The organism is Ruegeria sp. CH11 (assembly GCF_056537105.1).
The window spans coordinates 678,551-734,838 of the sequence record NZ_JBQFQX010000001.1 but is presented as its reverse complement, the minus strand read 5'-3'; the positions used below and the strand labels follow the sequence as shown (position 1 = coordinate 734,838).

At 58.8% G+C, this 56,288-nt stretch carries 56 protein-coding genes (2 of these 56 running past the window's edge); 27 read left to right on the top strand and 29 right to left on the bottom strand.

The genetic code is table 11. The features are described from left to right. Nucleotides 1-613, bottom strand: partial view of a type I glutamate--ammonia ligase gene (glnA, locus tag ACR0LX_RS03610; protein WP_480568509.1) — the start only. It extends 794 nt beyond the left edge of the window; the window shows 613 of its 1,407 coding nt (coding positions 1-613); it begins with the start codon at nt 611-613; its stop codon lies off the left edge, out of view. A gap of 35 nt (nt 614-648) precedes the next feature. Further along, nucleotides 649-987 (bottom strand): P-II family nitrogen regulator, encoded by a 339-nt coding sequence (locus tag ACR0LX_RS03605; RefSeq protein ID WP_050602105.1) that lies wholly within the window; start codon nt 985-987, stop codon nt 649-651. A gap of 168 nt (nt 988-1,155) precedes the next feature. Between ACR0LX_RS03605 and ACR0LX_RS03600 the strand changes: the two genes are divergently transcribed. From ACR0LX_RS03600 to tig, 3 genes are all read left to right on the top strand, one after another. Next, entirely contained in the window at nt 1,156-2,751 is a 1,596-nt protein-coding gene (locus ACR0LX_RS03600; RefSeq protein WP_480782586.1) for an NAD(P)H-hydrate dehydratase, read from the top strand. Between the two features lie 283 nt (nt 2,752-3,034). Further along, nucleotides 3,035-4,192 carry a porin gene (locus ACR0LX_RS03595; protein ID WP_480782585.1) on the top strand — a complete coding sequence of 386 codons (1,158 nt, stop codon included), beginning with the start codon at nt 3,035-3,037 and terminating at the stop codon, nt 4,190-4,192. Between the two features lie 180 nt (nt 4,193-4,372). Then, nucleotides 4,373-5,704 (top strand): trigger factor, encoded by a 1,332-nt coding sequence (tig, locus tag ACR0LX_RS03590; RefSeq protein WP_480568518.1) that lies wholly within the window; start codon nt 4,373-4,375, stop codon nt 5,702-5,704. 99 nt (nt 5,705-5,803) lie between these two features. Here the strand turns inward: tig and ACR0LX_RS03585 are convergent, their stop codons facing one another. From ACR0LX_RS03585 to rpsF, 6 genes are all read right to left on the bottom strand, one after another. After that, nucleotides 5,804-6,658 carry an acyl-homoserine-lactone synthase gene (locus tag ACR0LX_RS03585; protein ID WP_480568521.1) on the bottom strand — a complete coding sequence of 285 codons (855 nt, stop codon included), beginning with the start codon at nt 6,656-6,658 and terminating at the stop codon, nt 5,804-5,806. Nucleotides 6,659-6,755: 97 nt separating this feature from the next. Further along, nucleotides 6,756-7,457, bottom strand: a complete 702-nt coding sequence (locus ACR0LX_RS03580) for a LuxR family transcriptional regulator (RefSeq protein ID WP_480568524.1) — start codon at nt 7,455-7,457, stop codon at nt 6,756-6,758. Between the two features lie 280 nt (nt 7,458-7,737). Next, nucleotides 7,738-8,223: a transglycosylase SLT domain-containing protein gene (locus ACR0LX_RS03575; protein WP_480568527.1), complete on the bottom strand. Its 486-nt coding sequence runs from the start codon at nt 8,221-8,223 to the stop codon at nt 7,738-7,740. A gap of 158 nt (nt 8,224-8,381) precedes the next feature. Then, complete coding sequence (gene rplI, locus ACR0LX_RS03570; RefSeq protein ID WP_480782584.1) at nt 8,382-9,014, bottom strand: 50S ribosomal protein L9; 633 nt, start codon at nt 9,012-9,014, stop codon at nt 8,382-8,384. A gap of 12 nt (nt 9,015-9,026) precedes the next feature. Continuing rightward, nucleotides 9,027-9,254, bottom strand: coding sequence for a 30S ribosomal protein S18 (gene rpsR, locus ACR0LX_RS03565; protein WP_005982441.1), 228 nt, complete (start codon nt 9,252-9,254; stop codon nt 9,027-9,029). A 28-nt stretch (nt 9,255-9,282) separates the two neighbouring features. Continuing rightward, the gene (gene rpsF, locus ACR0LX_RS03560; RefSeq protein WP_480568533.1) at nt 9,283-9,636 is read right to left on the bottom strand and encodes a 30S ribosomal protein S6; all 354 of its coding nucleotides are present in this window, start codon (nt 9,634-9,636) and stop codon (nt 9,283-9,285) included. Between the two features lie 266 nt (nt 9,637-9,902). Here rpsF and ACR0LX_RS03555 point away from each other — a divergent pair, with 266 nt between their 5' ends. Together ACR0LX_RS03555 and ACR0LX_RS03550 are read left to right on the top strand one after the other, a co-directional pair. Beyond that, a complete protein-coding gene (locus ACR0LX_RS03555; RefSeq protein WP_480568536.1) occupies nt 9,903-10,421 on the top strand; it encodes a hypothetical protein in 519 nt (172 codons plus the stop codon). 124 nt (nt 10,422-10,545) lie between these two features. Then, nucleotides 10,546-11,118, top strand: coding sequence for a YceI family protein (locus ACR0LX_RS03550; RefSeq protein ID WP_480568539.1), 573 nt, complete (start codon nt 10,546-10,548; stop codon nt 11,116-11,118). A gap of 62 nt (nt 11,119-11,180) precedes the next feature. Here the strand turns inward: ACR0LX_RS03550 and ACR0LX_RS03545 are convergent, their stop codons facing one another. Continuing rightward, entirely contained in the window at nt 11,181-12,407 is a 1,227-nt protein-coding gene (locus tag ACR0LX_RS03545; protein ID WP_480782583.1) for a cytochrome b/b6 domain-containing protein, read from the bottom strand. 175 nt (nt 12,408-12,582) lie between these two features. Here ACR0LX_RS03545 and fabD point away from each other — a divergent pair, with 175 nt between their 5' ends. From fabD to mltG, 7 genes are all read left to right on the top strand, one after another. After that, nucleotides 12,583-13,521, top strand: a complete 939-nt coding sequence (gene fabD, locus ACR0LX_RS03540) for an ACP S-malonyltransferase (protein WP_480782582.1) — start codon at nt 12,583-12,585, stop codon at nt 13,519-13,521. Between the two features lie 44 nt (nt 13,522-13,565). After that, nucleotides 13,566-14,303 carry a 3-oxoacyl-[acyl-carrier-protein] reductase gene (gene fabG, locus ACR0LX_RS03535; RefSeq protein WP_480782581.1) on the top strand — a complete coding sequence of 246 codons (738 nt, stop codon included), beginning with the start codon at nt 13,566-13,568 and terminating at the stop codon, nt 14,301-14,303. A gap of 210 nt (nt 14,304-14,513) precedes the next feature. Continuing rightward, nucleotides 14,514-14,747 (top strand): acyl carrier protein, encoded by a 234-nt coding sequence (locus ACR0LX_RS03530; RefSeq protein WP_039529899.1) that lies wholly within the window; start codon nt 14,514-14,516, stop codon nt 14,745-14,747. Between the two features lie 139 nt (nt 14,748-14,886). Continuing rightward, nucleotides 14,887-15,426, top strand: coding sequence for a GNAT family N-acetyltransferase (locus tag ACR0LX_RS03525; protein WP_480782580.1), 540 nt, complete (start codon nt 14,887-14,889; stop codon nt 15,424-15,426). 123 nt (nt 15,427-15,549) lie between these two features. Continuing rightward, a complete protein-coding gene (locus ACR0LX_RS03520) occupies nt 15,550-16,293 on the top strand; it encodes a 1-(5-phosphoribosyl)-5-[(5-phosphoribosylamino)methylideneamino]imidazole-4-carboxamide isomerase (RefSeq protein ID WP_480782579.1) in 744 nt (247 codons plus the stop codon). A gap of 199 nt (nt 16,294-16,492) precedes the next feature. Further along, entirely contained in the window at nt 16,493-17,758 is a 1,266-nt protein-coding gene (gene fabF / locus ACR0LX_RS03515) for a beta-ketoacyl-ACP synthase II (RefSeq protein WP_480568556.1), read from the top strand. Further along, complete coding sequence (mltG, locus tag ACR0LX_RS03510; RefSeq protein WP_480568559.1) at nt 17,759-18,916, top strand: endolytic transglycosylase MltG; 1,158 nt, start codon at nt 17,759-17,761, stop codon at nt 18,914-18,916. A 58-nt stretch (nt 18,917-18,974) separates the two neighbouring features. Here the strand turns inward: mltG and ACR0LX_RS03505 are convergent, their stop codons facing one another. Together ACR0LX_RS03505 and phhA are read right to left on the bottom strand one after the other, a co-directional pair. After that, the gene (locus tag ACR0LX_RS03505) at nt 18,975-20,237 is read right to left on the bottom strand and encodes a DEAD/DEAH box helicase (RefSeq protein WP_480782578.1); all 1,263 of its coding nucleotides are present in this window, start codon (nt 20,235-20,237) and stop codon (nt 18,975-18,977) included. A 323-nt stretch (nt 20,238-20,560) separates the two neighbouring features. Continuing rightward, the gene (gene phhA, locus ACR0LX_RS03500; RefSeq protein ID WP_480782577.1) at nt 20,561-21,361 is read right to left on the bottom strand and encodes a phenylalanine 4-monooxygenase; all 801 of its coding nucleotides are present in this window, start codon (nt 21,359-21,361) and stop codon (nt 20,561-20,563) included. A 109-nt stretch (nt 21,362-21,470) separates the two neighbouring features. On the opposite strand from phhA, the gene ACR0LX_RS03495 reads away from it, so the two are divergent. The 3 genes from ACR0LX_RS03495 to ACR0LX_RS03485 all read left to right on the top strand — a co-directional run bounded on the left by ACR0LX_RS03495 (nt 21,471) and on the right by ACR0LX_RS03485 (nt 25,161). Further along, nucleotides 21,471-21,938, top strand: coding sequence for an Lrp/AsnC family transcriptional regulator (locus ACR0LX_RS03495; protein ID WP_480782576.1), 468 nt, complete (start codon nt 21,471-21,473; stop codon nt 21,936-21,938). 406 nt (nt 21,939-22,344) lie between these two features. Beyond that, nucleotides 22,345-24,858: a phage tail protein gene (locus tag ACR0LX_RS03490; protein ID WP_480782575.1), complete on the top strand. Its 2,514-nt coding sequence runs from the start codon at nt 22,345-22,347 to the stop codon at nt 24,856-24,858. Nucleotides 24,859-24,864: 6 nt separating this feature from the next. Continuing rightward, complete coding sequence (locus tag ACR0LX_RS03485; RefSeq protein ID WP_480782574.1) at nt 24,865-25,161, top strand: DUF7742 family protein; 297 nt, start codon at nt 24,865-24,867, stop codon at nt 25,159-25,161. Here the strand turns inward: ACR0LX_RS03485 and ACR0LX_RS03480 are convergent. Then, nucleotides 25,142-25,480, bottom strand: a complete 339-nt coding sequence (locus ACR0LX_RS03480; protein WP_480782573.1) for a TraR/DksA family transcriptional regulator — start codon at nt 25,478-25,480, stop codon at nt 25,142-25,144. The genes ACR0LX_RS03485 and ACR0LX_RS03480 overlap by 20 nt on opposite strands. Before the next feature lie 86 nt (nt 25,481-25,566). Between ACR0LX_RS03480 and cysE the strand changes: the two genes are divergently transcribed. Beyond that, nucleotides 25,567-26,376, top strand: coding sequence for a serine O-acetyltransferase (gene cysE, locus ACR0LX_RS03475; protein WP_480568620.1), 810 nt, complete (start codon nt 25,567-25,569; stop codon nt 26,374-26,376). Between the two features lie 72 nt (nt 26,377-26,448). On the opposite strand, the gene ACR0LX_RS03470 is transcribed toward cysE, so the two are convergent. From ACR0LX_RS03470 to ACR0LX_RS03445, 6 genes are all read right to left on the bottom strand, one after another. Further along, on the bottom strand, nt 26,449-27,747 hold the full coding sequence (locus tag ACR0LX_RS03470) for a pyruvate dehydrogenase complex dihydrolipoamide acetyltransferase (protein ID WP_480782572.1): 1,299 nt from the start codon (nt 27,745-27,747) through the stop codon (nt 26,449-26,451). Between the two features lies 1 nt (nt 27,748). Then, nucleotides 27,749-28,009 (bottom strand): hypothetical protein, encoded by a 261-nt coding sequence (locus ACR0LX_RS03465; protein WP_480782571.1) that lies wholly within the window; start codon nt 28,007-28,009, stop codon nt 27,749-27,751. Continuing rightward, a complete protein-coding gene (locus ACR0LX_RS03460) occupies nt 28,009-29,379 on the bottom strand; it encodes a pyruvate dehydrogenase complex E1 component subunit beta (RefSeq protein WP_480782570.1) in 1,371 nt (456 codons plus the stop codon). The genes ACR0LX_RS03465 and ACR0LX_RS03460 overlap by 1 nt, the downstream gene beginning before the upstream one ends. A 15-nt stretch (nt 29,380-29,394) precedes the next feature. After that, nucleotides 29,395-30,384: a pyruvate dehydrogenase (acetyl-transferring) E1 component subunit alpha gene (gene pdhA, locus ACR0LX_RS03455; protein ID WP_480782569.1), complete on the bottom strand. Its 990-nt coding sequence runs from the start codon at nt 30,382-30,384 to the stop codon at nt 29,395-29,397. A 167-nt stretch (nt 30,385-30,551) separates the two neighbouring features. Beyond that, nucleotides 30,552-30,851, bottom strand: a complete 300-nt coding sequence (locus ACR0LX_RS03450; protein WP_480782568.1) for an FtsB family cell division protein — start codon at nt 30,849-30,851, stop codon at nt 30,552-30,554. A gap of 153 nt (nt 30,852-31,004) precedes the next feature. Continuing rightward, a complete protein-coding gene (locus ACR0LX_RS03445; protein ID WP_480782567.1) occupies nt 31,005-32,195 on the bottom strand; it encodes a phosphoglycerate kinase in 1,191 nt (396 codons plus the stop codon). A gap of 134 nt (nt 32,196-32,329) precedes the next feature. On the opposite strand from ACR0LX_RS03445, the gene ACR0LX_RS03440 reads away from it, so the two are divergent. Together ACR0LX_RS03440 and ACR0LX_RS03435 are read left to right on the top strand one after the other, a co-directional pair. After that, a complete protein-coding gene (locus ACR0LX_RS03440; protein ID WP_480568636.1) occupies nt 32,330-32,836 on the top strand; it encodes a peptidylprolyl isomerase in 507 nt (168 codons plus the stop codon). Next, a complete protein-coding gene (locus ACR0LX_RS03435; RefSeq protein WP_480782566.1) occupies nt 32,829-33,377 on the top strand; it encodes a peptidylprolyl isomerase in 549 nt (182 codons plus the stop codon). The genes ACR0LX_RS03440 and ACR0LX_RS03435 overlap by 8 nt, the downstream gene beginning before the upstream one ends. 44 nt (nt 33,378-33,421) lie before the next feature. Here the strand turns inward: ACR0LX_RS03435 and aqpZ are convergent, their stop codons facing one another. The 3 genes from aqpZ to ACR0LX_RS03420 form a co-directional block, all read right to left on the bottom strand. After that, nucleotides 33,422-34,111 (bottom strand): aquaporin Z, encoded by a 690-nt coding sequence (gene aqpZ / locus ACR0LX_RS03430; protein ID WP_480568642.1) that lies wholly within the window; start codon nt 34,109-34,111, stop codon nt 33,422-33,424. A gap of 254 nt (nt 34,112-34,365) precedes the next feature. Continuing rightward, nucleotides 34,366-34,782 carry a VOC family protein gene (locus tag ACR0LX_RS03425; RefSeq protein WP_480782565.1) on the bottom strand — a complete coding sequence of 139 codons (417 nt, stop codon included), beginning with the start codon at nt 34,780-34,782 and terminating at the stop codon, nt 34,366-34,368. Nucleotides 34,783-34,914: 132 nt separating this feature from the next. Then, nucleotides 34,915-35,793 (bottom strand): LysR family transcriptional regulator, encoded by an 879-nt coding sequence (locus ACR0LX_RS03420; protein WP_480782564.1) that lies wholly within the window; start codon nt 35,791-35,793, stop codon nt 34,915-34,917. A 97-nt stretch (nt 35,794-35,890) separates the two neighbouring features. Between ACR0LX_RS03420 and ACR0LX_RS03415 the strand changes: the two genes are divergently transcribed. After that, nucleotides 35,891-37,198 (top strand): aminotransferase class I/II-fold pyridoxal phosphate-dependent enzyme, encoded by a 1,308-nt coding sequence (locus tag ACR0LX_RS03415; RefSeq protein ID WP_480782563.1) that lies wholly within the window; start codon nt 35,891-35,893, stop codon nt 37,196-37,198. 91 nt (nt 37,199-37,289) lie between these two features. On the opposite strand, the gene ACR0LX_RS03410 is transcribed toward ACR0LX_RS03415, so the two are convergent. The 4 genes from ACR0LX_RS03410 to ACR0LX_RS03395 form a co-directional block, all read right to left on the bottom strand. Next, complete coding sequence (locus tag ACR0LX_RS03410; protein ID WP_480568654.1) at nt 37,290-37,790, bottom strand: bactofilin family protein; 501 nt, start codon at nt 37,788-37,790, stop codon at nt 37,290-37,292. Beyond that, nucleotides 37,780-39,105, bottom strand: coding sequence for a DUF5930 domain-containing protein (locus ACR0LX_RS03405; protein ID WP_480782562.1), 1,326 nt, complete (start codon nt 39,103-39,105; stop codon nt 37,780-37,782). The genes ACR0LX_RS03410 and ACR0LX_RS03405 overlap by 11 nt, the downstream gene beginning before the upstream one ends. A gap of 176 nt (nt 39,106-39,281) precedes the next feature. Then, entirely contained in the window at nt 39,282-40,100 is an 819-nt protein-coding gene (locus ACR0LX_RS03400) for a ferritin-like domain-containing protein (protein WP_480782636.1), read from the bottom strand. 81 nt (nt 40,101-40,181) lie between these two features. Further along, nucleotides 40,182-40,643: a peroxiredoxin gene (locus tag ACR0LX_RS03395; protein ID WP_480568658.1), complete on the bottom strand. Its 462-nt coding sequence runs from the start codon at nt 40,641-40,643 to the stop codon at nt 40,182-40,184. A 66-nt stretch (nt 40,644-40,709) separates the two neighbouring features. On the opposite strand from ACR0LX_RS03395, the gene ACR0LX_RS03390 reads away from it, so the two are divergent. From ACR0LX_RS03390 to ACR0LX_RS03375, 4 genes are all read left to right on the top strand, one after another. Next, a complete protein-coding gene (locus tag ACR0LX_RS03390) occupies nt 40,710-44,087 on the top strand; it encodes a YhdP family protein (protein ID WP_480782561.1) in 3,378 nt (1,125 codons plus the stop codon). A 44-nt stretch (nt 44,088-44,131) separates the two neighbouring features. After that, nucleotides 44,132-45,178 (top strand): tRNA preQ1(34) S-adenosylmethionine ribosyltransferase-isomerase QueA, encoded by a 1,047-nt coding sequence (gene queA, locus ACR0LX_RS03385; protein ID WP_480782635.1) that lies wholly within the window; start codon nt 44,132-44,134, stop codon nt 45,176-45,178. 112 nt (nt 45,179-45,290) lie between these two features. Continuing rightward, complete coding sequence (locus ACR0LX_RS03380) at nt 45,291-46,562, top strand: MFS transporter (RefSeq protein ID WP_480782560.1); 1,272 nt, start codon at nt 45,291-45,293, stop codon at nt 46,560-46,562. A 107-nt stretch (nt 46,563-46,669) separates the two neighbouring features. Next, nucleotides 46,670-47,248, top strand: a complete 579-nt coding sequence (locus ACR0LX_RS03375) for a DUF924 family protein (RefSeq protein WP_480568667.1) — start codon at nt 46,670-46,672, stop codon at nt 47,246-47,248. Here ACR0LX_RS03375 and ACR0LX_RS03370 read toward each other — a convergent pair. Next, nucleotides 47,245-47,679, bottom strand: a complete 435-nt coding sequence (locus ACR0LX_RS03370; RefSeq protein ID WP_480782559.1) for a hypothetical protein — start codon at nt 47,677-47,679, stop codon at nt 47,245-47,247. The genes ACR0LX_RS03375 and ACR0LX_RS03370 overlap by 4 nt on opposite strands. 213 nt (nt 47,680-47,892) lie before the next feature. Between ACR0LX_RS03370 and lpdA the strand changes: the two genes are divergently transcribed. Next, on the top strand, nt 47,893-49,287 hold the full coding sequence (gene lpdA, locus ACR0LX_RS03365; protein WP_480782558.1) for a dihydrolipoyl dehydrogenase: 1,395 nt from the start codon (nt 47,893-47,895) through the stop codon (nt 49,285-49,287). Nucleotides 49,288-49,414: 127 nt separating this feature from the next. On the opposite strand, the gene ACR0LX_RS03360 is transcribed toward lpdA, so the two are convergent. After that, the gene (locus tag ACR0LX_RS03360) at nt 49,415-50,800 is read right to left on the bottom strand and encodes a dipeptidase (RefSeq protein WP_480782557.1); all 1,386 of its coding nucleotides are present in this window, start codon (nt 50,798-50,800) and stop codon (nt 49,415-49,417) included. 323 nt (nt 50,801-51,123) lie between these two features. On the opposite strand from ACR0LX_RS03360, the gene hemA reads away from it, so the two are divergent. The 3 genes from hemA to ispG all read left to right on the top strand — a co-directional run bounded on the left by hemA (nt 51,124) and on the right by ispG (nt 54,883). Further along, nucleotides 51,124-52,347, top strand: a complete 1,224-nt coding sequence (gene hemA / locus ACR0LX_RS03355; RefSeq protein WP_480568678.1) for a 5-aminolevulinate synthase — start codon at nt 51,124-51,126, stop codon at nt 52,345-52,347. A 129-nt stretch (nt 52,348-52,476) separates the two neighbouring features. Beyond that, a complete protein-coding gene (locus ACR0LX_RS03350; RefSeq protein WP_480782556.1) occupies nt 52,477-53,691 on the top strand; it encodes a helix-turn-helix domain-containing protein in 1,215 nt (404 codons plus the stop codon). Nucleotides 53,692-53,761: 70 nt separating this feature from the next. Beyond that, nucleotides 53,762-54,883, top strand: a complete 1,122-nt coding sequence (gene ispG, locus ACR0LX_RS03345) for a flavodoxin-dependent (E)-4-hydroxy-3-methylbut-2-enyl-diphosphate synthase (protein WP_480782555.1) — start codon at nt 53,762-53,764, stop codon at nt 54,881-54,883. Nucleotides 54,884-54,999: 116 nt separating this feature from the next. Here ispG and ACR0LX_RS03340 read toward each other — a convergent pair whose 3' ends face one another. Together ACR0LX_RS03340 and ACR0LX_RS03335 are read right to left on the bottom strand one after the other, a co-directional pair. Beyond that, on the bottom strand, nt 55,000-55,350 hold the full coding sequence (locus tag ACR0LX_RS03340) for a hypothetical protein (protein ID WP_480782554.1): 351 nt from the start codon (nt 55,348-55,350) through the stop codon (nt 55,000-55,002). 412 nt (nt 55,351-55,762) lie between these two features. Beyond that, on the bottom strand, nt 55,763-56,288 hold the 3' portion of the coding sequence (locus ACR0LX_RS03335) for a DsbA family protein (protein WP_480782553.1). It continues 233 nt past the right edge of the window; 526 of the gene's 759 nt are visible here — the last part of the coding sequence; the start codon falls outside the window, past its right edge — the gene reads right to left on this strand; the stop codon is at nt 55,763-55,765.

Below are 56,288 nucleotides of genomic sequence, written 5' to 3'. Positions count from 1 at the left end.
TGCCCAGACGCTTCATGGTCGACAGCATTTCCGAACGCAGGTCTTGTGCCTCGTCAATCGGGTTGACCGGGAAGTAACCGCCCTTGACGCCCGGACGGTGGCCCATGTTGCCCATCTCGTATTCGGTGTCGGTGTTCCACGACGCGTCAGTTGCATCAACTTCGTAGGATACCTTGTTGATGCTGTTAGAGAAACGGACATCGTCAAACAGGAAGAATTCGGCTTCGGGGCCAAAGAAAGCTGCGTCACCGATACCCGAAGATTTCAGGTAAGCCTCGGCTTTTTGCGCGGTGCCGCGTGGGTCGCGCTCATAGGCTTCACCCGTGTCAGGCTCGACGACCGAGCAATGCACGCAGATGGTCTTTTCGGCGTAGAAGGGATCGACATAGGCGCTGTCGGTGTCGACCATCAGCTTCATGTCGGATGCTTCGATCGACTTCCAGCCCGCGATGGACGAACCGTCGAACATGAAGCCTTCTTCCAGAAAGTCCTCATCAACCTGATCGGCCATCAGGGTCACGTGCTGAAGTTTACCGCGCGGGTCTGTAAAACGAACGTCGACGTATTCGGCGCCTTCGTCTTTGATCAGCTGAAGAACTGCGTCCTTGCTCATTCTCTTGATTCCTCTGAATTTGAAGATTTGGTCTGTTAGAGTGCGTCCGAGCCGGTCTCACCGGTGCGGATGCGAATGGCTTGCTCGACGGGCGAGACAAAGATTTTGCCGTCGCCGATCTTGTCGGTCTTGGCGGCAGACACGATCGCCTCGATGGCGGCATCTACCTGATCGTCGTCCAGAACGACCTCGACCTTCACCTTGGGCAGAAAGTCGACCACGTATTCGGCACCGCGATAAAGTTCGGTGTGACCTTTCTGACGGCCAAATCCCTTGACCTCGATCACGCTGAGACCCTGGACACCAACGTCCTGCAACGCCTCTTTCACTTCATCCAGTTTGAACGGCTTGATGATCGCTTCGATCTTCTTCATCCCGGGCTCCCTATATCTCTTGTCAGAACGGGAGTGATCACGTCTAAGATCGGGCGGCAATGTGATTGCGGAATTGGTCGGGTCAATGTGCAGAGAAAACAGGCGGTCGGTTATTTTTTGATCGAGTTGCATAAAAAATAATCAGTTTTGAATCGCGGGGAAGGTCGAGTGACCGATTTACTGACAGCCGCACAAATGCGGGCGATTGAACAGACAGCGATTGAGTCTGGCGCGGTGACCGGGCTGGAACTGATGGAGCGTGCCGGGCAGGGCGTCGTCGAGGCAATCTTAGAAGAGTGGCCGGAGTTGGACAGGCGAGGGGGCAACCCCTCGGGCATCCTGCAGCCAGATGAAAGGAATCCTTTGCGCGCGGCGGTGCTGTGCGGACCCGGAAACAACGGGGGCGACGGTTTTGTGGTGGCGCGGCTGTTGCGCGAGTTGGGCTGGGAGTTGGAGGTGTTTCTGTACGGCGACCCGGCGAAACTGCCGCCTGATGCGCGGACGAATTACGAGCGGTGGGCCAGTGTCCAAAACGTTCAGATTCGCGCGGTCGACTCACCGCCGTTCAAAGACGATTATTTTCGGCTTCCGGACAAGTTAGATCTGATTGTCGACGGCTTGTTCGGAACAGGGCTGACGCGGCCTTTTGGCGGCGTGTTTTCGTTGCTGGCGATGGAAGAGGCCAAGTCCTTGTTTCAAGAACGCGGTGTGCGGATTGTCGCCATCGACACCCCCAGCGGCCTATGTGCCGACAGCGGGCGTGTGCTTGGACAGGCGATTGCCGCTGACCTGACCGTGACGTTTCATGACATGAAGGTTGGGCACGCCTTGGGCGATGGCCCGGCCAAGTGCGGTGTGGTGCGAACCAAGTCAATCGGGCTTGAGCGTCGGGAAGACGCACATGTTACAACGCTGGTCTCTTGCGACGGGTCTCAGCTGTCAAAGCGCGCATCCGATCACAAATATGCCCACGGCCACGCCCTGATCCTTACAGGCGGTCCGGGTAAGACCGGTGCGGCACGGCTTGCAGCGCGAGGCGCCTTACGGATTGGAGCGGGGTTGGTGACGTTGGGGGTGCCTCCGGCAGCGCAGATGGAAGCGGCAAGCCAGATTGCGGCCCTTATGCTGCAGCGGGTTGAGGGCGGTGATGCACTGACTGAGGTTTTACAGGATAGCCGACTGAACGCCCTTTGTCTTGGGCCCGGTCTTGGGCAGAAGCGGGCGCGAGAACTGGTCCCTTCTGCGCTGGCGGCGAAACGGCCGACGGTTCTGGATGCGGATGCCTTGTCGGCCTTTGCGGGCGATCCCGACGTTTTGTTTGGGATGCTGCATGAAGCGTGCGTTCTGACGCCGCATGGGGGTGAGTTTGCGCGGCTGTTCCCGGATATCGCCGAGAGGCTCGCGGCCACACCAACAAAGGGGCCAGCCTATTCCAAGGTTAACGCGACGCAAGAGGCTGCCGAACGCGCGGGCTGCGTGGTGCTGTTCAAGGGTCCGGATACGGTCATTGCCGCGCCGGACGGGCGATGCATGGTCAATGGGGCGTGCTTTGAACGCGCAGCGCCCTGGCTCGCTACGGCGGGTTCCGGAGACGTTTTGGCCGGGTTCATAACCGGTTTGTTAGCGCGAGGATTCGAGCCCATGCAGGCAGCGGGAACAGCTGCTTGGCTGCATGTGGAATGCGCCCTGAGTTTTGGTCCCGGTCTGATTGCGGAAGACCTGCCAGAGCAATTGCCCGCAGTATTCAAAAAGCTTGATATTTAACCGGATTTGGCAAAAACTGGCGAGTGAAGGGAGGCATTATCAGCGACTCTCTGATCGGCCACGCCGGGGCGTGACGTAGCTTCATGTCGGGCAGGATTGGATTTTTGGGCGCAAGGGGTATTCGCGTCGAGTTTTTGGTTAAATATTTGAAGAACAGTGGAAATATAGACGCAGCTATGCCTTTGGAGATGCACGTCGGTCTGTTGCGCGTGTGATGAGCCGGTCGCTAAAGCTGAAGCAACATTTGAACTTAAGAGAACTTGAAACATTCAAGGTGACTGACATGGCAGTGAATTACAAATGGACTTCTATTGTGGCGGTTTTGACCGCTACGACAGCAATTCCCGCGGCGGCCGATGAGAGTAGGCTGAAATACGAAAACGGCAGCGGCGGCTACGTCAAGCTGTACGGGCAGTTCAATCCTGCCATTGTTTCTGTTGACGATGGCGAAGAGACCGAGACCCGTTTGCTGGACAATGATCTGTCAAACAGCCGCGTGGGATTGGACGTCGTGCAGCCTTACGGCAGCAGCACGTTCATGTTCAAGTTTGAAACCGGCTTGGGTCTGCCCAGCACCGGGACGGCAAATCAGGATGGCACCAATACCAACGGCTGGACACGCGAAGATATTCGTCACGTCGACTTCTCGCTTGCTGGCAGCTACGGCAAGTTTTCTGCCGGTCAAGGGAGCATGGCATCGGACGGTGCGGCCGAGGTTGATCTGTCCTATGTCGGAACAGCGCTTTATTCCTTTACCAACGATGAAAACGGCGCGTTCTTCTACCGCGATCCCGACGGCGATCTGAGCGACATCACAGTCGGGGATTCTGCAAGCAACTTTGACGGCGCGCGCCGTGGTCGCATTCGCTATGATACGCCGAAATTCGGGGGCAGTTCGGACAACACCGGGTTCTCGGCAGCGATCGCCTACGGGGAGAATATTCTCTCCAGCGGTGACGACGATGACTATTATGACATCGCCTTCCGCTACAACGAAAATTTCGCGAACGGTGTGGAGTTTGCCGCCGCGATTGCATATGCCGTGCGTGATTTCGATGGTGGCCCGGGTGAGCGAAAAGACACCATAGGCTCTGCCTCGGTTAAGTTGGAAAGTGGCATCAGTTTTACTGCCGCAGCGGGCTCGCGGGACGATACCCGGGATGGAGCCAGCGATCCGGACTATTGGTACGCGAAACTCGCCTACGAAACTGACGATTGGATTCCGTCATGGGGCACAACCGGAATTGGTATCGACTATTTTGACGGTTCGGATTTCCAGAACAGCGGATCAAGCACCAAGTCATGGGGCATTGCCGTTGTTCAGAAGATTAAAAGTATCAATACCGATGCTTATCTGAAGTACCGCAACCACGATTTCGATGACTCGGTCGAGTTTGACAAGAACGAGGCCTGGGTTCTGGGCGCGCGCTGGAGGTTCTGATCGAACCTGACGGACTATGAAAAAACGCCCTGCACCGGGGCGTTTTTTTGCGTGATTTATGGGCAAATCGGGGCCGATTTAGCCTTTGCCCCTTGCACGCGGGCGGCAGGGCAAATAGAAGGCGTCAAATTTGCCCGGCGCGCCGTTTTGCGCGCCCCGAATCCTATGGGGACTACCAGAATGCAGGTAACCGAGACGCTGAACGAAGGTCTGAAACGCGGCTACAACATCACCGTCACCGCCGCCGAGCTGGACGACAAAGTCAACGAAAAGCTGGCCGAAGCGCAGCCCGAAGTCGAGATGAAGGGTTTCCGCAAAGGCAAGGTGCCGATGGCGTTGCTGAAAAAGCAGTTCGGCCAACGCCTGCTGGGCGAGGCGATGCAGGAAACCATCGACGGTGCGATGAACAAGCACTTTGAAGACAGCGGTGAACGCCCTGCGCTCCAGCCCGAGGTCAAGATGACCAACGAGGACTGGAAAGAAGGCGACGATGTCGAAGTGGCCATGTCCTATGAGGCGCTGCCTGAAATTCCCGAGGTCGATCTGAAATCGGTCGAGTTGGAGAAACTGGTGGTCAAGGCTGACGACGCGGCTGTCGAAGAAGCGCTGAACAACCTGGCCGAAACCGCGCAGGATTTCAAAGCGCGCCGCAAGGGTTCCAAAGCCAAGGACGGTGACCAGATCGTGTTCGACTTTGTCGGCAAAGTTGACGGTGAAGAGTTCGAAGGCGGTTCGGCCGAGGATTACCCACTGGTTCTGGGTTCAAACAGCTTCATCCCCGGCTTTGAAGAGCAGCTGGTCGGCGTAAAGGCCGAGGAAGAAAAAGACGTCAACGTCACTTTCCCTGAGGAATACGGTGCCGAGCATCTGGCCGGTAAAGACGCCGTGTTCACCTGCACCATCAAAGAGGTGAAAGAGCCGGTTGCCGCCGAGGTTAACGACGAGTTGGCCACCAAATTTGGTGCAGAAGACCTGGCGGCTCTGAAAACCCAGATCGCGGAACGTCTGGAGGCCGAATACGCTGGTGCTTCGCGCGCTGTCATGAAGCGTGGGCTGCTGGACGCTCTGGATACCAAAGTGTCGTTTGATCTGCCACCGTCGCTGGTCGAGGCGGAAGCCAAGCAGATCGCGCATCAGCTGTGGCACGAGGAAAACCCGGACGTGGAAGGCCACGATCACGAGCCGGTTGAGCCCAACGACGAGCATAACAAACTGGCCGAACGCCGCGTGCGTCTGGGCCTGCTGCTGGCCGAGCTGGGTCAGAAGGCCGAAGTTGAAGTAACCGACTCGGAAATGACGCAGGCTATCATGAACCAGGCACGTCAGTACCCGGGTCAGGAGCGTCAGTTCTTTGAGTTCGTGCAGCAGAACGCTCAGATGCAACAGCAGCTGCGCGCGCCGCTGTTCGAGGACAAGGTTGTCGATTACGTCTTTGAACTGGCCCAGGTGTCGGACAAAGAAGTCAGCAAGGACGACCTGCAGAAGGCTGTTGAGGCACTGGAAGAGGAGTAATCCTCTTCCGCCCACTATCCCACATGGGCACAAACAAAACGGAGCCGCCTGAAATAAGGCGGCTCCGCGTGGGTGGCTTCAACTTATGAGGTGAGGGGGTCAAGCCTCATGAGCAAAAGCACGGGGGGTTCCTAACAGAGCGGTCTTTTGCTCTGGCGTGAACTTATCGGTCAATGTTTCGATCAGGTCGAGAACTGCCTGACGCTCGCTTTCCGTTTTGGCGGCGTGCATCTGTTCGACAAAGTATTTTTCTAGATCGGTCAGCGGTTTGTGATCGCGATTTGCGGGACTGACTTCGGCAGCCTTTTTCGCCGCGAACATTTCCAGCGCCTTTTCTTCTTCGATAAAGACATCGCCTTCGATGCCAGCGAACTCGCGGACGCCGGAAATCCGTTCTTCGGTACAATCCAGCAGAGCCGCCAGTGCCGATACCTTGCCCATTGGGACGGTTTCGCCGACATAGTCATATGGCGCGCAGTTCGAGCGTTTCAGAACGCGATCCATGATGGGATCGATAACTGTGATGATGTCCTGGATACCCGCGCTACGGGCATATTCCAGCGATCCGACCATCAGTTCGCATGTGGCGTACGATACCGAGTTTCTGTCCTTGCCGCGCGATAGGCGTTGCGTGTCGACGCAGAAGCGGGTGGATTCCCACATGGTCGCGCTGCGCAGTGGCGCCTCGCCACACAGAATTGCAGAAAACACATCCGAAAGCATATGCGGACCTGTGGTCTGGAGCGCACGTACGGCTGCGACGACATTCCCCCCGTCGTCGAGTCCGATTACATATGCGGGATCCAGATGATCGAATTCATCGATTTCTTTGCCGTCTTCGATTTTGACATCCCAACCGAGTCGCCCGCCAAAAACGCGCGCCCGCAGTTCAAACATCTCGTCAAGTACCTCGCTGAACAGATGTCTGTTCAGGCCATCAACTACTAAGATCATATCATCCCCCTTAGAGTGGTGTGTCCGTAACTTCATCGTTACCGTGTTTTCACACCGAATCTATTGGGGGTTTCCCGTAGTTTGGCTTTTTTTTGTTTTAACCTGGGTAAATTAGCCCAATTCCGATGGCTCGACCTACAGCCTGCGGAGTGGTGAGGGCATTAAGCTTTTCCCGAGCAGAACGCAAGTGTACTTCTACCGTGCGGTGCGAAATCGACAAAATATCGCCGATATCCTGCTGAGATTTGCCTGCAGCCGCCCATTGCAGGATCTCCTGCTCGCGGCTGGACAGGGTGGGATGGTACAACATCCGGCTTATCGAATCGGATGTCATGACATGGTCGTGGATGTGCACAGCCAGCGATTGCAGGTCGGTTATGACATTGCCAACCAGCTTTTTCCATTCTTCCCGGCTGCATTCGCGGGTCGCGCTGAGCAGCCCGATATCGCCATAGGGCCCGCGGACCGGGATCGTAATCCCCTGATCAGGAATGCCGAAATCATGCGCATCCCGGAAAACACGCTGAAAATCCTTGCCGCGTTCCAGGCGGCTCCAGTCCACCGGGGCAATGCTGCGTTGGCTCATGTGGAGGGTGGGGTCAATCAGGTGAAGGCCTTGTTCCTGATAGTGAACTTTCCAGTCGTCGCTATAGGTTACGTGGCCATGGATCGCTCCGGCCGCAGGGTTCATTCCGGCGTATGCCGCATGATCCATCTCGTATTTCTCGCACACCTGTTTAAGGAACTCATCGTAATGAGTATCCTTCTGGGGCAGGGTGCTGAGATCAACAATTTCCATTCGTCAACGACCAGTTAACTCCGCTGGGGCGGAGGCATCCCTAAAGCGTCAGAGGAGAAGAGTGGGTCTTCCCTGACGTCAAACAACACATCACACTTTCCATTGTATGACAAGAACACGGGGGAAATGTCTGCCTTTTTGGTTGAGTTGTGCCTTGGACGCCATTTTTTGCGGACATAATGTCGTTTTTGTGTGCTTTTTGCATCTAATTTCGGGTTTTCCGGGGTTTTTGGCCCCTCGAACCGGTCAGAAAGCAGGCTTTTTAGTGTGAATTTCCGAGTTACGGTGCGGGAACCAAGCCCGTCTCCACCAACATACCGCGTTTTTTGGCCTCGGGGTAATACCCCTTGGCATAGAGGAATATCGCGCGGCTTTGATCGCCGTCCGATAGCAGCCACGCCCCTCGCAGGTATTTTCCTGCGAATTCCAGGTTGGTGTCGGCATCCAGCAGCCCCTTTGCGTTGCCCTTGTATCCCATCGATCGCGCTGTTGCCGGCAGGATCTGAAGCAAACCGTAATAGGGTCGGTTGACCGCCCAGGGTCGGTGGGTGCTTTCGCGGATGGCAAGCTTATGCACCAGTTCACGAGGCAGTTCGTAATGATCAGCCCATTTGTTGATCGACGCGCGCAGTTCCGGGGTTTCGTTCGGATAGAGCGGCGGCTCGAACGTGTTGGCATTCTGCGTCGGCGTATCGGGGCCTGCACATGCCATGAGAGGCGAGGCGAGGATCAGGGCCAGAACGCTGCGGCGTAGATGGGTTTTCATGAGGCGTGCTCCGACTGTCTGAGGCGGATGATATGGATGATCAAACCGACTGCAAGTCTACCCGGTTGTTGTGGCCAAAGTTTGCTGCCTGACCCAGCGGCACAAAAAAAGGGGCCGCGCAGGTTGCACGGCCCCGGTTGTGTTCGCTTTGAGCCAGATCAGGCTTTGGCTTCGTCTTCCTCGGCCGGTGCTTCGGCCGGCGCTTCGTCTGCCACCAGATCTTCATCTTCAGAAGCAGCGGATCCGATATCGTCGAACAACTCGGCGATTTCGAATTCAGCAGCGGCCTCTTCCTCGGCAGCCAGTTCCTGGATCGACTTGCCGGACGCTTGCAGTTCGGCTTCTTCTTCCGAACGGGCAACGTTCATCTGGATCTCGACCTCGACCTCGGGGTGCAGTTTGACCGCCAGCGAGTGCAGACCCAGTTCCTTGATCGGTGCGATCAGGGCGATCTGTTTCTTGTCGACGGTAAAGCCTGCTTCGGTCGCGGCGTCTGCGGCGTCACGCGGGGTGACCGAGCCGTACAGAGCACCAGCATCCGATGCCGAGCGAATCACGATGAACTGCTGACCGTCCAGCTTTTCAGCCAGGGCTTCAGCTTCTTTCTTGGTTTCCAGGTTGCGCGCCTCAAGCTGCGCTTTCTGGGCTTCGAACGAGGCGATGTTCGACTCGGACGCGCTCAGCGCTTTGCCTTGGGGCAGCAGGAAGTTGCGGGCGTAGCCAGGCTTGACGTCAACGACGTCGCCCATTTGACCCAGTTTCGCAACGCGTTCCAGAAGGATAACTTGCATGTCAGTCTCTCCTTACTTCACGGCGTAGGGCAGCAGGGCGAGGAAGCGGGCGCGTTTGATTGCACGGGCCAGTTCACGCTGCTTCTTTGCCGAAACGGCAGTGATGCGCGAAGGAACGATCTTGCCACGCTCAGAGATGTAGCGTTGCAGCAGACGGGTGTCTTTGTAGTCGATCTTCGGCGCGTTATCGCCCGAGAACGGGCAGACCTTGCGGCGGCGGAAAAATGGTTTTGCGGCCATGGTTTGGTGTCCTTTCGTCAGGCTGAGATCAGCGGCGCTCGCGGCGGCCTTCGCGCTCATCGCGCTTCTGCATCTGGACCGAGGGGCCCTCGGCATGCTCGTCGACCTTGATGGTCAGAACGCGCATGACATCTTCATGCAGGCGCATCAGGCGTTCCATTTCCTGAACCGCGCCGGCGGGGGCGTTGGTTTTCAGGAAGGCATAGTGGCCTTTGCGGTTTTTGTTGATCTTGTAGGCCATCGTCTTGACGCCCCAGTACTCGCTGTCGACGACGTTGCCGCCGTTGTCAGCCAGAACGGTGCCGAAATGTTCGACGAGGCTTTCTGCCTGCGCGTTGGACAGGTCCTGACGCGCGATCATTACATGCTCATACAGTGGCATGTGCACTCCTGTTTCTATCAAGGCGCATTTCATAGGCGGGGTCATTATCCCTTCGCGACCCTGCCACGAGAGGCTGCGCGATTCATACGATTAGCGAAGGATGGCCCCATATACACGTTTGAGCGGGCGGGGCAAGCCCTGCCACACATGCCTTTGTGAAGTCGCCCAATTTCCACCGACCTGCCCAATTCCTGACGCTTTTCGCCCCGAGGTTGTTCATGAAGCCGGGAGCACCCGGGATATCTAAAAACAGACAGGGCGAGACAATGGCCGTGATGAATACGAACACTTTTGAACAGTCGGCAACCAAAGCCGCCTATGACAAATCCGTACCCGTTCTGATCACCTTCGCGCCGAACTGGAAGGCGCGGCTGGTGCTTGTAAGAATGCTGGGTGCCTTTCTGGTCGTTTCGGCCTTTTCGATGTGGCTGATGCCCGGGTCGGTGATGGGGGCCGAGGTTTGGCCGATCAAACTGGCAGCCTCGCTGATGTTCCTGATCGGTGGCGTGAGCCTGTTGACGATCGAAGTCATGGACAGCCGTCCCGACGCTTATTTCGATCCGATCCGTCGTGAAGTCCGGATCCTGCAAAAGAACGCCAATGGCCGTCCTCAGACCGTTCTGCGCCGCAGCTATGACTCGCTGGGTGGTGCCCGGTTCGAAGACAAACAAGTCGAACTATTCGATGTGGATGGCAGCCTGCTGATGAAGCTGCCGCTGGAATCGGCGGATGTCAGCCGAGCGCTGAAAGGACAACTCAGCCAAAACGTAACGATTTTCGGCTGAATTTCCGTCTGTTCAAAAAGGAACAGAGTTTGTGAATCGAAAATACTTGTGTGCCGCCCTTGGGCGGCACATTTTTGTTTGCGAGCATCCCCATCGGGCTGCATCCAAAACTGCGGAGTATATTATGAAATCCACCCTTCTTGCTGCTGCACTGGCCGTTTCGGCGACCTCGGTATTTGCCAGCGCCGAGAAATACGTTCTGGACCCCAGCCACAGCCAGGTCATTTTCAACTATAACCACCTTGGTTTCTCTACCACTTACGGCATGTTCTCGGGCTTTGAAGGCGAGATCATGTTTGATCAGGAAGATCCAGCTGCGTCGAGCGTCAGCGTGTCGATGCCTGTCGTTGAAATGTTCACCGGCTGGAAACCCCGCGAAGATCACTTCATGACCGAAGATTTCTTTGGTGTGGCCGAGGGCGACCTGATCACCTTTACCTCGACCGCTATCGAAGTGACCGGCGAAAATACCGCGAACATTACCGGCGACCTGACCATGAACGGCGTGACCAAATCGGTTGTTCTGGACGCCAAGCTGAACCAGGTTGGTGACCACCCGATGGCAAACAAGCCCTGGGCCGGTTTCGACGCTACCACCACTTTGGTGCGCAGCGAGTTTGATCTGGGACAGTTCGCGCCTTTCGTCAGCGATGAAGTTGAAATCAAAATTTCGATCGAGGCGCAGAAGGCAGACTAAGTCCTCGCCCTCTTTCAAATACGAAACCGCCGGAGGTAAATCCCCGGCGGTTTTCTTTTGGGCTAGTCAGCGCGACTGGCCGACAGTTCGACCGAGACAGTGACGCCGAAGCCCAGCGAATCCTCGGTCGGTTGCGAGGTGCCGACATCAAAGTCCAGCCGGTTCAGGTCGATGGACCCGGCCATGGTGGCGGTTCCGTCCTGCAGGTCCAGCGAGAAGGGCAGCACGATATCCAGCGTCTTGTCGCGGATCGTCAGAGGGCCGCGCGCCTCAAACCCAGTCTCGGTCTTGTAGATGTCGGCATCGAACTGTGCCGTTGGGAATTGCGCGCTGTTGAAGAAATCCGCGCCCATCGCCTGATCCGTGACGGTACCCAGGCTAAGCGACCCGATAGCAATCTCGACATCAACTGTTCCGGCCAGGCCTGGCTCGGCAGGGTCTTCGAATGCTATGGCGGCAGTCCAGTCGGCGAATGAGCCGGTAACCGGGCTGCCCAATTGCGTGATCGTGATCGACAGGGCACCGTCCTGCACTTGCCAATCAGACTGAACCTCGGCCAATTCTGCGGTGTCGGTGCCAGCGTCGGAATGATGGGAAAACGACCCGTTGTACCAACCGCCAGCAAGAACTGCGCACCAAACAGCCAACGCAGCGACTGCCGGGGTCGCGGAGTGGTGCTGCGCCGGTGGCTCGGGCGCGTCCGAGCGTCCGGGCAGCATCCGCCGCAATGTGCTGTCCTTGTCGATTATGTGGTGTTTCAGAGCGCCTGCGATGTGCAGAACCAGAGACCCGGCCAGAACCAGAATGAAAAGCCAATGCAGGCTGGCGGTCAGTTCGGCAAGGTCTGCGGATTTGGGGACCAGCGGCAGGTTTTGGCCGAAGGGCCAGAGGATCGGCGCAAACCCCTCGGCTGCGGCGTGATGCACCCAACCTGTCAGGGGAACAAGGACAAGTGAGCCGTAAAGCAGCCAGTGGACGGTTTCGGCAGCGAAGGCCTCGGGCTTGTTTTCGGCATTCAGCAAGCCGGGTTTGGTTTGGGTCAAGGCCCACAGAATTCGGGCAAGCGCAACGAAGAACACTGCAATCCCGACGGTTTTGTGCAGCGAGAACAGACGCGCAGCCTGTGCGATGTCCGCTTCGGTTGTAGGAATGGACGGATCGTAGATTGCGTGCGCCAGATTATTGGCAAACCAGCCCAGCGGCAGGGCAGTAAAGATTAGTAGAGCCGTCAGCCAGTGAAAACTCTTGGTCACTGTTCCGTAGCTGGAAAAGGAATTGGTTGCGGCCATGGATCGTACACTCCGGGGTTTGCTGGGCTGTGCCCAACCTAAAGAGAGTACACGGAGACACAACCGCAGGAATCGCACATTGAAGGTGCCCAGATGCAGAACGCAGGCAATGCTTGTGCCGCGCGGCTTGTCAGTTTACACCCCGCCGCAATCTATCGTCATCCATGAGGTTGCAATGACACGCGCGTTCGTTTTCCCGGGGCAGGGTGCCCAGACCATCGGAATGGGCAAAGCTCTGGCCGAAGCCTATCCCGCCGCGCAAGCCATTTTCGACGAGGTAGACGATGCGCTGGGTGAAAAGCTGAGCGCCCTGATCTGGGAAGGCGACATCGCAGACCTGACCCTGACCCAGAACGCGCAACCCGCTCTGATGGCGACGTCGATGGCGGCGGTGCGCGCGTTGGAGGCAGAAGGTGTCTTGGTCACAGACGCGGCCTTTGTCGCGGGCCATTCGCTTGGGGAGTATTCGGCATTGGCGGCGGCAGGTGCGTTAAGCGTCGCCGACACCGCCCGGTTGCTGTGCACGCGCGGTCAGGCCATGCAAAGCGCGGTTCCGGTGGGCGAGGGCGCGATGGCCGCGATCCTCGGGCTGGACCTGGAAGCGGTACGCGCGGTCGCCGAAGACGCTGCCCAGGGCGAGGTTTGCCAGGCGGCCAATGATAATGATCCGACTCAGGTCGTGGTGTCCGGGTCCAAGGCTGCTGTCGAGCGGGCGGCTGAGATTGCCAAGGAAAAAGGCGCAAAACGCGCAGTTATGTTGCCCGTAAGTGCTCCATTTCACTGTGCGCTGATGCAGCCTGCGGCAGATGTAATGGCAGAAGCTTTGGCTGCTGTCGAAATCAAGGCACCCGCCGTGCCTCTGGTCGCCAATGTGCGTGCCGAGGCGGTCAGTGATCCGGACGTGATCCGGCAATTGCTGGTCGAACAGGTGACCGGGTCTGTCCGGTGGCGCGAGAGCGTTCAGTATATGGCGGCGCAGGGCGTGACGGAAACGTGGGAAATCGGCGCTGGCAAAGCCTTGTCGGGCATGATCCGCAAGATTGATCGCGCGGTCACAGTCAAGGCGGTTGGCACGCCGGAAGATGTGCAGAAGGCCCTGCAGGCCGAATCTTGAGAAAAACATGCGTCCCGTTAGGGGCGCTGGACGAGGGAAGAAGAATGTTTGATTTGACTGGTAAGAACGCCCTGATCACTGGGGCTTCGGGTGGCATCGGAGGGGACATCGCAAGGGCCTTGCACGGCGCAGGCGCATCCGTGGGCCTGTCAGGTACGCGCGTTGAGCCTCTGCAGGCTCTGGCCGACGATCTGGGTGAGCGCGCCCATGTCCTGCCGTGTAATCTGAGCGACCCCGAGGCGGTTGAGGCGTTGCCAAAGCAAGCGGCCGAGGCGATGGGGTCGGTCGACATTCTTGTCAACAACGCCGGCATCACTCGTGACAACCTGTTCATGCGTATGTCGGATGAAGAATGGCAGAGCGTGATCGACGTGAACATGACTTCAACCATGAAGCTGTGTAAGGGCGTGATCCGCGGCATGATGAAATCACGCTGGGGTCGGATCGTGAATGTCTCGTCCGTGGTTGCGGCAATCGGCAACCCGGGGCAGGCGAACTATGCCGCGTCCAAGGCGGGCATGATCGGATTCTCGAAAGCCCTTGCGCATGAGGTTGCTACCCGTGGCATTACGGTGAACGCAGTCGCACCGGGCTTTATCACCACTGCAATGACCGAAAAGCTGACGGATGAGCAGAAAAAGGGCTTGCTGCTTAAGGTTCCGGCCGGTCGCATGGGTGATCCGCAGGAAATTGCCGCCGCCGTGCTGTATCTTGCCAGCCCCGAAGCGGGTTATGTTACCGGAAGCACCTTGCATGTGAATGGCGGTATGGCCATGTTGTAGGCGCAACTGAGGGCAGGTGCGAAAGCGTTTGCCTTGCGCGTTGTCTGTGCTATAGGCGGCGCATATGCTTAGGGACCGGTCAGGTTGACCGGTTCTCTTGTTTCCCGGGTATCCGGGACCCAAACCGCCCGGAAAGGGCACATCAAGGCCACCCCGCGCGGGCATGGGCAGAACCGGGCAAAGCGCCCTGAAAAGGAATGAGGAATAGACATGAGCGACGTCGCAGATCGCGTTAAGAAGATCGTTGTTGAGCACCTGGGTGTGGAAGAAGACAAGGTAGCTGAGAACGCTTCGTTCATCGATGATCTGGGTGCAGACAGCCTGGACACCGTTGAACTGGTTATGGCCTTCGAAGAAGAGTTCGGCATCGAAATCCCCGATGACGCAGCCGAAACCATCCAGACCTTTGGCGACGCCGTCAAATTCATCACCGAAGCGTCCTGATCGTTTCGAATACCTAAAAAAGCGGCGCTTCCGGGCAACGGAGGCGCCGTTTTTTTGTGCGTGCTTGAAATTCGCGCTTGCACGGCGGGCGGGGTGTTCGCACTCTGGTCGTCGAGGCAAATTCCAGACGGGCAAGGGCATGATAAGATCCACCCCGATGATCAATACGGCGCGGCTGACGCTGTCCGCGATGCGACCAGAAGACTTTGATCGGTTCGCCGAGATTTGGCGCGATCCCGAAGTTGTGCGCCACATCAGTGGCACCCCCCTGACCCGAGGTGAAGCGTGGGACAAGTTTCTGCGTAATGCCGGGCACTGGCAAATGACCGGGTTTGGCCAGTGGGGTGTGGTATTGCAATCGAACCGCACACTGATCGGGCAGGCCGGGTTCTTCTACAGCAACCGGTCGCTGGGCGAGGATTTCGATGGCTTCCCCGAGGCCGGATGGATTCTGGCCCCGGACATGCAGGGCCAGGGTTACGGGCAAGAGGCGGTGCAGGCAGCGCATGACTGGTTCGACAGGGTCATTCCGGGTCCGCTTGTTGCGCTGATTGACGCCGATCACACCGCCTCGCGCAGGTTGGCCGAGAAGCTGGGCTATGAATTGCTGCGCGAGGCCGAGTACCAGGACACCCCGGTTCATCTGTTTCGAAGAAATGGACCTCCGGCGCGGGTCTGAGCCGCGCTTTGTGCCGCAATGCCGCAAATTGACCTTTGGGTGCCGAAACTGGTGGAATCACCAGTTCGCCGGTCGTGTATGGTATCATGGATTTCCAGAGCGATTGGGCGGAGGAGCAAGCTCATGAGGATTTACCCCACAATGGAATTGCAGAACGGCCGTTGTGTCACATTGGACAAGGGCCGTCTGGACGATGCTATGATCTGGCATGTTGATCCAGTGGAAACCGCTCGTGGCTGGGCTGCGGCGGGGGCCGAGTGGATGCACCTGACCGACTTCGATGCCATCGAAGGACGAGATGGCAATGCCGCACTGGTCGAAGAGATCATTCGCAGCGCCGAGATTCCGGTGCAGCTGGCCGGTGGTATGCGCACACGCGAACAGGTCGAGCACTGGATCGACAAAGGGGCAGGGCGGATCGTTATCGGGACGCTCGCCGCGTGGGACCCAAATCTGGTCAAGGAACTGGCTAAGCGTTATCCCGATCAGATCGTCCTGGCCGTTGATGTCTGGCAGGGGCAGGTGATGACCGAGGGGTGGCGCACCCAAAGCGCATTTACCCCCGAGGCGTTCATTGACGCTTTTGACGGCGTCCCGTTTGCCGCCATTCTGGTCACAGATATCGACAGCGATATGGAAGATGTCGAGGCGCAGCTCGGCCTGATCTCGGGTCTGGCGCAGCATTCCCGCACACCTGTTGTTGCCAGCGGTGTGGTGCGAAAGGCCGATGATGTTTCGCGTCTTGCCTATATCCCCAACATCGCCGGGGCGCTGGTCGGGCGCGCATTGTTCCGCAAGACCGTGGATCTGAAAGAGGCGCTGGATATGGCCCAGGCCGCGCATGAACCGGTGGCACAGTTCCAGTAAATCGGCCCTCAATCCCCGGGCATCCGCCCCTTTGCAAACCGTGAAGGGGCGGATTTTTTGTTCGCCCGGCGTTGTTTTTGCAGTTCTTGCCGATTTTGGCGACAGGATGCCGGTGCGGAACATACCGTTGCTCTTGCCCCCGGACCCCGGGGCGGGGTATGGACGGTTCTCATAACAGGAAGCAGGCAAGAGGCACTTCATGCGCAGAGTCGTTGTAACCGGTCTGGGATTGGTCACTCCTTTGGCCAGCGGAGTCGAAGAAAGCTGGTCGCGGCTGCTGGACGGTGAGTCCGGCGCGGGCCCGATTACATTGTTTGATGCCGAGGCAACCGGGGTCACCACGACCTATGCCTGCGAAGTACCGCGCGGCGATGGCACCAACGGCACGTTCAACCCTGACGACTGGATGCCGCCAAAGGAGCAGCGCAAGATCGAGGATTTTATCCTCTATTCCATCGCGGCGGCGGAAATGGCCTGCAAGGACGCTGGCTGGACGCCCGAGGATGAGGAAGACCGCCTGCGGACGGGTGTCCTGATCGGTTCTGGCATTGGCGGTCTGGGCTCCATTGCTGACACCGCGAACCTGATCCGCGACAAAGGTCCGCGTCGTGTTTCACCGTTCTTTATTCCGGGGGCGCTGATCAACCTGGCTTCGGGTCAGGTCTCGATCCGCTTTGGTTTCAAAGGTCCCAACCACTCGGTCGTGACGGCCTGTTCGACCGGTGCCCACGCAATTGGTGACGCCAGCCGTATTATTCGTGCCGGTGATGCGGATGTGATGATCGCGGGCGGTGGCGAGGGCTGTATCTGCGAGATTGGCATTGCCGGGTTCAACGCCTGCAAAGCGCTGTCGACCAAATACGCGGATGATCCGAAGAAAGCGAGCCGCCCCTATGACGTGGACCGTGATGGTTTTGTCATGGGCGAAGGCGCGGGCATCGTGGTGCTGGAAGACTACGAACACGCCAAGGCGCGCGGCGCCAAGATCTATGCCGAGGTTCTGGGTTACGGGATGTCGGGCGATGCCTATCACATTACCGCGCCATCCGAAGATGGCGACGGTGCGGAACGTTCGATGCGGGCCGCGCTGCGCAGTGCAGGTCTGGAGCCGAAGGATCTGGACTATATCAACGCGCATGGCACCTCGACCATGGCGGATACGATTGAGCTGGGTGCTGTAGAGCGTCTGCTGGGCGATCATGCCAGCAACGCGACAATGACCTCGACCAAATCGGCGACCGGCCACCTTTTGGGTGCGGCGGGCGCGATTGAAGCAATCTTCTCGATCCTCGCGATTCGCGATCAGGTTGCGCCACCAACGATCAATCTGGACAACCCGGCGGTTGAAACGCCGATCGATCTGGCCCCAAATGCCAAGCGCGAGCGTGAAATCAACGTGGCGCTTTCGAACTCATTTGGGTTTGGCGGAACCAACGCAAGCGTGATCTTCGGAAAGGTCAGTTAAATGTGGCGGGCACTCGCTTCGAACATGCTGACCATTCTGGTGGTCGGCCTGTTCCTGATGGGCGGTCTGATCCTGTGGGGGCAATCGCAGTATTCGTCTGACGGCCCGCTGGAAACCGCCATCTGCCTGCGGGTTGAAAGCGGATCGAACATGACGCGTGTCAGTCGTGATTTGGAAGATCAGGGCGCGGTCAACAGCGCGATGCTGTTTCGAATGGCGGCTGACTACACCGACAAATCCCAGCAATTGAAAGCCGGCAGCTTTCTGGTGCGCGAAGGCGCGTCGATGGAACAGATCATTGACGATATTACCAAAAGCGGGGCAAGCACCTGCGGGACCGAGATCGAGTACCGGATCGGTGTGACGCGGGCGCAGGTTCGTGTGCGCGAGCTGGACCCGGCAACACTAAACTTTGTCGACATTGCCGAGTTCGAAGTGGGGGTCGATGACGCTCCCGATGTCTATGGACAAAAGCGCAACGAGTCGGACACCCGGTATCGCGTCTCGCTGGCAGAGGGTGTCACTAGCTGGCAGGTGGTTGAGGCGCTCAAGTCGGCGGATTTCCTGGGCGGCGAGGTTGCCGAGATCCCCTCCGAGGGCATGCTGGCCCCGGACAGCTATGAAGTGTCCCCTGGCGATGACCGCAATGCGGTGTTGAGCGATATGCAAGAAAAACAGCAGCTGCGGATCAATGCCGTATGGGAAGCGCGTCAGGATGGCTTGCCGCTGGAAAACCCCGAAGAGATGCTGGTCCTGGCTTCGATCATCGAAAAGGAAACCGGTGTGCCGGAAGAGCGCGGGCAAGTGGCCAGCGTCTTCGTCAACCGCCTGAATCAAGGCATGAAACTGCAAACGGACCCGACGGTGATCTATGGCGTTACAAAGGGTCGCGGCGTTCTGGGGCGCGGATTGCGGCGCAGTGAGTTGAACCGGCCAACACCTTGGAATACCTACCAAATCGACGGCTTGCCACCGACGCCAATTGCCAATCCGGGACTTGCCAGTCTTGAGGCGGCTGTTGCACCGGACAACACGAACTTTGTGTTCTTTGTTGCCGATGGAACGGGCGGTCACGCTTTTGCCGAGACGTTGCAAGAGCACAATCGTAACGTCGCAAAATGGCGAGAGATCGAAGCCGAGCGTAACTCGGGCAACTGAGTTTATTGATCTGAAAATGAAAAACGGCGGGTCCAGTGCCCGCCGTTTTCTTGTTGGATCAGGCTGCGGACCGCCGACGTGGACGGCGGCGTTTCTGCCCATGTGGTTTTGCGCCGTTGCCGTTGTGCTGAGGCTTTGGTCCCCGGCGGCGCTGACCTTGACGGCGTGCGGGTTTCTTGGGCTCGGCGAATTCAGGCATTTCGCCGCTGCCAACAGGGATTTCGATCTTCATCAGCTTCTGGATCTGACGCAGTTGATCGACCTCATCAGGCGCGCAGAATGCAATCGCCTCGCCCTCGCGCCCGGCGCGAGCGGTGCGCCCGATGCGATGGACGTAGTTGTCGGGCACTTCGGGCAGATCGTAGTTGACCACGTAAGCCACGCCCGGAATGTCGATTCCTCGCGCGGCGACGTCGGTGGCAACAAGCACGTTGATCTCGCCCGCACGAAACGCCTTGATGGCGCGGTCGCGCTGGCCCTGGCTTTTGTTGCCGTGGATCGAGGCTGCGTTGAAGCCGTCGGCGACCAGCCCTTTCATCAGCTTTTCCGCGCCGTGCTTTGTGCGAGAGAACACCAGAGTCAGGGCGTTTGTGTCCGCCGAGAGGATTTCGCGCAGTTTTTCAGGCTTCGCGGCCCGGCTGACGAAATGTACCGATTGGGTGATCTTGTCCGCGGCCTTGCCCGGAGGCGAGACCTGCACCCGCTGGGGGTTGGTCAGATAGGCGCTGCTCAGCTCCTCCATCTGTTTTGGCATGGTGGCCGAGAACAGCATTGTCTGACGGGGGGTTCCCAATGCAGGGGCTATCTTGCGCAGGGCATGGATGAAGCCAAGGTCCAGCATCTGGTCGGCCTCGTCCAGCACCAGATGGCGGACGGAACCTAGATCAACCGCGCCACGCTCCATCAGGTCAATCAAGCGCCCCGGGGTGGCGACAAGGATGTCGGTGCCACGCGCCAGAAACATGATCTGCTTGTTGATCGACTGACCGCCAACCACGGTGGCGACGCGCAGTTTGGTCTTTCCGGTCAGGTTGCGAAGGTTTTCAGCGATCTGGTTGACCAACTCACGCGTCGGGGCCAGCACCAGCGCTTTGGCGGTTTTGGGGGCAGGTTTGCCAGGTTGTGCAAGCAGGTGGTCGATCAGGGGCAGGCCGAACGCCAATGTCTTGCCGGTGCCCGTTTGTGCCAGGCCGAGAATGTCGTGACCGTCCATCGCCAGGGGGATGGCTTGGTTCTGGATCGGCGTGGGTTGGGTCAGGTTGGCGCGCTTGAGCGCGTCGTTCAAAGCTGGCGCAAGGCCGAGCATATCAAAGTCGAACAAGTATCAATCCTTTATGATCCGTGACGTCATTGCATCGCGGAATCGGGGTGTCAGATCACGCTTGCGGCGTGACCGGCAGGGTTTGGCGAAGCCTCGGGATACAGAGGCGAGTCCTCTACATCCGGCTGTCGCATCAAGAACCCTGCGTGAAGGGGAACTGGAGAATATGGTGCGCTTTGGGATCGGGCATAGCCCGATTTCACGCGTCAGCGCGGTCTTTCGCGCGGCTGATGCGCGTTTCAGGCCAGAATGTCAAGCGATCCGTCAGGCTGGCGGATGCCATGTGCTCAATTGTCAGCAAATACTTCGGTGGATTTCGGATTTTATTCTGCGGCGGTAACTTTCGGCGGGAACTTGTTTGGCAGTAGCCCCATTGAACGCGCCTGCCGTATGTCGGCCAGAAGATCACGCTCGGCGGCTGCGAACAGCGTTTCCGGATCGTCCAGGACAAAATATCCCATCTGATGCATGTCAATCCGATAGGGTGTACGCAAGATGGTCAGAACGTCGAAAGGATCACGGTCGGGAATGTCACTGGTCACCGAATAGATCAACTCGGTCGGTGAGGACGCAAGGCCGGATCCAAGAGCCTTGATCAGACCATCCTGACGCCGCAATCCGAACTCGATCGAGAACCAGTACAAGCGGATCAGCCAGGTGTAGTCGGATGGGTCCGCACGCTTACCGGCCTTCCCAATCGCGTGGCTGAATGCTGCAAAGCGTGGATCGCTGAGCAAGGGCGTATGCCCAAAAATTTCGTGAAAAATGTCCGGCTCTTCGATGTAGTCGAAATCCTCGCGCGAGCGGATGAAAGAGGCGGCCGGAAAGACCTTGTTTGCCAACATCTCAAAGAAGTCTTTGAAACCGATCAGGGCCGGAACCGGTTGAACCCTCCAGCCAGTCAAGTCGAGCAGGCGTTCGGAAATATCCGCGCAGGAAGGGACTTTGGTTTTGGGCAATTCCAGACGTTCCAGACCATCCAGGTATTCGCCTGCCATGTGGCTGTGAATGTTCGGTTCCTGCGCGGCATAGAGGTCGGCCCAAACTGCATCTTCTTCGGCGGTGTACTCGATATGGCCCCGCGCGTCGGCTGTCTTTGCGATGTATTTGGTAGATTTGGGCATTCCGTTTGTCCTCCTGCAATTATTCTATGCGCGACGAGCCATGAATAATGTTTGAAAGGCAGTACGGTTGTGGCAAAATTGATATAAACGTTTCGTAAAAGTGGAATTTATGAAAGAGAATCTTCAAGCTGCTGACATAGCAATCCTGCGCGAACTGCAGATCAGCGGGCGTCTTTCGATGCAGGACTTGGGCGAGCGGACGGGTTTGTCCGCTTCGCAATGCTGGCGCAGGGTCCGCGATTTGGAGTCCGCGGGCGTTGTGTCAGGATACCGAGCGCAGGTTGCTGCAAAAGCTGTGGGGTTGAACGCGATTGCGTATGTGCATGTTGCCTTGCGCGATCATCAGGAGGAAAGCATCTCGTCCTTCCTGCGCCTTGTGGAAACGGAACCTCAGATCGTCGAATGTGCGTCAATCACCGGGGATCATGATTTCATCCTCAAGGTCTATGCCAAGACACCCGAAGATCTTGAACACTTCATAATGCAACGCCTGCTGAAATCTGGGCTTGTGCGCGATACGCGCAGCAACTTTGTTCTGAGGCAAACAAAAACACGTGGGCCATTGCCAATATTGTGAGCCTATTCCTTAAGAAAAATTAACGATTTCAGTACGGTAGCTGTTGCGGGGTGTTGCGCGAAACCTTGACTTTGCGCGCGTGATCGCGTATAGGTTGTGTCATGCTAGAAGAGGTGGGCAACGGCCCCGGGGCAACCCGGCGGCCGTTTTTCGTTTCTCTCGTGCGGAGAAAACTCACGCATGAGGTCACAGGCAAACATGACTTTGATTACCCCGGAAGAGCGGATTTCTCAGACGGCTGATTTGTTGCAGTCGCTTGAGCGATCCATTCGCGATCTGCGCCAGGCAGCGGAAGAACTGCGCAGGCAGATTGGTGCCGGGGAGGATGCAGACCTTGCCGGAACAGGCAAGCAACTGGGTCAGCTAGAGGGGCTGATCCGAAGTTGCCAGAAAGTGGAGACAAGCTTTGTCGAACAACATCACAGACAAGCCGGTATCGCCCAAGGGGGCTATGCGCTCGACCTTGATCGGGCACGATCTGAGATCGGGTGCAGGCTGGCTCGCCTCCGCGCCTGCTGCGGTGCAGGACAGGTTTCTGAGTGAGATCGGGGAGGGAGGGCTGTGTGCCCTCCCTTTCCTGTTCGAGTTCTGGGCGCTGCCGCATCAGTTGCCGCCCGAGGGCGACTGGCGGTCATGGGTGATTATAGGCGGGCGCGGCGCGGGAAAGACGCGCGCTGGGTCCGAATGGGTGCGGTCTGTGGTCGAGGGGTCATTGCCGTTGGATAAGGGCGAGGCGTGTCGTGTGGCTTTGGTCGGTGAGACCTTTGATCAAGTGCGCGATGTGATGATATTTGGCGATAGCGGGATATTGCAGTGCTCGCCGCCGGATCGTCGGCCTATTTGGAAGGCATCGGAACGCAAGCTGGTCTGGCCCAACGGGGCCGAGGCGCAGGCGTTTTCGGCCCATGACCCCGAGGGGCTGCGCGGTCCGCAGTTCGATGCGGCCTGGGTGGATGAACTGGGGTGCGCAGCAATCGACAAGGGAACCAACCAGCCGAACAAATTTCTGGACCCGAAATCGTCCGAGTCGAAACTGCCCAAATATTCCAACGGGCAGCGAGATGATTTCATACAGGTCCAGTACCTCAAGGCGATGTTGGGCTACTGGTCCGATCCGCAGAACAATCCTGTTTCGGAAATCTACGGCAGCCCGATGATCGATATGGCCAACGCCTATGTCTGGGCGTGGGACGCGCGACCTTATCCAACCTTTCCAAACCTGCGGTCCCAATGGTCTGATGGGGCAAACTATGCCCGGGGTCACTGGCTGAACGGGCGGTCTGGCTCGCGGACGCTTGCGTCGGTCGTGACCGAGATCTGTCTGCGTGCCGGTGTCACCGAGATTGACGTGTCTGCGCTTTACGGAGTGGTGCGCGGCTACGCGATCGAAGACGTCATGGATGCGCGCCAGGCGTTGCAACCCCTGATGCTTCGCTATGGGTTCGATGCAATCGAACGGGATGGCAAACTGGTGTTCCGCACTCGGGACGGCCGCAGACCTGTCGAGGTAGACCCGGACAGAATTGCCATCACCTCGGACATTGACGGGCCGGTCGAGTACCGCCGCGAAGCGGAAGCCGAGATGACCGGTCGCGCCCGATTGCGCTTTGTTCAGTCCGATGCCGACCACGACATCATCGCAGAAGAGGCGGTGTTGCCCGATGACCGGACCCACGCGGTTTCGGTCAGCGAAATGCCGCTGTCGATGACGCGCGCCGAGGGTCGACAGACGGTCGAACGCTGGTTGAGCGAGTCTCGAGTGTCGCGCGAAAGTGCGCGCTTTGCTCTGCCGCCATCCATGCTGCATCTGGGGGCGGGCGATGTGGTTCGCCTGACAGGTGAAAACCAGATCAATGGTGCGCAGTTCAGGATCGACCGGATGGAGCAGGCCGAATTGCAGCTTGCCGATGCCGTTCGGATCGAGCCGGGCGTCTATGCCCCTGCCGAGATCGAGGATGACGGCGTTACGGCCAAGCCCCATGTCGCTCCGGTGCCCGTGCTGCCCATGTTCATGGATCTGCCACTGATTACAGGGGCCGAGTCCGCGCATGCGCCTTACATAGCGGTATCTGCTGACCCCTGGCCGGGGAACGTGGCGGTCTATGCGGCGGCGCAGGATGAGGATTATGGCTTGCGTCAGGTGATCTCGGACACAGCGGTTATCGGGTTTACCGAGACGCCGCTTTGGCGCGCCAGTGCAGGCGTTTGGGACGAAGGCGCGCCGCTGCGTGTGAATCTGATCCACGGGTTGCTGGAATCCCGGCCTCGGTCTGCCTTGCTGAACGGTGCCAATCTGGCGGCAATCGGCGACGGAACCTCGGGAAATTGGGAGGTGTTCCAGTTCGCAAATGCCGAATTGACCGAAGCAGGCGTTTACACGCTGTCGGGTCGCTTGCGCGGCCAGTTGGGCACCGACAGCCTGATGCCCGAAGTTTGGTCAGAAGGCTCAACTTTCGTATTGCTGGACGATCGGGTGTCGCAGTTGAACCTTCTGCGCAGCGAACGGCGTGTGTCCAAGCACTATCGCATTGGCCCGGCAACACGCGGATATGACGACCCATCCTATGTGCATCAGATAGAGACTTTCGATGGCAATGGCCTTCGACCCTATGCACCGGTTCATCTGCATGTCGCCAGCGGCGCTGGCGCGGATCTGATCACCTGGGTGCGGCGTACCCGGATCGATGGCGATGACTGGAGCGGCCTGGACGTCCCGCTGGGCGAGGAAAGCGAAACCTACCTTGTTCGTGTTCGCGTAGGTGGCGACATTCAGCGTGAGGAGGTCACAGCGGTTCCAAACTGGACGTATTCTGCGGTCATGAAAACAGCGGATGGCGTTAGCGGGCCCTACACGATTGAGGTCGCTCAGGTCTCGGCAATCCATGGTCCCGGGGTGTTTGCCAACGTGGTCGTGGGCTAAACCGGGATGCGACCGGTTTTGCACGGCGATGTAAGTTCTGCGGCGCGCGCCTTACTGGCTGTGCCGCGGGCGGCAAGGCCATCCCTGTGCGCGCGGATGCTGGTCGAGGCCGAACTGGCGCATCAACATGTGTCCAGAACAGGCCTGCTGCACCCGGTGCACGGAAACGGCTCGTTGATGGCGACGGCGCGTAATCGCCCGCTGGTGGATGAGCCAAGTTTTGATGACATTCAATATTGCGAGTGTTTTGAAATGGTTCTGCATCAACTGACCCGATTTCAAGTCAGCCGGATGCGCAGCTAACGCATTTGGTGGCGGCCAGATCCAGCTCCAGTCGCCCCCGGGCGACCGGCTCGCCGCAATCTTCGCAATAGCCGTACTCGCCCTCGCTCATGCGGGCGAGTGCGGCACTAAGACGACGCGCTTCAAGATCCCGCCGTGCCTGCTGGGCCTTGGCCATCGCCTGATTTTGCAAAGCATCCATCCTGCTTAGCCGTCCAACGGCTTGCTGGTCCAGCTCGACCACCGATTGCGCCGCTTGCCCCGATGCCGAGGCGTCTTCGATTGCGGTCAGGCGTTCCCGGATCAAACGTTCAAAATATTGCAGATCAGCGTCGTTCATTTTTTGTTGCAATCTTCATCAAGGGTTTGCGTTTGGCCATTTTGGACTTAAGTGGCTATTCTAGGCGCAGCAAAGGATGAAAAGCCATGTTTGAAACGCGCAGCCAAGTGACACCTGTGGACCCGGTCTGGGATCGCATCACCTCTGAGGCCCACGCGGCCGTCGAGAAAGAGCCGCTGATGGGCGGGTTGGTGCATGCTTGTATCCTGCATCACCGCAGCCTTGAGAGGGCGCTGTCCTATCGTATCTCGGCCAAGCTGTGTTCGAACGAGATGTCGATGATGGTGCTGCGAGAGATCGTGGACGAGGCCTATGCCGACGACAAGGCGCTGCTCGAAGCCGCGCGCGCCGACCTGATGGCCGTCTATGAACGCGATCCGGCGTGCCACCGCTTGTTGCAGCCGATCCTGTATTTCAAGGGTTACCAAGCGATGCAGGCCTACCGTGTGGCCCATTGGCTTTGGAAGAAGGGACGGCATGATCTGGCCTATTTCTTCCAAATGCGGTCATCCGAGATTTTCGGGATCGATATCCATCCCGCGGCCCGGATTGGCAAGGGTATCATGATCGACCATGCCCATTCCATCGTGATCGGTGAGACGGCAGTTGTGGGCGACAATGTCTCGATGCTGCATTCGGTAACGCTGGGCGGGACCGGCAAGGAAGAAGAGCAGCGCCATCCAACCATCGGAGATGGCGTTCTGATCGGTGCCGGTGCCAAGGTACTGGGCAATATCGAGGTCGGTCATTGCAGCCGCATCGCGGCGGGCTCGGTGGTTTTGCAGGAAGTGCCTGCTTGCACAACGGTTGCCGGTATTCCCGCCAAGATCGTTGGCGAAGCCGGGTGTGACCAACCGTCAATCTCGATGGATCATATGCTGGGCAAAGACCAGTAAGCCGAATTGAATAAACAAAAAAGGCCGCCTTGTTCTTCAAGGCGGCCTTTTTTCGAGCAAGGTCAGAGTGGTTTAAGCCAACATGACCATTGGGTTCTCTAGATTGTCGACGATGGCTTGCAGAAGCTGCGCCCCAAGCGCCCCATCGATGACCCGGTGATCAACCGACATGGTGACGGACATCACTGTGGCGACCGTCAATTCCCCGTCGTCGCCGACAACTGGTTTCTTGAGGCCAGTGCCGACCGCAAGGATACCGGCATGGGGCGGATTCACGATGGCGTCGAAATTGTCGATGCCGAACATGCCGAGGTTCGAGACCGCAAAAGTGCCGCCCTGATATTCATGCGGAGCCAGCTTGCGGTCGCGGGCGCGGCTTGCGAGGTCTTTCATCTCGGTCGACAGTGCGGACAGCGACTTGGTATCTGCATCCTGCAGGACCGGCGTGAACAGGCCGCCTTCGATTGCGACCGCAACGGCCACGTCCGATGGTTTCAGTTGCAGCACCCGATCACCTGCCCAGACGGCATTACATTCGGGAACCTGTTGCAGCGCATTGGCGACCGCCTTGATGATGAAGTCGTTGACGCTGAGCTTGACGCCACGGCCTTCCAACTGCTTGTTCAACTGGCTGCGGAACTTGAGCAGCGCGTCCAGTTTGATATCGCGGCGCAGATAGAAATGCGGGATGGTCTGTTTGGCTTCGCTGAGGCGCGCGGCAATGGTTTTGCGCATACCGTCGAGCTTGATCTCTTCGTAGTCGCGACCTTCGTACATTTTTGCCACGGCGTCCGCCGATGGACCGGCGGGCGCAGGCGCGGATGGTGCAGCGGCAGCCGCCGGAGCAGGCGCAGGTGCCGTTGCGGTTGCGCCTTCGACATCTGCCTTGACGATCCGACCGTGAGGGCCAGAGCCAGCGATCTGTGTCAGGTCCAGACCTTTTTGGGCTGCGATACGACGGGCCAGAGGCGAAGCAAAGATGCGACCGCCATCAGCCTTAGCCGGAGCTGCCGGGGCAGGGGCGGGCGCCTCGGGTGCCGCAGGCGCGGCAGCCTCGTTGCCCGCAGCGGCTGCGGGTGCAGCCGCGGGGGTTGCAGCAGGAGCGGTGCCAATGTCATCGGCGCTTTCGCCATCTTCCAGCAGGATCGCGATTGCGGTGTTGACCTTGACCCCTTCGGTGCCTTCCGGGATCAGAATTTTGCCAACGGTGCCTTCGTCGACGGCCTCGAATTCCATCGTGGCCTTGTCAGTTTCGATCTCAGCCAGCAGGTCGCCCGAGGAGACTGTGTCGCCCTCTTTGACCAGCCATTTTGCAAGTGTGCCTTCCTCCATCGTCGGGGACAGGGCGGGCATCAGGATTTCGGTGGGCATCTCAGCGCTCCTCAATCAGAGTAATTTGGTCAAAGGGCGCCTTGGGGCGCCCGGTGCTGCGTGCGAGTTTCGCAATCGCAGCCTCGATTTTCTCTTTGTTCTCAGCCAACCAGACATAGGCTGTCTGGTGAGAGGGCCGCGCGCCGATCAACCGCATATCCGCCGCCAGCCGCTCGGGCACAAGCGCCCGCACAGTGCGATTATCGAGGTCGATCTCGACGCGGTAGCATTCGGTTGCTGGATCACGGCCCCTGATCTCCATTACCGGTAGGTCACCTGTTTCACGGCCGCGATCACTTCGTCAGTGGTGACAAGCGCCAGTTTTTCCAGGTTCGCGGCGTAGGGCATCGGAACATCCTTTCCGGTGCAGTTGATGACGGGCGCGTCGAGATAGTCGAACGCCTCCTGCATCACGACGGACGAGATGTAGCTGCCGACCGAGCCCTGCGGCCAGCCCTCTTCAACGGTCACCAGGCGGTTGGTTTTCATCACCGAGTTGATGATCGCGCCGGTGTCCATCGGGCGGATTGTGCGCAGGTCGATAACCTCGGCATTGATGCCGTCCTCGGCCAGCTTGTCGGCGGCTTCCAGGGCGAACTGCATGCCGATGCCAAAGCTGACGATGGTGACATCCGAGCCCTCGCGCCAGATGCGGGCTTTGCCAAGCGGGATGGTCAGATCATCCACCTGTGGCACGTCGAAGGAACGACCGTAGAGGATTTCGTTTTCCAGGAAGATCACCGGATTGGGGTCGCGGATGGCTGATTTCAACAGACCCTTCGCATCGGCGGCCGAGTAGGGCATGACGACTTTCAGACCGGGGACCTGCATGTACCACGCGGCGTAATCCTGCGAGTGCTGCGCGGCCACGCGGGCGGCGGCACCGTTGGGGCCACGGAACACGATCGGACAGCCCATCTGACCACCGGACATATAGAGCGTCTTGGCGGCCGAGTTGATGATCTGGTCAATCGCCTGCATGGCGAAGTTAAAGGTCATGAACTCGACAATCGGTTTCAGGCCGCCAAAAGCGGAACCAACCGCAATGCCTGCAAAGCCGTGTTCGGTAATAGGCGTATCGATCACGCGTTTGGCACCGAATTCATCCAGCAAACCTTGTGAGATTTTATACGCGCCCTGATATTCGGCGACTTCTTCGCCCATCAGATAGACGTCTTCATCACCGCGCATTTCTTCGGCCATGGCATCGCGCAGGGCTTCGCGGACGGTTTCGGATTTCATTTCCGCATCTGCGGGCCAATCGGGCGACAAATCGACGACCGGAGCAGCCGGTGCTGCGGCAGGAGCGGGGGCCTCAACCGCCGCGGGGGCGGCCTCGGCCACCGCTGCGGCTGCGGGCGCAGCCGCGGGCAGGGCGGAGGCGTCTTCGCCTTCTTCGACCAGAATTGCGATGGGCGTGTTGACCTTAACCCCTTCGGTGCCTTCACCGATCAGGATCTTGCCGACGATGCCTTCGTCGACGGCTTCAAACTCCATCGTCGCCTTGTCGGTTTCGATCTCGGCCATGATATCGCCCGAGGATACGGTGTCGCCTTCTTTGACCAGCCATTTGGCCAGCGTGCCCTCTTCCATCGTGGGCGAAAGGGCGGGCATGAGAATTTCGGTTGCCATGTCTTAATCGTCCTCTCAGGCGTAAATGTCGGTCCAGAGCTCTTCGACGGAAGGCTCGGGGCTTTCTTTCGAGAATTCGGCGGCCTGATTGACGATCTCTTTGATTTCCTTGTCGATCGCTTTCAGGTCGTCTTCGGAGGCATGTTTTCCGCTAAGCAGCAGCTCACGCACATGCTCGATCGGGTCGCTTTGTTCGCGAACCTTCTGAACCTCTTCCCGCGTACGGTATTTGGCCGGGTCCGACATCGAGTGACCGCGATACCGGTAGGTCTTGACCTCTAGGATGTAGGGACCCTTGCCCGCGCGGCAGTGGGCAACAGCCTTTTCTCCGGCTTCCTTGACCGCCAGCACATCCATGCCGTTGACGATCTCGCCTGGAATGCCGAAAGCTTCACCGCGATGGTAGATATCCTTGGTCGAGGTCGAGCGCGCCTGCGCGGTGCCCATGGCGTACTGGTTGTTTTCGATCACGAAGACCACCGGCAGGTTCCAGATGGCGGCCATATTGAAGGTCTCATAGACCTGACCCTGGTTGGCTGCGCCGTCACCGAAATAGGTAAACGTCACGCGGCCGTTTTCCTTGTACTTGTCGGCAAAGGCCAGCCCGGCACCCAGCGGCACCTGCGCGCCGACGATGCCGTGACCGCCGTAGAAGTGCTTTTCTTTCGAGAACATGTGCATCGAGCCGCCCTTACCTTTGGACAGCCCTCCGATCCGGCCCGTCAGTTCGGCCATCACCCCGCCCGGGTCCATGCCGCAGGCCAGCATATGGCCGTGATCGCGATAGGAGGTTATCCGCTTGTCGCCTTCCTCGGCGGCTGCCTCGAGGCCCACAACAACAGCCTCCTGTCCGATATAGAGGTGGCAGAACCCGCCGATCAGACCCATGCCGTAAAGTTGGCCAGCCTTTTCTTCGAATCGGCGGATCAGCAGCATCTCGCGGTAATAGGTGGTAAGTTCTTCCGCAGAAACGTTTGGTTTCTTTGTGGTTTTTCGCGCAGCCATTGTGGCGACCTCCCCCTTTCGGCAAGATAGTTTAGCGTTAAACTATCTCTTAAAGCATTTCGCGCGATCTGGCGAGTGCTAATGTGACGCGGGGGCAGGACACGCGGGAATTGATTGATTTGGGGATTGGTACTGCGAAACTGGGGTGTGTTTTGCGGATCGCAGATTTACTGAATGACGATCTCGTCCGCGCGGATCATACCCAGAACCGAGCGTGCCTGCTGATCCAGCAGGTCGAGATCCAGATAGGTATCGGAAAGGCGGAGCGTCAGGTTTTCCATTTTGGCGATTTCTGCGTCAAGCGCCGCCAGATCGCGCGACAGAGCATCCCGTTCCGCTGCGATCTCGACCCTGCGGAAAAGACCATAGTCGCCCTGCACGGCGGCAAAGGTGAAATAGACACCCAGCATGAACGCCACCATGAAGAAAGCAACTGAGCCCAGACCGGGCCGATGGGAACGGGACACTCTGTTTACCGCCGTATGAAACTTGCCTCAAAAACGTGCCCTTTTCGGGCATCTCACGGCACTATGTCACAGGTGATTCGGGATGTGAATCCCCTGATTCGCAAAATCGCCTTGGTGAGTCCGAAAAATTACAACGACTTACCGCAGGGGTTCTTACTGCTCTAACGCGGCAACGCCGGGCAGGGTTTTGCCTTCCATCCATTCAAGGAACGCACCTCCTGCGGTCGAGATATACGAGAAGTCATGCGCCGCGCCCGAGGCATTCAACGCCGCAACCGTATCGCCACCGCCCGCGACGGAAATCAGTTGACCAGACCGCGTCAGAGCTGCCGCTTTCATCGCTGCCGCGTTGGTTGCCGCGTCGAATGGTTCCAGTTCGAACGCGCCCAGCGGTCCGTTCCAGATCAGGGTCTGGCTTTTTGCAAAGACCTCGGAAATTGTGTCCACACTCTCGGGGCCGGCGTCCAGGATCATGGCGTTGTCGGGGCATTGATCCGCAGGCAGAACCTGGCTCGGTGCGCGCGCTTCGAACTTTTCGGCGACGACAATGTCGGTTGGCAGTACGATTTTGCAACCGGTGCCATCTGCCTTTGCAAGAATGTCCGAGGCGGTGTCCTTCATTTCACGTTCGGCCAATGACTTGCCCACACCGATCCCTTTGGCCACCAGAAACGTGTTGGCCATTCCGCCGCCGATCACAAGGTAATCGACTTTTTCGATCAGATTGCCCAACAGCTCGAGCTTGGTCGAAACCTTTGCGCCGCCAACCACTGCGGTCACCGGACGTTTCGGCGCGCCCAGTGCGCCCTCCAGCGCCTCTAGTTCTGCCTGCATCAAGCGACCCGCGCAAGAGGGCAGCAACCGCGCGATCGCCTCGGTCGAGCTGTGGGCGCGGTGCGCTGCCGAGAAGGCGTCGTTGCAATAAACCTCGCCCAGTTTCGCCATGCCGGCGGCAAGGTCTGCGTCGTTCTTGGTTTCGCCCGCGTGAAACCGCGTATTCTCAAGCAACAGAACCTGACCGGGCTGCAGTGTCTCCGCGGCCAGTTCAGCCTCGCTGCCGACGCAATCCGCAGCAAACAGAACTTCGGCGTCAAAAGCGGCTTCCAGCGTTGGGACCAATTGTTTCAGCGAAAGGTTCTCGCGGCGTTCACCACCCGGGCGGCCGAAATGCGCGAGCAGGATGGGCTTGCCGCCTGCATTCAGGATGTCGCGCACCGTGGGTGCAATCCGCTGAATGCGGGTGGCGTCGGTGACGACACCATCGACGACGGGCACGTTGATGTCGACGCGCACCAATACACGTTTTCCGTTCAGGTCCATGTCGTTCAGCGTTTTCCAGCCCATCGTGCGATCCTCTTAGCGTAAACTCGGTTTAGGCGGTTCTTTTCCTGCATTTTGCCCTCAGGTCAATGCGTCACTTGGCATTCGCGCGCCCGCGTCTTAGGTATTTGCGCAAGTTAACACGACAGGAGGGCCTCATGGCCGAAATCAAAGACCCCGAAAACACCATCATCATCGAGCTGAAGGACGGCAATGTCGTCATCGAACTGCTGCCCGATGTGGCCCCTCAGCACTCGGCCCGGATGAAGGATCTGGCGCGCGGTGGTGAATATGACAACGTGGCCTTTCACCGAGTGATCGACGGTTTCATGGCGCAGACCGGGGACGTGCAGCACGGCGATATGGAAGACGGGTTCAACCTGCGTATGGCGGGCACTGGCGGTTCGTCGCTGCCGAATGTTCCGGCCGAGTTCTCAAAACTGCCCCATGATCGCGGCACGCTGGGCGCGGCGCGGTCGGCGAACCCGGATTCGGCTAATTCGCAGTTCTTCATCAACTTCAAGGACAACCACTTCCTGAACGGCCAGTACACCGTGTATGGCCGCGTCATCGACGGGATGGAGCATGTGGACGCCATTGTTCGCGGTGAGCCGCCAGAAACCCCCGATCGCATGATCAGCGTCAAGGTGGCTGCCGATGCATAAGCTGGCCGCTGCATTCGTTTTGCTGGCAGGCCCTGCGCTTGCAACGGGCTTGGAGATCGAGATCGAAGGTGAGGGGGCGAATGGCACCGTCACCGTTGACTTGTTCGAAGATGTCGCCCCCAAGCATGTCGAGCAGATCACCGCTCTGGCTGCCGAGGGGAAATATGACGGCGTTGTGTTTCATCGAGTGATCGATGGCTTCATGGCGCAGACCGGCGATGTGGAACATGGCCGTCTGGGTGGAAACCTCGGTCGCGCCGGAACCGGTGGTTCGGATCGCCCCGACCTGCCTGCCGAGTTCTCGGACGTCAATTTTGACCGTGGGGTTGTCGGTATGGCGCGGGCTCAGGACCCCAACAGCGCAAACTCGCAGTTCTTCATCATGTTCGAGCCAGGTCCATTTCTGAATGGTCAATACACCGTTGTCGGCCAGGTGACCGGCGGCATGGACGTCGTTGACGCGATCAAGCGCGGCGAGGGCCAGAATGGTGCCGTGATCGGTCAACCGGATGCGATGAAAAAGGTCACTGTGACCGAATAGGTTTATACCCGGCGCCGGTTTCGGCACCGGGATCGTCCGACGGATCAGTCGTCGGGGCTTAGAACTTTCCAGATAATCGCACCGATGGCACCACCGATCAGGGGTGCGACCCAGAACAGCCAAAGCTGTGCCAGCGCTGGACCATCCGCAAACAACGCAACGCCGGTCGAACGCGCCGGGTTGACCGAGGTGTTTGTCACCGGGATCGAAATCAGGTGGATCAGGGTCAGCGCAAGTCCGATCGCGATGGGGGCAAATCCGGCAGGGGCTCCATCAGAGGTGGCTCCAAGTATGATCAGGATGAAGAACGCGGTCAGGACGATTTCGATAATCAAGGCCGACATCAGCGAATAGCCTTCGGGCGACGCCTCGCCATAGCCGTTCGAGGCGAACCCGCCGACGCCTTCAAAACCGGGTGCTCCGCTGACGATCAGGTATAGCACCAGCGCAGCGGCAATCGCGCCAACAACCTGAGCGGCCCAATAGGGCAGCAGGTCTTTGGCCTCGAAACGCCCGCCGATCATCAGGCCCAGACTTACCGCCGGATTAAAATGCCCGCCCGAGATATGGCCGACCGTATAGGCCATGGTCAAAACGGTGAGGCCAAAGGCGAATGAGACACCCAGCCAGCCGATGCCCACGTCCGCGACGCCCGCTGCAAGAACGGCGCTGCCACATCCGCCCAGTACCAACCAGAATGTACCGAAGAATTCGGCCATGAGTTTTGATGACATGAAAAGTCCTCCACAAAACAATGGTTTTTAGGTTAATTCAAAAAGTGCGTTTTGTGAAACTGTGGGCACGGGGAATTTTTTCGTCAGTGTATCTGCGCCCGATAATGCGGTCGCGGTATAGGTACGAACCCTGAATGGGACACCGAAATAAAGGGCAGAGATTTTACATACAGTACTCGGACAGCGGAGGGCATCAATGCCGTTGCCCTGACGACGCGGATCGGTTTTTCCTGGATTTGATTGTACAAGCCGCGTTACCCGTCGCGCCCTGGCTCGTTCGGGTCGCTTGAAAACAGAGCGATCTTGTTGCCCTGCGGGTCGCGCAGGTAGCCGACATAGAAATGCGGTCCATATGCGGCGCGAAAACCGGGCTGACCTTCGTCAGAACCACCCGCCGCAAGTGCGGCTGCATGCAGGTCGCGTACCTGCTGTTGGTTGCGCGCCTCAAAGGCAACCATCGAGCCATTCCCGGCAGATGCCGGGCGCCCATCAAAGGTTGGCTTGACGTAGAAATCGGGCAAAGCCACAGACAGACCCGGTTCCATCGGCAGCGCATAGCTCAGACCCTCAGGGCCCTCTTCAAGCCCGTAACCAAGGGCGGGCAGGAAGGCCGCGTAAAACCGCTTTGACCGCGCGATGTCGTCCGCACCAACAGTGACGTAGGCAATCATCTTATCAGTTTCCTTTCTGGCGCGTGGGCTTCACAGGGTTTGCACCCATTACATCGGCCCGATCCACAAACCGACCAAAATTAACCTCCGGTAAATCGGTCGCCGGCGCAAGCGTGGTGACAACGGGTCGGGTCAAGTCGCCAGCAATGCAACGACATCATCCGTTTCCGGCCGACGCCGCGATTGTCGGGGCAATTGGATCACGAGGGACCGACCTGTCGGGCAGGATTGCGCATGTGCGGTCTTTAGCGCGCCCGCGGTCAACGCCTCTTCGAGCAGACACAAATGCCCCATCAACACGCCTGCACCGGCTTTGGCCTCTTCCACGGCCAGAGAGTAAAGCGAAAACTGAGGGCCATTTTTGTCGTCGGGCAAACGCGTTTCAGTCGCTTCGGACCACAAGGTCCAATCATCATTCCACACCTGATCGTGCAACAGCGGGACCGTTTGAAAACCGCTTGTGCGCCGCACTTGCTGCAAAAGCATGGGCGCACAAACCGGGGTAATTTCGTCCGCGCAGACTTCAACCTGATCCGGGGACCCATTCGGAACGGCAAAGAAGACCGACAGATCGAACAGTTCGCGCGACAGGCTGGGCGGGGTCTCCATCGCGGTGACCGAGAAATTGACGTCCGGAAACTGCGCCCTGATCCGGCGCAGCCGTTGCGGCAGCCAAAGCTGGGCGATGGCGGGCAGGGCGGCGATATGAAAATCGGCATTGGGCCTGAGGTTGCGCAAGGCCCGGGCTGCGTCGGCCAACTGGTCAAAGGCCAAAGAGAACCCTGCAACAAGCGACCGGCCTTCGGGCGTGAGGTCTACCCCTTGAGCGTTCCGGCGAAACAGCGGCGCACCGGCCCAGCCTTCCAGGGCCTTGATATGCTGCGAAATCGCGCCGGGCGTGACGCTCAATTCTTCTGCCGCGGCGACAAAGCTGACATGTCGCGCCGCAGCCTCAAAGGCGCGCATGGCATTCAGGGGCGGACCCTTGGGGCGTTTCGGGGCGACGCTCATTCTCTTAGCCTTAGTTTTTCTACGCCAAGAAATAGCAATTCTGCTTTGCGATGTCACGCCGCAGCGGTCACACTCGGTTCAAACAGGAGAATGTCGGATGACACTAGCACAAAGAGACTGGGTGCCCGCGCTCAGTGAAACCTTGGTTCAAAAGACCGCGCATCAGACCGCATCGGCGTCTTCGGACGATCTTTTGGCGCGGATCGAGCGCCTGGCTGAAGAAAACCGTCAGATTCACGAGAAAGAGTGTTTCAACCTCAACCCGGCCACAAACGTGATGAACCCCAGGGCCGAGGCGCTGTTGTCCTCGGGTATCGGGTCCAGACCGTCGCTGGGCTATCCGGGTGACAAATACGAAATGGGATTGGAGGCGATCGAACAGATCGAAATCATCGCCGCCGAGCTGTGCGCGCAAGTGTTTGACGCCCGCTTCGCCGAGGTGCGGGTGCCATCGGGCGCAATCGCCAACCTGTATGGCTTTATGGCAACCTGCAAAGCGGGCGACACGATCATTGCGCCGCCTGCGTCGATTGGTGGGCATGTGACGCATCATCTGGCTGGTTGCGCCGGGCTTTTTGGCCTTCGCACGCTCGAAGCGCCGGTGAACGCGGATGGGTACACCGTTGATCTCGACCAACTACGCGACTTGGCCAGGGCCGAGAACCCCAAGCTGATCACGATTGGCGGCAGTTTGAACCTGTTCGAACACCCGGTGGCCGAGGTGCGATCCATCGCGGATGAGGTCGGCGCAAAGGTCATGTTCGATGCCGCCCACCAATGCGGCATCATCGCAGGTCGTGCATGGTCCAATCCCTTGAAAGAGGGCGCACATTTCATGACCATGAGCACTTATAAAAGCCTCGGAGGCCCGGCTGGAGGTTTGATCGTTTCCAACGACGCCGATATTGCGCAGGCGCTGGATGCCATTGCCTTTCCGGGAATGACGGCCAATTTCGACGCCGCCAAAACCGCCGCGCTTGCGGTTACAATGCTGGATTGGAAGGATCATGGGGCGGCCTATGCGTCCGAGATGATTGCCATGTCCCAAGCCCTGGCAAAGGCTTTGGATGGCGGTGGCGTTCCGGTCTTTGCTGGTACACACGGCTTTACCAACTCGCATCAGTTTGCCGTTCTTGCAGCCCCCTATGGCGGCGGGCAGGCGGCCTCGAAACTGCTGCGTCAAAGCGGTTTCCTTGCCTGCGGAATTGGTTTGCCCGTTGATCCGGTCAAAGGCGACATGAACGGTCTTAGGATCGGCACACCGGAATTGGTTCGTTGGGGCATGACCTCTGATCACGCCGCGCGGTTGGCCGACCTGATCACGCGCGGTCTGAGCGGCAAACAAATTCTACCCGAGGTCTCGGCCTGGCGTGGTGAATTCGACCGCCTGCATTTTGTGAACTAAGCTCAGTTCCGCTCTGACGCCCAACCTACAAAGAACAACGCCGCAGGAAGACCTGCGGCGTTCAAAGATATCCGTGCTGGATCGGCAGTGGTTACTGCTTGACCTCTGCCGCCGGGTTGGCACCCGACTTGGCGCTGCGGCCGGGGTTCAGCGGGTCGTCTTGACGCTGGACCGAGCCCTCGAAATGCGCACCGCTTTCGATCGCGATGGTCTTATGGATGATGTCCCCTTCGACGCGCGCGGTCGAGGTCAGGCGCACCTTCAGGCCCCGCACACGGCCAACGATTCGGCCATTGATCACGACGTCATCGGCAGTGACTTCACCCTTGATGGTGGCGGTTTCACCGATGGTCAGCAGATGCGCACGGATGTCACCTTCGACGGTGCCTTCAACCTGAATATCGCCTGAGGTCTTGAGGTTGCCTGTGATGTGCAGATCCGACGACAGAACCGATGCGGGCGGCTTGGGCTTGGGTGCCGTGCTTGCCTTGGTTTCAGTCGGTGCCGGGGATGCCGGAGTTGCCGGTGCAGCCGGCTTTGTTGCCTCAGCCTCTTTGGATCCGGGCTCGTTGATTTTGCTCTTAGAAAACATTTCTCGCAGCCTTGATATAGGTCATAGGGTTCACGGGTTTACCATTCACGCGTACTTCGTAGTGCAGATGCGTTCCGGTGGACCGTCCGGTGCTACCCATATCAGCAATATGATCCCCGCGCGAGACCCTTTGACCGACCTTTACGCGGATCTTCGTGTTATGAGCGTAAAGTGTCTCAATCCCGAAGGCGTGCTTGATTTTCACCAGCCGACCAAAGCCAGATTGCCAGCCCGCATGGGTCACGACTCCGTCCGCTGTGGCAAAGATATCGGTGCCGGGGGCGCCAGCGAAATCGGCACCGTTATGCATGCGACGGCCACCGGTTTTGGGGTCGCGACGCGTACCATATCCACTGGTATAGCGTACGGCGGCATTCACGGGACTGGCGAAGGGGGCCTTTTCGGCCGCAATGCGATACAGGTTCAGCTGGTCCATCTGTTCCAGCAGGACATTGGCGCGGATCTGGTCGGGGGTCAGTTCCTCACCGCGCGTGCTGAAGGATAAAGGGGTCAGCGGACCGCCCATACCGCTATATCCGCGCCGAACCTCGTCGAGGATACGATCTGTGGGCATGCCCGCCTTGCGGAACATCTTGTCCAGCGGCTCGACCGAGATCACCATCGCCTCTTCAAGCTGACGGAAAATCTCGTCGCTGCGTTCCTGCATCAGGCGGATTTCCAGCTCAAGCTCGTCGCGCTGGTCCAGCGCGCCCTGTGCATCGGCGGCGATCTGATCGCGCTGTTGCGCTGTGCGGGTCAACGCATCGGTCATGAACGCCATTTGCGCCGGGTTGGCGGATGCCGTCATGTAAGGGGCATCGCCGTCCGTGGTTGCCTGCAACTCTGCCAATTCAGTCTTGGCCGCCTCGCGTTGCTTCATGGTCGCGCGCAAAGTCGTCTGAATGACCTCGATCCCGGTTTCCAGCTCGTGTCGGCGGTTCTCGGATTTCAGCAGTTCCGATTGCATCGCCGAAACCTGTTCAAGCGCCGCATTGAACCGCTCATGAGCGGCCATCGCCTCTGCAGCGCGCGCGTCGCGTTCGGCGGACAGGATGTTCAGCCGTTCCTGATAGGTCGCCTGATCCCGTTTTGCCTGTTCGCGGAAGTTGCCTGACCCGATGCTGTCCATCAGCAGGATCGCCGTGGCAACGGCTGTCCAGCCGACCATGACGGCGACGCCAGCAACCGCCGCGACCTGAGTTTCGGAACTCAGTCGGATGTACCGTGTATCGGTGTCGGATTTCAAAAAGAGTCGGCGTTCCGGAAAGTGCCGCTCGAATAGTGAGTGTAGTTTGATTGCCAGACGTGTTCGCACGCGCCGTACCTCAATTGTCCCCATAAGCGAGGCAGGTTGTGAGTGAGTAGCCGCCTCTTGGGGCGATTGCGTAAAGGAACATGACCTTTTGGGCAACATTCTTGACAATTGGCGTCACGTAACTGGGGAATTCCCGCAGGATATCGGCGGGAAGTTGCCGATGCGCACTGTGATCTTCATCCTGCCGAGGTGCCCGGCGCCGCCAGATCTTCGGTCAGTGGCCAGTAGAAATCTGGTGGCAATCCGGCCTCAGCGCGCTTCTCTTCGTTGAAGGGGGGTTTGAGCACGCCGTGGAAATAGCGTCGCACGAGCGCATGAAACACATCCTTGGGGTCGGCGTTCTCGCGACCGCACAGGAAATGGAACCATTTCGAGCCATAGGCCACATGCCCGACTTCTTCGGCATAGATGACTTCCAGCGCAGCAATCGCCTGTTCGTCTTTCGCCTTGCGGAAAATGTCTATCATACCGGGGGTTACGTCCAACCCGCGCGCCTCAAGCACCATGGGAACGACCGCCAGACGGCCCATCAGGTCCTCAGCAGTGTCTTCGGCAGCGCGCCACATGCCAGCGTGGGCGGGCAGGGCGCCATAGTGGCTGCCCATCTGCTCCAGACAGTCGCACACCATTTCGAAATGGCGCGATTCTTCTTCGGCGCATTTGACCCAATCGTCATAGAACCCAATCGGCATCGGCACATGACCAAAGCGGGCAATGATGTCCCAGTGCAGATCGACCGCGTTCAACTCGATATGCGCCACAGCATGTAGCAGAGCGATACGTCCGGCCTCGGTTCCAGGACGGCGCTTTGGCACATCTCGCGGAGACAGCAACTCGGGCCTGTCCGGTCGCGCCGGGGAAAGCGGAGGTGTTGCGGTGCCAACCGGTATTTCGGGCGCGTCGCCTTTGCGTGCGGCAAACCAGTCGGCGGCATAACGTTTGGACAGGGCGGTCTTGGCCCGCCCGTCCGCAGTTGTCAGAACCTCGGTTGCCATCTGGGTCAATGTTTTGGGCACGGGGGACGCTCCGCCGGTATCAGGGTTTCGGCGGGGCATAGACCAGATGGCGGTGCAGGTCTACAGCGCGCGCACGGCTTCAAGCACCTCATCCACATGGCCGGGGACTTTGACCTTGCGCCAGACGCGGGCGATCTTGCCCTCGGCATCGATCAGAAAGGTCGACCGTTCGATCCCCATGGATTTGCGCCCGTACATGTTCTTTTCAACCCAGACGCCGTAATCCTCGCAAACACTCTGCTCTTCGTCCGACAACAGCGGCGTCGTCAACTGGTGCTTGGCGACAAACTTGTCATGTTTCGCCACGCTGTCGCGCGAGATACCAAAAACGTGAGCGCCCGCATCCGCGAAGTCCTTGAGTTGTTCCGAGAATCCGATGGATTCCTTGGTGCAGCCCGGCGTATCATCGCGGGGATAGAAGAACAAAACGACGGCCTGGCCACGCTGATCCGAAAGGCTCACCTCGCCACCTCCGTCGCGAGGCAGAGTGAAATCGGGGGCGATGTCTGAAACGTCGGGCATATGCAAACTCCGGCTTGGAAATTTCGGTTGCCCGTATCATAGGGCGCGCCGGGCAGGTTGAAAGACGTGGAACGCAAATTGGTGCAGCCAGAACAGCAGGGTGATCAGCAGGCGGACAAGAAACCCCGTCGCCGGTCGCGCCGGCGCACTGCCGGGTTGTGGGCCATGCGCGGTGTCGTGGTACTGGTGCTGCTTGCAGTCATCACGGCGTTCATGGTGATCGGGCAGCGCATGCACGCGCCGGTCTGGCTGCGCGACCGGGTCGAGGCGCGCTTGGATCAGGCGCTGGGAGGCGTTCAGATCAGGTTCGGTGATGTTAGTTTCATCATTCACGAGGGGTGGCGCCCGCGTTTGCGCCTGACCGATGTGCAGATCAGCGATGCCGCAGGCCAACAGATCGCCGAAGTGTCGGATATGCGCGCCAGCCTCGCCATGCGCCCCTTGCTGCGTGGTCACGTGCGCCCCAAGCGTATCGTCCTGAATGGGGCGCAAATCGCGCTGACCCGAGGCAAGGACGGGGCGCTGACCTTGACCGTCGGCTCAGGCAGCGCGCCCGTTGGCGCGGCGCCAAACCTTGCTCAGTTGATCGAAACATCGGACGACGTCTTTAAATCGCCGATCTTGTCGGCTCTGACATCGGTCGAGCTGGACGCGATAACGCTCGACTACAGCGATCTGCGCCAGGGGCGGTCCTGGGTGCTGGACGGGGGCCGCATCCAGATGACCCGCAGCGCACGCGAGGTCCGGCTGGCGACCAGCTTTTCGATCCTCGCCGGTCGGGATTATGTCAGCGAGATCGAGGCGAACTATACCAGCACGCTGGACAGTGCGGCGGCCCAGTTCGGAGTTTCGATCACTGATTTTCCGGCCGAGGATATCGGCGGGCATTCCCCGGCCTTGGCCTGGATGCAGGTGCTGACGAGCCCGATTTCGGGGGCGCTGCGCGGCAGCGTCAATGCCGACGGTGCGCTGGGTCCGCTTTTTGCCACGCTGAATCTGGGGGCGGGCGCAGTCCAGCCGACGCCAGAAACTCTGCCAGTCAAATTCGAGGCCGCGCGCACTTATTTCACATATGACCCGGCGCGGCAGGTGCTGGATTTCAACGAGGTGTCGATCGACTCGGTCTGGGGAACGGTTCGAGGCGATGGCAAAGCCTATTTGCAGGGCGGTCCCGCAGGCGGGCTGGAAAGCATGGATGTGCAATTCCGACTCAGCGGAATCGAAATCAACCCCGCCGACCTGTTCCTTGACCCGCTGACCCTGACGCATGCGGATATCGACTTTCAGATGAAGCTGGCCCCGTTTCGGCTGAAGCTGGGGCAGATGCGGGTCGAAGATGGCGATCACCGGTTGCGCCTCAGCGGCGATCTGGCTGGTCTGGATGATGGCTGGAAGGCCAGCATCGACGGGCAGATCGACAGGATGAAGGTCGGTCAGGTGTTGGGCTATTGGCCACCCCGCTTGGCCGCCAAACCGCGCATTTGGGTCGATGAGAACATTTTTGAGGGACAATTGTCCGACCTTGAATTCGCCCTTCGCCTCAAACCCGACACGCAGCCTGATGTTTTTGCGAGTTTCGAATTCGACGACGCAAAGGTCCGGTTTGCCAAGACGCTGCCTCCGGTCGAGCAGGCGCAGGGTCAAGTCAGCATGCTGAACGGCAGGTTTACTGTGACGGCGCAGAAGGGAGTCGTCAAAGCCGAACAGGGTGGCTTGGTCGATGCCTCGGGGACCTCGTTCATCATTCCCGATATCGGCATTCGCAAAAAGGCACCTGCGATTGCGCGTATCAAGGCGAACGGCAGCGTGACGGCGGCGTTGTCGCTTTTGGACCAACCACCGTTGCAGGTGATGACTAAGGCCAATCTGCCGGTAGATCTGGCGCAGGGGCAGGTCGCGTTGCAAGGCACATTGGCTTTGCCACTGGTCAAGGGATTGAAGCTTGAAGACACGGAGTTTCACTATACCGCCGCGCTTTCGGATATCGGCAGCGACAAGCTTGTCCCCGACACCAACGTTCGCGCCGCTGGTCTGCGTCTGACTGGCGATCAGACACAGGTATCGATAGACGGCGACGGGTACTTCGGAGAAGTGCCCGTTAGCGCCGCGTGGACACAGCCCATCGGGGGCAGCACGCCTCAGCGCAGCACGTTGACCGGACGGATCGAGTTGTCTGATCTTTTAATGAAGCAGATCGGCGCGGGGCTGCCGTCCGGTATGGTGACGGGACAGGGCCTAGCCGATTTCACCTTGGATATCGGCGCAGGCGATCCGCCGTCGTTGACGGCGCAATCCGATCTGGTCGGGGTCGGGCTGGCCATCCCGGAACTGGGTTGGCGCAAAGCTGCGCGCACTGCGGGTACGCTGTCGCTTGAGGCGACGCTGGGCGCACAACCCGCTGTTCAGTCGTTGCGCCTGAACGCTGCCGGGCTGCGCAGCCTGGCCTCGATTTCCTTTCGCAATGGTGACCTGGACCGGGTCAGGTTCAGCAGTTTCGAACTGGGCGACTGGCTGGCGGTTCCGGCCGAGTTGATCGGTCGTGGTAACGCGGTGCCGGACATTCGGGTGTTGGGCGGCGTAATGAACCTGGGCAAATCGACCTTCGGTAAAAGCGAGGGGTCGGGTTCGGGCGCGGGACCAAAACTGGATGTGGCGCTGGATCGCTTGCAGGTGACCGAATCCGTTGCGCTGACAGGTCTCAAAGGCGCATTTCAGACGACCGGTGGCCTGTCCGGTGCGTTCTCGGCTCTGGTCAATGGCGGGGCGGCGATCCGTGGTCAGGTTGCACCACAAGGTGGGCGAACTGCGGTCAGTCTGACTTCGGATGATGCCGGGGCCGTGCTGCGCTCGGCTGGGGTGATCACACAGGCGCGTGGCGGTTCTTTTGCCCTTCAGTTGGACCCGATCGCTGCCGAGGGCAACTATGATGTCGGTCTCAAGATCGGCAATACGCGGATCAAGGACGCGCCCGCAATGGCAGCCCTGCTGAATGCCATCAGCCTTGTCGGCTTGTTGGACGAAATGGCCGGGCAGGGCATCTATTTTTCGTCAATCGAAAGCCAGATGCGCGTCACGCCGACCCAGATAAAGGTCCTCAGCGGCAGCGCGGTCGGACCGTCGATGGGCCTGTCCTTCGATGGCACCATCGACACGGTGGCCGGGATGTTGGACCTGCGCGGCGCAATCTCTCCGATCTATCTGCTGAACGCGGTCGGCAGCGTTCTGACGCGCAAGGGCGAGGGCGTTTTTGCCTTCAACTACACCCTCAAGGGGCCATTGACCGACCCCAAGGTTTCGGTGAACCCGCTGTCAGGACTTGCACCGCTGTTTTTGCGTAACCTGTTGCGGGCACCAGCGCCGACGGTCTCGGACGGACCGAATGCCACCAGCAACCGGCCGATCAAGGATCATCCGGCGGCGCAGACACGGGGCGAGGATCGCTGAGCGCAGCGGTGGCCGAATCTGTTTCGGCGATGTATGGCGCGGCCATGAAACTGAGTGATTTTGACTTTGACCTGCCCGAAGACCGGATCGCAACGCGACCCGCGCATCCGCGCTCGTCCGCGCGCATGTTGGTGGCGCAGGGTGACTTGCTGCATGATCAGCGGGTTTTTGATCTGCCGGATTGGCTACGCCCCGGCGACCGTCTGGTTCTGAACGACACGAAGGTGATCCCCGCACGTCTCAACGGAAGGCGGCACCGCAATTCTGCGCAAGGCCCGGTCTCTGCCGCGATCGAGGCCACATTGCTGGACCCGCAGGCCGATGGCGGATGGTCGGCGCTGATAAAGCCGTTGAAAAAGGTTAAGCCAGGCGAAGAGATTGTGTTTTCCGACACCCTGTCCGCCCGGCTTGAGCGGGTCGAAGGTGGCCATGCCTTTCTGCGGTTCAACCTCAAGGGCGAAGACTTCGACCGCGCGCTCGATAAGGCTGGGTCGATGCCGCTACCGCCTTATATCGCCGCCAAACGTCCGGCTGATGCGCAGGACAAGACGGACTATCAGACCGTTTGGGCCCGTAACTCGGGCGCGGTCGCGGCCCCCACCGCTTCGCTGCATTTTGATCAGCAATTGTTGCAGGCGCTGGCTGCAAAGGGTGTCGAAACCAGCCATGTGACGCTGCATGTCGGTGCTGGAACCTTTTTGCCTGTCAAGGTCGAGGACGTGACCACGCACAAGATGCATGCCGAGTGGGGGCAGGTCAGCGAACAGGCCGCTGCCGAGATCAGGGCCACCAAAGCCGCCGGAGGGCGGGTCATACCGGTGGGAACGACCGCGCTTAGACTGATCGAAAGCGCAGCGCGCAGTGGTGAGATTCAGGATTGGGAAGGTGAGACCGATATCTTCATCTATCCAGGTTTCGAATTTCATGTAACCGATGCGCTGATGACCAATTTTCACCTGCCGAAATCCACGCTGCTGATGCTGGTGTCGGCCCTGATGGGGCAGGATCGGGTCAAGGCGGTGTATGACCATGCGATCGCACAGAAATACCGGTTCTTCTCATACGGAGATGCATCATTACTGATTCCGTGATCGGCAGAAATTTCGGATCAATTCGACACAATGTCGTAGACAGGCGCGACCGGGGCGATATTTGATCGCACCAAGCGGCAAAACACTCGGGTGACTGCAAAGGGGGCCTTTGATGCTTCAGGTGATTTCAAGCGCATGGGCGCTTTTGCTTGGGATGGGCCTGTTGATGGTGGGCAACGGGTTGCAGGGCACGCTGCTGGGCGTCAGGGGTGAGATCGAGTCGTTTTCGACCCTGCAGATGTCCTTTGTCATGTCCGCTTACTTTCTGGGATTCTTGGGTGGTTCACGGCTTGCGCCGGAAATGATCCGGCGGGTCGGCCATGTGCGGGTCTTCGCCGCGCTGGCGTCATTCATTTCGGCCGTCATGATCATGTACCCCCTGCTGACCGATCCAATCGCCTGGGCCCTTGGGCGTGTGCTGATCGGGTTCTGCTTTTCGGGTGTGTATGTGACGGCGGAAAGCTGGCTGAACAACGCCGCCAGCAATGAAAACCGCGGTCAGGCGCTGTCGCTCTATATGATCGTGCAGATGACCGGAGTCGTCAGCGCGCAGGCGTTGATGCTGGTCGGCGATCCGGCCGGGTACGAGACCTTTGTGATCGCCTCGATCCTTGTTTCCATCTCATTCGCGCCGATCCTGTTGTCGATTTCCCCAACTCCGGCCTTCGACACAACGAAGCCAATGTCTTTGCGGCAACTATACAATACCTCTCCGCTGGGATGCGTGGGTATGTTCCTGCTGGGCGGCGTCTTTTCCGCGCAATTCGCAATGGCGGCCGTTTATGGCGCGCATGCGGGCCTGTCGCTGGTCGAGATCTCGACTTTTGTCGCCGCCTTTTATGTCGGTGCCTTGGTTCTGCAGTACCCGCTGGGTTGGTTATCTGACCGGATGGACCGCCGGTTGCTGATCCTTGTGGTTGCAGCGATCGGCGGGAGCGCCGCAATCGTGGGTATGATATTCGGAGTAACCTTTCCGGTTCTTCTGACCTCGGCCTTCTGCATTGGGGGGATGTCGAACCCGCTTTATTCTCTGCTGATCGCCTATACCAACGACTACCTTGAATATGACGACATGGCTGCCGCCTCGGGCGGGCTGGTATTCATCAACGGCCTTGGAGCGATCGCGGGCCCGCTGATAACCGGCTGGCTTATGGGCGAGGGTGTGTTCGGGCCGCAGGGCTTTTTCCTGTTCATCGCCGCCCTGCTGTTCGTGACAGTGGCCTATGCCGCATTCCGGATGACACAGCGCGCTTATGTCCCGGTTGACGAGACCGGTTCCATTGCGCCGATCTATCCAACCGCCTCGCCCGTTGCGCTTGAAGTGGCGCAGGAGGTAGTCATCGAGGCCGCACAGGACGACTCGGACGGGCAAGAACCCGCTTAAGCTCAGGAAATGTGACGTCGGTGTTGCAATATGTTACTGTAACACTTCTGTAAAACGTCCTTATATGACCTTACGTCCCTGGGGAGGGCACAAACGGAGTTCAGGGCATGGTTGGTCCCGAAGAAGTATTGAGTTTTTGGTTGGATGAGATTGGCCCCGACGGTTGGTACGATCAGGATGAAACGCTTGATGCCACTATCCGTGACAGGTTTCTGGAAACATGGGCTGCTGCATGCGACGGGCGGTTTTCGCTGTGGCTGACTTATCCCAGTGGTTCGCTGGCCTACATCATCCTGATGGATCAGTTTCCCCGCAACATGTTCCGAGGCAGCAAGCGCGCCTTCTCAACAGATCGCGCCGCGTTGTCGGCAGCGAAATGTGCCATCGACAAAAGCTGGGACATGAAGATTGATGAGCCCGCCCGGCAATTCTTTTACCTGCCGTTGATGCATTCGGAAAACCTGTGCGATCAGGAACGCTGTGTGCGTTTGATGTGCGAGCGGATGCCAGAAAACCGCGACAGTAACCTTCTGCACGCACGGGCGCATCGCGAGGTGATCCGCCAGTTCGGTCGCTTCCCCTATCGGAACGAAGCGCTGGAACGGCCAATGACGCCTCATGAAGCGGCCTATGTCAGTGCTGGTGGTTACGGTTCGACTGTGCGGGCCTTGCAGGCCGCCGGTTAGGACGACGGCGCGCATCCCCGGATAATCAAGACCTGATCGGTAATAGCTTCGGCTGATGTCGTGACTGCGTGGTTGATCAGGTCTTCGGGATTCTCGGCCAGTCCCGCAAGCCGGGTCTGTGCATTTTCCAGCTTGGTCTCAATGTCGTTCAGCCGATTTAGCGTCCCGTTCAGTTTGGCGCGGGCGGCGGAATCAATCGCACCCCCCTGATCCCGGATCGCGGCCAGATCGCTGCGCAGCCCTGCCAATTCACCACGAATGCCCTGCGCTTCTTCACGCAGAGGTGCAACCACCTGCAGGCTCTCGGCGAATCCTTCGCGCACGGTTTGCGCTGATTGGACCAGCTTCCAGCCCAGAAACAGGCACAAGGCCAGCAGGATCAGTGTTGCGTTTAAGAGGGCGAGCAATAGGTCCTTGAGCGTTTTAGCCATGATAAAACCTTCGACATTCAATCTGATTGGTAATTTAGAGGGCAGGGTTTCTCTTTATCTAGCGTCAGCTTTCATGCCGGTATAGGCTGAAACCGGCGCGATCGCGCTGAAATTACCCTGCGTCACATTTGTCGCGGACGCGACGATTGATGCCCTGTAAAAAATAGTTTAATGGTAAACTAGTTTTCAACCGACCCGCGCCGAGAGGTACACATGGCTGCACAATCCTTTGATCTGATCGTTATCGGGGCAGGCCCCGGAGGCTATGTCGCCGCCATCCGCGCCGCGCAACTGGGTCTCAAGACCGCCGTGGTCGAGCGTGAGCACCTGGGCGGGATCTGCCTGAACTGGGGCTGCATCCCGACCAAGGCACTGCTGCGCTCGTCCGAAGTGTTCCACTTGATGGAGCGCGCCAAGGATTTCGGACTGAAAGCGGACAAGGTTGGGTATGATCTGGATGCGGTCGTCAAACGCTCGCGTGGGGTTGCTGCGCAGCTATCCGGCGGTATCGGCCATCTGCTGAAGAAAAACAAAGTAACGGTTTTCATGGGCGCGGCGACGCTGCCAGCCAAGGGCAAGGTCAGCGTGAAAACGGACAAAGGCACCGAGGAGCTGACGGCCAAGAATATCGTTCTTGCCACCGGCGCCCGTGCCCGCGAATTGCCGGGTCTCGAAGCTGACGGCGATCTGGTCTGGACTTACAAGCACGCGTTGCAACCGCCGCGGATGCCCAAGAAATTGCTGGTCATCGGCTCGGGCGCGATCGGCATCGAATTCGCCAGCTTCTACAACACGCTTGGGGCCGATACGACCGTGGTCGAGGTGATGGATCGTGTGCTGCCGGTCGAAGACGCCGAGATCAGCGCCTTTGCCAAGAAAGCCTTTACCAAACAAGGCATGACCATCATGGAAAAAGCGATGGTCAAGCAGCTGGATCGCGCCAAAGGCAAGGTCACTGCGCATATCGAGGTCAAGGGCAAAGTCGAAAAGCATGATTTCGACACCGTGATTTCGGCGGTCGGGATTGTCGGCAATGTCGAAGACCTCGGGCTCGAAGCATTGGGCGTCAAAATCGACCGCACCCATGTTGTCACCGACGAATTCTGCCGCACCGGGGTCGATGGGCTCTATGCCATCGGCGATATAGCAGGCGCGCCCTGGCTGGCGCATAAGGCCAGCCACGAAGGCGTTATGGTCGCCGAACTGATCGCTGGAAAGCACACCCACCCGGTGAAACCCGAAAGCATCGCCGGTTGTACCTATTGCCAGCCGCAGGTGGCTTCAGTTGGGTATTCCGAAGCCAAGGCGAAAGAGCTTGGCTATGATATCAAGGTCGGTCGCTTTCCATTCATCGGGAACGGCAAGGCCATCGCATTGGGTGAGCCCGAGGGTCTGATCAAGACAGTCTTTGACGCCAAGACCGGAGAATTGCTGGGCGCACACATGATTGGTGCGGAAGTGACCGAGTTGATCCAGGGCTATGTCGTTGGCCGCCAGTTGGAGACCACCGAAGAAGATCTGATGAACACCGTCTTCCCGCATCCGACCCTGTCCGAGATGATGCATGAAAGCGTCTTGGACGCCTATGGGCGCGTAATTCATATGTAAGTTAAGGGGTGTTGCGCCGCCGCGGCTAACCGCAACTCACCTGAGATATTCGGCCAGATGAAGTAGGGGATCCTTACTTCATCTGGCCGAATTCCCCTGAGCATGAGGCAGCGCCTTGTAAAAAGTCCTATTTGGTCAAAGCGTCCAAAATGCGCGCCCAGGACCGGATGCCTTTGTGGAAGCTTTTCACATCATATTTTTCGTTGGGCGAATGGATCGCGTCATCGTCATTGGCGTAACCGACCAGCATCGAATCCAGTCCCAGGACGCTGTCGAAATAGCCAACCACCGGAATTGATCCGCCCATTCCGGTAAAGACGGCCTCGCGGCTCCATTCATCAGACAAGGCGCCGCGCGCGGCTTCGAACTCGGGGCGGTCGAGGTTCATGACGGATGCGGGTGACCCTTCAAGGTCATTGTCCCAGACAACTTTTGCATCCGTTGGCAAACGATCTTCAACGTGTTTGCGGATTTTGTCGCGCAGCGCGTCTGGATCCATGTCGCCGACCAGTCGGCAGGTGATCTTGCAATGCGCTTCGGACGGGATCACTGTTTTCGATCCGGCGCCGTTATAGCCCCCCCAAAGGCCGTTGACCTCCAACGTCGGGCGCGCCCATTGCTGTTCCAGTGTGGAATAGCCCTTTTCCCCGTGTGGTTGCGTGTATCCGACCGAGTTCAGGTATTCAGCCTCGTCAAAGCCGCAGTTCTCCCACTGGCGCAGTTGTTCCGCAGGAACCTCGTGTACTCCTTCGTAAAATCCGTCGACGGCGATGCGACCGGAGTCGTCATCATAGAAAGAGGCGACAATTTTCGACAATTCACGCAGCGGGTTCAGGCCAGGACCACCGTAATGGCCGGAATGGAGGTCGATGCGAGGGCCGATAATGGTGAACTCATCTTTGAGCATCCCCCGCAGTTGCGAGGCAATCGACGGCACGCCGCGCGAGACCATCGACGTGTCACACACAAGCGCCAGATCAGCCTTCAACTCGTCTTTGTTGGCTTCGAGGAAAGGCACCAGCGACGGCGAGCCTGATTCCTCTTCGCCTTCGAAGAAGAAAGTGATGCGGCAGGGCAGGGTGCCGTGAACGGATTTCCATGCCCGGCAGGCCTCGACAAAGGTCATCAGTTGGCCCTTGTCGTCCGACGATCCGCGACCGCGAATGACCTGTCCGTTCTCGGTCTCTTCCAGCGCCGGATCGAACGGGTCGCGGGTCCACAATTCCAACGGGTCGACGGGTTGCACATCATAGTGGCCGTAGAACAGGACATGAGGCCCGTCGCTGTCTTCGCCAACGTGACCGACGACCATGGGGTGCCCGGTGGTTTCGCGTTTTTCTGCTGCGATGCCGATGCTTTGCAGGTCGGCAACCAGCCAATCTGCCGCCTGATTGACCTGTTCCTGAAAGGCCGGGTCGGTCGAGATCGAGGGAATACGCAGAAACTCCATCAACCGGTCGATGGAGGTGGACAGGTCGGTGTCGATCCTGCTGAGAACGGCGTCAAGCGACATGGGATTCTCCTGGATGGTCGTAAAATCGGGGCGAGCCTAGCAGCGCGCGCCGCGCCGTCCAGTGCATATCCGCGCGAAAATCGGGTATACTCACGGAAACTGGCTTTGCGATTGCATCTGCCTGCGTCGTTTCCTCGCGTCTTAGGGGCGTAACTTTACTTGTCGGGAGGACGGATCGGGGATAATTGATGCAAATCAATGCTGCGACTCTGAAATCGCCATTAGTCATGGTATCAAAGGGACGCAAAACCTCGGGGGATGTCATCCGGGGAAGAACGGGTCCGGTGGCGGAAACGCAAAGCCGGGCGCAAAAGGAGAATTCGGTGGACTATACTGCTCAGCTCGATACTGCGATTGCCAGGCTGCACGACGAAGGACGGTACCGGACCTTCATTGATATCGAACGCCGCAACGGTCATTTCCCGCATGCGGTGCGCACCTGCCCGGACGGGTCGCAGCAGAATATCACCGTTTGGTGTGGCAATGACTATCTGGGCATGGGCCAGCACCCGGTTGTTCTGAATGCGATGCACGAGGCGGTTGATGCCGCCGGTGCCGGTTCCGGCGGTACGCGCAACATCTCGGGCACCACGGTTTACCACAAGCGGCTCGAGGCTGAACTGGCTGATCTGCACGGCAAGGAAGCTGCTTTGCTGTTCACCAGCGCCTACATCGCCAATGATGCGACGCTTTCGACGCTGCCGAAACTGTTCCCCGGCCTGATCATCTATTCCGATGCGCTGAACCATGCCTCGATGATCGAGGGCGTGCGCCGCAATGGCGGGGCCAAGCGCATCTTCCGCCACAATGACGTCGCGCATCTGCGCGAGCTGCTTGAGGCTGACGACCCCAAAGCCCCAAAGCTGATCGCCTTTGAATCAGTCTATTCGATGGACGGCGATTTCGGTCCGATTGAAGAGATCTGCGATCTGGCCGATGAATTCGGCGCGCTGACCTATATCGACGAAGTCCATGCCGTGGGCATGTATGGCCCACGTGGCGGCGGCGTGACCGAGCGGGATCGTCTGGCGCATCGTATCGACATCATCAACGGTACCTTGGCCAAGGCCTTTGGCGTCATGGGCGGCTATATCGCGGCCAGCGAGAAAATGTGTGATGCGGTGCGGTCCTATGCGCCGGGTTTCATCTTTACGACCTCTCTGCCCCCTGCGGTTGCGGCTGGTGCGGCGGCGTCGGTTGCGTACCTCAAAGGCGCGTCTGAGCTGCGCGAGCAGCATCAAGCGCAAGCCAAGGTACTCAAGCTGCGGTTGAAAGGAATGGGCCTGCCGCTGATCGATCACGGCAGCCATATTGTGCCCGTGATCGTCGGCAATCCGGTGCATACCAAAATCCTCAGCGACCGGTTGCTGGATGACTATGGAATCTATGTGCAACCGATCAACTTCCCGACCGTGCCGCGTGGTACGGAACGCCTGCGCTTTACCCCGTCGCCGGTGCATGGGCCGGGCGAGATGAACCGCCTGATCCACGCAATGGACGAACTTTGGTCACATTGTGCGCTAAATCGCGCCGAACTTGCCGGATAACCTAACGCCAAAGTGTGCATTACGTTTGACGCGTGTTAAGCTTACGCTAACAAAAGAAGTGGACGAATCGTTGTGGGGATGATTCGCCGCTGGCGTGTAACACGCAAAAGGCAGAATGGGGCAGCAGGAATGATTGGGCGCAGATCACAGCGCGATTCCGAAGAGGATACTGACGTCAGACCAAAAGGGTTTGACGACTACGAAGTACGGCTTGGCGATGTCATGCGCGGCGAACGCGCCACAATGGGCAAATCGCTATTGGACGTACAGCGCGAACTGCGCATCAAGGCCAACTACATCGCTGCCATCGAAAACGCGGACCCTGACGCTTTTGACACGCCCGGCTTCATCGCCGGGTATGTGCGTTCCTATGCGCGCTATCTGGGCATGAACCCGGACGAGACGTTTACCACCTTCTGCCAAGAAAGCGGGTTCGAGGTTGCTCATGGTATGTCGGCTCAGGCATCCGTGGTGCGCAAGTCGCCGGGCGATCTGCCCGCGCGCGGTCCGATGGGCCGCGATCCGTTCATTTCACCGAACACGCCGTATATCCCGGGCAAGCAATCCTTCGTCAGCCAGATCGAGCCGCGCGCCATCGGGTCGTCGCTTGTGCTGCTGGCGGTGATCGGCGGTATTGGCTATGGCGGCTGGTCGGTTCTGAACCGCATCCAGCAAGTTCAGGTCAGTCCGGTTGAACAAGCTCCGGTCGTGCTGACCGATCTCGACCCGCTCGAAGCTGCGCGCACGCAGGCGGATACGACCGAAATTGCCAGCGTCGACGCACCAAACGCCGAAGCATTGGATCGCCTCTACCGTCCGCAAGCGCTGGATGTGCCGGTTCTGGTCGCGCGGGATGCGCCGATCTCGACCCTTGATCCGCGTTCGGTTGGTACGTTCCGCGCCCCGGAACCGCCGCAGATCGAAGTGGCCGAGGTGCATACGGTGGAACGCCCCGCCTTGCCGCAGGTGGTGGAACAGGTTGATACGACACTGAAGATCGTGGCCGTGGATCCCGCCTGGATGCGGGTGACATCAGCAGATGGCAGCGTCATATTCGAAGGCACTCTGGGGACGGTCGAGCAGGGCAACGTGTTCGAAGTACCTCTGACGGAAGAGCCGCCGCAACTGCGTGCGGGTGCCTCGGGCTCGGTGTTCTTCTCGATGAACGGACAGCATTTTGGCCCGGCCGGCGCTCCGGGGACGGTTGCCAAGGGCGTCGTGCTGTCCAAGGACGCGGTTGCCGAACGGTATGAGGTCGCCGACCTTGAGGCCGAACAGAACAGTGCGCTCAAACAGCTGGTGGCCGAGCTTCGGACACAGGCAGCAGAAGAGCCTGCCGAGTGATCTGACCATTGCGAAGCGTTGGTCGTCGGACTATCTAAAGCGCAACGCAGGCTATCCCGGACCCGCCCTCATGTCCCTCAATCACGTGCGCCCGTGGCGCGACATTTATCGCCGCAAGTCCCGTCAGATCATGGTGGGGAACGTGCCGGTGGGTGGCGACGCGCCGATTGCCGTGCAGACCATGACCAACACATTGACGACCGATGTGGCCGCAACCGTGACGCAGGTTCAGGCAGCCGCCGAGGCAGGGGCCGACATCGTGCGGGTCTCGGTCCCGGATGAGGCATCGTCGAAAGCGCTGAAAGAGATTGTGCGCGAAAGCCCGGTGCCGATCGTTGCGGACATCCATTTTCACTACAAACGCGGAATTGAAGCCGCCGAAGCCGGGGCTGCTTGTTTGAGGATCAATCCCGGCAATATCGGCGACGAAAAGCGGGTGAAAGAGGTCATCAAGGCTGCGCGCGACCACAATTGCTCGATCCGTATCGGGGTGAACGCGGGTTCTCTGGAAAAGCACCTGCTTGAGAAATATGGCGAACCATGCCCCGAGGCGATGGTCGAAAGCGGGCTGGAACATATCCGTATCCTGCAAGACAACGATTTCCACGAATTCAAGATCAGTGTGAAGGCCAGCGACGTCTTCCTGTCCGCCGCCGCTTATCAGGGCATTGCCGAGGCGACGGACGCTCCGATCCATCTGGGCATCACCGAGGCTGGAGGCTTGGTTTCGGGCACCATCAAATCTGCCATCGGGCTTGGCAATTTGCTGTGGATGGGCATCGGCGATACGATCCGTGTAAGCCTGTCCGCCGATCCGGTGGAAGAGGTTAAAGTGGGCTTTGAAATCCTCAAATCACTGGGCCTGCGCCACCGTGGCGTGAACATCATCTCTTGCCCGTCTTGCGCCCGACAGGGGTTTGACGTCATCAAGACGGTCGAGGCGCTGGAGCATCGGCTTGAGCACATCAAAACTCCTATGAGCCTTTCAATCATCGGTTGCGTCGTGAACGGTCCCGGAGAGGCTCTGATGACCGATGTGGGTTTTACTGGCGGAGGTGCCGGTTCCGGTATGGTCTATCTGGCGGGCAAGGCCAGCCACAAGATGTCCAACGACCAGATGATCGACCATATCGTGGAAGAGGTCGAGAAAAAGGCCGCCGAGCTGGATGCGGCCGCCGAGGCAGCAGAGTAGCGGTGCATCAAGCAAACCTGAAGATCTGAATCCAACGGCAGGTGCGACGTAGACTCGATCTTCTTTGGCCTCTTCAATAGCAACGCCGGTTGGGATGGCAGTCTGGCAAAGCTTGATTAGCGATAAACGCCAAACACCTTGCACTCTAACAAGCCGGCGGCCTTATAAGCCGATCTAAATCGCGCTTCTTCGTTTGCCAGCGCTGTTTGGGTAGTCTCAGTGCAAGCCTTCATCGCGCTGTTTTTTGCCTCTGCTTGAGTGGCGTAATTGACACCAAACCCTGCATAGCCAGCTGGGTTGCTTGCGACCGCCAGAAAATTGCCAGGGGCAGTGTCGCTCTTTGCGGTTGCCAAAACACTCTTGTGATTGTTGGGGATCGAATGCTCAGTAGGCTTATCTCTGGGGCCAAAGGTGGCGTACAGGATGCAGTCTTCACCGGACACGATATCGCAGTCGATCTTTGCCATTCGCTTTGCGTCGACTTCGGAAAACCGACCCGTCACTGTTGCCCAGCTGCCGCCGTCCGGTCGGATGTAAAACGCCCCGAATGCACCGTCTCCGCGATTAACAGCACGGCTGAATGCTTCGCTTACGCGTGGAGCCAGCGGTTGGTTGGAGTGTTTCTGAACCACGCTGGGGCCAAATGTGGTCAAGTACCGCTTGGAAGTAACTTGGTTATTGTTGGGTGCAGATTCAGTGCAGGACAGTTGCGATAAAAGCCCGAGGAGTATTGCGCAGGTTATAGTTTTGTTCACTGGTGTAAATTTCTTCGCTGTTGAAATCACTTTGTATCCGAATTTATTGAAAGAGACACTTTGGGTCCAAAGTTCTTTGAACCCAAAGTGTTATGTGTTGAAGCTGCTAATCCGCCCCTTGCGCTCAACCCTGTTCTGCGCGGACGCTGTTTGCAATCTGCTGCATCTGGTCGGCAGGCAGGAAGCCGCGCAGCATTTCGGTGCCCAAAACAAAGGATGGAGTGCCCGAGATGTTCAGCGCGCGCGCCAATGCGCGGGTTCTGTTGATCTCTTCGGTGACCTCATCGGTCTCCATCGCGGCGATGATGGCGTCACTGTCCAGCCCCAGACCGTCCGAGATGCGGCGCAGGGTAACCTCGTTTGGCTCACCGCTGAATTCCAGCAATGCGTCGTGGACCTGTTTATAGGCGTCGTCGCCCGCGACCTGCTTGGTGGCCACCGCAAAGCGTGAGGACTGGACCGAAGCGTCGCCCAGAATCGGCAGTTCCTTGATCACCAGCCGGATGTTGCCGTCGGACTCTAACAGGCTCGCCACTTCGGGCACGGCGCGGCGACAATAGCCGCAACGGTAGTCCATGAACTCGACCAGAGTGATGTCGCCATCTGGATTACCGCCGACCCAGCTGTAGCCATCATTGATCAGCTCTTCC

Bases quoted from the DNA above. Each gene is read 5' to 3' on its own strand.
- ACR0LX_RS03340 (WP_480782554.1), bottom strand. From the start codon at position 55,350: ATGGCAAAGATCGACTGCGATATCGTGTCCGGTGAAGACTGCATCCTG.
- pdhA (WP_480782569.1), bottom strand. From the start codon at position 30,384: ATGGCTGCGCGAAAAACCACAAAGAAACCAAACGTTTCTGCGGAAGAA.
- cysE (WP_480568620.1), top strand. From the start codon at position 25,567: ATGTTTGAAACGCGCAGCCAAGTGACACCTGTGGACCCGGTCTGGGAT.
- fabF (WP_480568556.1), top strand. From the start codon at position 16,493: ATGCGCAGAGTCGTTGTAACCGGTCTGGGATTGGTCACTCCTTTGGCC.
- ACR0LX_RS03530 (WP_039529899.1), top strand. From the start codon at position 14,514: ATGAGCGACGTCGCAGATCGCGTTAAGAAGATCGTTGTTGAGCACCTG.
- ACR0LX_RS03440 (WP_480568636.1), top strand. From the start codon at position 32,330: ATGGCCGAAATCAAAGACCCCGAAAACACCATCATCATCGAGCTGAAG.
- aqpZ (WP_480568642.1), bottom strand. From the start codon at position 34,111: ATGTCATCAAAACTCATGGCCGAATTCTTCGGTACATTCTGGTTGGTA.
- ACR0LX_RS03400 (WP_480782636.1), bottom strand. From the start codon at position 40,100: ATGGCAACCGAGGTTCTGACAACTGCGGACGGGCGGGCCAAGACCGCC.
- ACR0LX_RS03580 (WP_480568524.1), bottom strand. From the start codon at position 7,457: ATGGAAATTGTTGATCTCAGCACCCTGCCCCAGAAGGATACTCATTAC.
- queA (WP_480782635.1), top strand. From the start codon at position 44,132: ATGAAACTGAGTGATTTTGACTTTGACCTGCCCGAAGACCGGATCGCA.
- ACR0LX_RS03520 (WP_480782579.1), top strand. From the start codon at position 15,550: ATGAGGATTTACCCCACAATGGAATTGCAGAACGGCCGTTGTGTCACA.
- ACR0LX_RS03550 (WP_480568539.1), top strand. From the start codon at position 10,546: ATGAAATCCACCCTTCTTGCTGCTGCACTGGCCGTTTCGGCGACCTCG.
- fabD (WP_480782582.1), top strand. From the start codon at position 12,583: ATGACACGCGCGTTCGTTTTCCCGGGGCAGGGTGCCCAGACCATCGGA.
- ispG (WP_480782555.1), top strand. From the start codon at position 53,762: ATGTCCCTCAATCACGTGCGCCCGTGGCGCGACATTTATCGCCGCAAG.
- mltG (WP_480568559.1), top strand. From the start codon at position 17,759: ATGTGGCGGGCACTCGCTTCGAACATGCTGACCATTCTGGTGGTCGGC.
- ACR0LX_RS03525 (WP_480782580.1), top strand. From the start codon at position 14,887: ATGATAAGATCCACCCCGATGATCAATACGGCGCGGCTGACGCTGTCC.
- rpsR (WP_005982441.1), bottom strand. From the start codon at position 9,254: ATGGCCGCAAAACCATTTTTCCGCCGCCGCAAGGTCTGCCCGTTCTCG.
- ACR0LX_RS03425 (WP_480782565.1), bottom strand. From the start codon at position 34,782: ATGATTGCCTACGTCACTGTTGGTGCGGACGACATCGCGCGGTCAAAG.
- ACR0LX_RS03410 (WP_480568654.1), bottom strand. From the start codon at position 37,790: ATGTTTTCTAAGAGCAAAATCAACGAGCCCGGATCCAAAGAGGCTGAG.
- ACR0LX_RS03575 (WP_480568527.1), bottom strand. From the start codon at position 8,223: ATGAAAACCCATCTACGCCGCAGCGTTCTGGCCCTGATCCTCGCCTCG.
- tig (WP_480568518.1), top strand. From the start codon at position 4,373: ATGCAGGTAACCGAGACGCTGAACGAAGGTCTGAAACGCGGCTACAAC.
- ACR0LX_RS03420 (WP_480782564.1), bottom strand. From the start codon at position 35,793: ATGAGCGTCGCCCCGAAACGCCCCAAGGGTCCGCCCCTGAATGCCATG.
- rplI (WP_480782584.1), bottom strand. From the start codon at position 9,014: ATGCAAGTTATCCTTCTGGAACGCGTTGCGAAACTGGGTCAAATGGGC.
- ACR0LX_RS03395 (WP_480568658.1), bottom strand. From the start codon at position 40,643: ATGCCCGACGTTTCAGACATCGCCCCCGATTTCACTCTGCCTCGCGAC.
- ACR0LX_RS03380 (WP_480782560.1), top strand. From the start codon at position 45,291: ATGCTTCAGGTGATTTCAAGCGCATGGGCGCTTTTGCTTGGGATGGGC.
- phhA (WP_480782577.1), bottom strand. From the start codon at position 21,361: ATGCCCAAATCTACCAAATACATCGCAAAGACAGCCGACGCGCGGGGC.
- ACR0LX_RS03595 (WP_480782585.1), top strand. From the start codon at position 3,035: ATGGCAGTGAATTACAAATGGACTTCTATTGTGGCGGTTTTGACCGCT.
- ACR0LX_RS03360 (WP_480782557.1), bottom strand. From the start codon at position 50,800: ATGTCGCTTGACGCCGTTCTCAGCAGGATCGACACCGACCTGTCCACC.
- ACR0LX_RS03555 (WP_480568536.1), top strand. From the start codon at position 9,903: ATGGCCGTGATGAATACGAACACTTTTGAACAGTCGGCAACCAAAGCC.
- ACR0LX_RS03480 (WP_480782573.1), bottom strand. From the start codon at position 25,480: ATGAACGACGCTGATCTGCAATATTTTGAACGTTTGATCCGGGAACGC.
- lpdA (WP_480782558.1), top strand. From the start codon at position 47,893: ATGGCTGCACAATCCTTTGATCTGATCGTTATCGGGGCAGGCCCCGGA.
- ACR0LX_RS03585 (WP_480568521.1), bottom strand. From the start codon at position 6,658: ATGATCTTAGTAGTTGATGGCCTGAACAGACATCTGTTCAGCGAGGTA.
- ACR0LX_RS03435 (WP_480782566.1), top strand. From the start codon at position 32,829: ATGCATAAGCTGGCCGCTGCATTCGTTTTGCTGGCAGGCCCTGCGCTT.
- ACR0LX_RS03465 (WP_480782571.1), bottom strand. From the start codon at position 28,009: ATGGAGATCAGGGGCCGTGATCCAGCAACCGAATGCTACCGCGTCGAG.
- ACR0LX_RS03485 (WP_480782574.1), top strand. From the start codon at position 24,865: ATGCGACCGGTTTTGCACGGCGATGTAAGTTCTGCGGCGCGCGCCTTA.
- rpsF (WP_480568533.1), bottom strand. From the start codon at position 9,636: ATGCCACTGTATGAGCATGTAATGATCGCGCGTCAGGACCTGTCCAAC.
- ACR0LX_RS03415 (WP_480782563.1), top strand. From the start codon at position 35,891: ATGACACTAGCACAAAGAGACTGGGTGCCCGCGCTCAGTGAAACCTTG.
- ACR0LX_RS03370 (WP_480782559.1), bottom strand. From the start codon at position 47,679: ATGGCTAAAACGCTCAAGGACCTATTGCTCGCCCTCTTAAACGCAACA.
- ACR0LX_RS03375 (WP_480568667.1), top strand. From the start codon at position 46,670: ATGGTTGGTCCCGAAGAAGTATTGAGTTTTTGGTTGGATGAGATTGGC.
- ACR0LX_RS03470 (WP_480782572.1), bottom strand. From the start codon at position 27,747: ATGCCCACCGAAATCCTGATGCCCGCCCTGTCCCCGACGATGGAGGAA.
- ACR0LX_RS03460 (WP_480782570.1), bottom strand. From the start codon at position 29,379: ATGGCAACCGAAATTCTCATGCCCGCCCTTTCGCCCACGATGGAAGAG.
- ACR0LX_RS03445 (WP_480782567.1), bottom strand. From the start codon at position 32,195: ATGGGCTGGAAAACGCTGAACGACATGGACCTGAACGGAAAACGTGTA.
- fabG (WP_480782581.1), top strand. From the start codon at position 13,566: ATGTTTGATTTGACTGGTAAGAACGCCCTGATCACTGGGGCTTCGGGT.
- ACR0LX_RS03605 (WP_050602105.1), bottom strand. From the start codon at position 987: ATGAAGAAGATCGAAGCGATCATCAAGCCGTTCAAACTGGATGAAGTG.
- ACR0LX_RS03350 (WP_480782556.1), top strand. From the start codon at position 52,477: ATGATTGGGCGCAGATCACAGCGCGATTCCGAAGAGGATACTGACGTC.
- ACR0LX_RS03495 (WP_480782576.1), top strand. From the start codon at position 21,471: ATGAAAGAGAATCTTCAAGCTGCTGACATAGCAATCCTGCGCGAACTG.
- ACR0LX_RS03545 (WP_480782583.1), bottom strand. From the start codon at position 12,407: ATGGCCGCAACCAATTCCTTTTCCAGCTACGGAACAGTGACCAAGAGT.